The sequence below is a fragment of the Nonomuraea endophytica genome (genome assembly GCF_014203235.1).
Classification (GTDB): Bacteria; Actinomycetota; Actinomycetes; order Streptosporangiales; family Streptosporangiaceae; genus Nonomuraea; species Nonomuraea endophytica.
The window spans coordinates 1-57017 of record NZ_JACHIN010000010.1 but is presented as its reverse complement, the minus strand read 5'-3'; the positions used below and the strand labels follow the sequence as shown (position 1 = coordinate 57017).

Below are 57017 nucleotides of genomic sequence, written 5' to 3'. Positions count from 1 at the left end.
GGGCGCTGGCCAGCGTGTGGGGCGGGTTCCTGTTCCAGTTCATCCTGCTGCGCGATCCGGAGAAGTCGCCCGGCTCGGTGATCCTCTACACCCTCTACACCGAGGGCGGCGCGCCCAAGCTCGATCTCATCTCGACCTTCTCGCTGCTCTACTCGCTGCCGGTGGTGGCCATGTACCTGTTCGTCTCCCAGCGGTACGGCTTCCGCTTCCACGGAGGTATCAAGCGGTGATCTCGCTGCACGGCCTGACCAAGGTGTTCCCCGGCGGGGTGCGCGCCCTGGACGCGATCGACCTGACGGTGGCCGACGGCGAGTTCTTCGCGCTGCTCGGCCCGTCGGGCTGCGGCAAGACGACGCTGCTGCGGACGATCGCCGGCCTGGAAATCCCCACGTCCGGAAATATCCGCATCAACGAGGCGGACGTCACCCGCCTGCCCCCGGGCCGCCGCGACGTCGCCATGGTCTTCCAGGACTACGCGATCTTCCCCCACATGGACGTCACCGACAACATCGCCTACCCGCTGCGCATCAGGAAGGTCCCCCGCGCCGAACGTGTGCGCAAGGCCGCCGAGGTGGCCCGCCGCCTGTCGCTGGCCGACCTGCTGCACCGCCGGCCCGCCCAGCTGTCCGGCGGCCAGCAGCAGCGGGTGGCGCTGGCCCGCGCGATCGCCTGCCATCCGGCCGCGTTCCTGTTCGACGAGCCGCTGTCCAACCTCGACGCCCGGCTGCGCCTGGAAGCGCGCACGTTCCTCAAACGCCTGCAGCGCGAACTGGCCGTCACCACCGTCTTCGTCACCCACGACCAGGCCGAGGCGCTGGCGCTGGCCGACCGCATCGCCGTCATGTCGGCCGGGCGCATGGTGCAGATCGGCACCCCCGCCGAGATCTTCCAGCGGCCCTCCACCACGTTCGTCGCCTCCTTCATCGGCTCCACCCCGATGAACCTGCTGCCCGGCACCAGCACCCGTGGCGCGCTGCACGTCGCGGGCGCCGTCCGCGCCGCACCCGCCGGTCTCGGCGAGGGCGACGAGATCGTGTACGGCGTGCGGCCCGAATACATGGGCCTGTCCGAGACCGAACGCCAGGACGGCATCCCGGGCACCGTGGCCGTGCTGGAGAACCTGGGCACCGGCGTGCTGGTCACGCTCGAGTCCGGCGACCACCTCGTGCAGGCCGTCGTGCCCGAGGGCAGTGAGCCGGCGCTGGGGGTGCGACGCTGGGCCGTACCGGCTCGATCGCTCGTCTACCGCGACGGCGCACTGCTCGCCTGACCGGCCGCAGGAGATCAAGGACGTGCGGCGGTGTGGGCCAGGATCGCCGGGATGACCTCGTCCCAGGTGCGCCGGGGGAAGATCTCGTGCCCGACGCCTTCCAGCACCCTCGCCCGCGCGCCGGGGATCGCGGCGGCCAGCGCCTGGCCGTGTCCCGGCGGGAACAGCGGGTCGGCGCCGCCCTGGAAGACCAGCACCGGCACCGCGATCTCGCCGAGCCGCTCGCGCCAGGGCCGGCCGGCGTCGATGAGGAAGGGGTTGGTGAGCTGGGCGGCCAGGTTCGGCGTGCGGTCGACGACGCGCTCGGCCATGGCCCGCAGCGCCGCCTCGTCGAAGACGGCCCCGGCGTAGGGGCGCTCACTCTCGACCAGGTAGTCGAGCACGGCCGCGCGGTCGGAAAAGTCGGGCCCGGGCTGCTCCTCGGCGAACAGCGCCAGGATTTCGTCCGCCATCGGCGGCAGGTCGGGCGACTCGTGGCCGGGGCCGCCCGGAGTGGCGCCGGTGAGGGTGAGGGTGGCGACGCGGCCGGGGTGGTCGAGCGCCACGAGCTGCGCGACCGCCGAACCCTGCGACATGGCCACGAGGTGGGCCCGGTCCAGGCCGAGCGTCTCGATCAGCGCGGCGGCGTCGGCCGCGAGGTCGGTCAGGCCGTACTTCGGCTCGCCCGCCGGATAGCTCGTCGAACGGCCGGCGTCGCGGCTGTCGAAGCGCACCACCTGCCGCCCGCCCGCGACGAGCCGGGCGACGAACTCGTCCTCCCAGGCCACGAGCGACTGCCCCGCGCCGTGAAGCAGCACGATCGCCGGGTCACCCGCGTCCCCGGACCTCTCGACGTTGAGCTCGACCCCGTTGACCGCCAGCTTGCGTTCCATGCCCCACACTCCCGCTACTTCGTTACGTGTAACCAACCCTACCCCAAGATCTGTTACATATCACTGAAATCCCGTAGACTGCCGGAGTGACCGAGATGAGGGACGACACCGCGCTCGACGCGTGGGAGGCCTACCGCCGCCTGCGCCTGCACGTCGACGCGGAGGTCGCCCGCGACCTGGAACGCGCGAGCGGCCTGTCGATGGCCGACTACGACGTGCTGGCCGCCCTGGCCGCGCTCTCCGGCGGCGAGCACTGCATCCGCGTGCGCGGCCTCACCGAGCACCTGCACTGGGCGCACAGCCGCCTGTCGCGCCAGCTCGGCCGGATGGAGCAGCGCGGGCTCGTCGACCGGGAGAAGTGCGAGCTCGACGGCCGCGGCGAGGACGTCGTCCTGACCGACGCGGGCCGCCGCGCGCACGACCGCGCGGCTCCGGTCCACCTCGACGCGGTACGCCGCCACTTCACCGGAGCGCTCTCCCCCGAACAGCTGGCCGCCTTCACCGCCATCGCCCGGCACATCACTCCATAACAATTGGGAACACCCTGGCGGCATCCGCCTTTGCTCCGCGTGCGCGCAGGACGACGATAAGCACATGCGAGCAAGCGGCATCGCCCTGGGTTCCCAGGCCGGCCGGGTGCTGACGCTCCTGCGCGAGTGGCCCGGCCTTGAGGCGACAGCCCCGTACTGCACATGCGGAGTCGGCGTTGCCGCCGGCACCTGCCAGATCCTCCACCTGCACGCCGACGACGACGCCGAACTCCGCCTCACCCGCCCGGCCATCTGCCGGATGTATCCGGCGCTGGCCGGTACCGAGCGGGTCGTCTTCGGGCGCAGCGAGGACTGGGTCGGCATCCGCCTCGACACCGAACACGACACCGACCTCCTGCTCACCCTGCTCAGCGTCGCCATCAAGGCCTGCGACCGCGGCGGGTGCCATCAGGCGGTCACCCCCTGCTCGGCCGCCCTCTACCGCGACGCGCCGGTCCGCCTGCCGGCCGGGACGGCTCTGGCCTGACCCCCGCCCGCCGTACCCGCGCCAGAAGGCGTGCGGCGGGCAGGCGCTCCCCCGCGAACCGTCACGAGCGCGGCCCGCGGCGTCCCCGCACGTCGTGAGGCGGGATACTGGAGTGGTGTCCACCAGGGACTGGATCCTGCATCTCGACCTCGACTCGTTCATGGCGTCGGTCGAGATCCTGCGGCACCCCGAGCTCCGGGACCGCCCGGTCATCGTGGGCGGCAACGGCGATCCGACCGTCCCCCGCACGGTCGTGGCCACCGCCTCCTACGCCGCCCGCGAGCACGGCGTGCGTTCCGGGATGCCGATGCGCACGGCGTTGCGCAAGTGCCCCGACGGCGTGTTCCTGCCCAGCGACATGCCCGCCTACGAGGCCGCCTCCGCTCAGGTCATGGAGGTCCTGCGCGGCTTTCCGATCACGCTGGAGGTGTGGGGTCTCGACGAGGCGTTCATCGGCGCCCGCACCGGCGACCCGTTCGCGCTGGCCCGCGAACTCCAGCGGGCGGTCGTCGAGAAGACCGGCCTGACCTGCTCGATCGGCATCGGCGACAACAAGCACCAGGCGAAGCTGGCCGCCCAGTTCCGCAAGCCCGAGGGGGTTTCCCGGCTCACCGGCGAGGACTGGACGGAGGTCATGGGCGGGCGTCCCACCTCGGCGCTGTGGGGCATCGGCGCCAAGACGACCAAGAAGCTCGCCGACCTGGGCCTGCACACGGTCGCCGAGCTGGCCGCCGCCGACCCGGCCGAGCTGGCCCGGCGCTTCGGTCCCACGAACGGGCCCTGGCTGCGCTACCTCGCGCTCGGCAAGGGCGAGACGACCGTGACGGACGCCCCGTGGGTGCCGCGCGGCCACAGCCACGAGGCGACGTTCACCACCAACCTCACCGATCCGGCCGCCGTGCGCGAGCACGTCACGGCGTTCGCCCGCCGCCTCGCGGGCGAGGCCGCGGACGCGGGCCGTACCGTCATCCGGGTGACGGTGAAGGTGCGGTTCGCCCCTTTCATCACGCAGACCCGGCAGACCAAGCTCGCCGCGGCCACCACCGACCCGGTCCCCGTCGAGGCCGCCGCGCTGGCCGCCCTGGACCGCTTCACCCTGGACCGGCCGGTGCGGCTGCTGGGCGTGGGCGTGGAATACTCCAGCCGCTGAGGACGTCAGCGGCGCAGGTGGTGGGCTGTGTGGGTGGCGCCCGACTCGACCATGGTCAGCGGGGTGCCGGTGAAGACGACCTGGCCGCCGTCGTGCCCCGCCTCCGGGCCCAGGTCGATGATCCAGTCGGCGGCGCGGATCACGTCCAGGTTGTGCTCGATGACGACCACGGTCGAGCCGGCGTCCACCATGCGGTTGAGCAGCGCGACGAGGTGGTCGATGTCGGCGAGGTGCAGGCCGGTGGTCGGCTCGTCGAGGATGAGGGTACGGCCCGGCGCCGCCAGTTCGGTGGCCAGCTTGAGCCGCTGGCGTTCGCCGCCCGACAGCGAGGTGAGGGGCTGGCCCAGGGTGAGGTAGCCGAGGCCGACGTCGGCCAGGCGGGTGAGGGTGTCGCGTACCGGCTTCTGGGGGAAGTGCGCCCTGGCCTCGGTGACGCTCATCTCGAAGACGTCGGCGATCGAGCGTCCGCCGACCGTGTGCCGCTGGGCCTCCGGGGTGAAGCGGCGGCCGCGGCAGGTCTCGCAGCGCGTGGTGACTCCTTCCATGAACGCCAGGTCGGTGTAGATGAGGCCGGTGCCTTCGCAGTCGGGGCAGCCGCCGGTCGAGTTGGGGGTGAACAGGCCCGCCGGGCGGCCGGTCGAGCGGGCGTAGATCTGCCGGATGGAGTCGAGCAGGCCGGTGAACGTCGCCGGGCTGGAGCGCCGCGAGCCGCGGATCGGCCGCTGGTCGATCACGACGGCGTCCGGCGCGGCGGTGGGCAGGTGGCCCAGGATGAGGCTGCTCTTGCCGGACCCGGCCACGCCGGTGACCACCGTCAGCACGTCGCGGGGGACGCGGACGGTGACGTCGCGCAGGTTGTTCGTCGACGCGTGCTCGATGAGCATCCAGTCGGAGACCGGGCGGGGTTCGCCGCGTTCGACCCGGTCGGCGCGCAGACCTGCGCCGGTCGGGGTGTCGGCCCGGCGCAGCCGCTCGTACGGGCCCTCGAAGACCACCTGCCCGCCCGCGCCGCCTGCACCGGGGCCCATGTCGACGCAGTGGTCGGCGATCGCCATGATCTCGGGGGCGTGCTCGACCACGATCACCGTGTTGCCCCGGTCGCGCAGGGCCAGCAGCATCGCGCCGAGCGTGTCCACGTCACGCGGGTGCAGCCCGACCGTCGGCTCGTCGAACACGTACAGCAGGTCGCTCAGCGCGCTGCCCAGGTGGCGCACCATCTTGATCCGCTGCGACTCCCCTCCCGACAGCGTCGAGGTGGCCCGGCCGAGGCTCAGGTACCCCAGCCCGAGCGTGACCATCCGGCTCAGGTGCTCCCGCAGCACGGCCACCAGCGGCGCCACCTCAGGACGGTCGAACTCCCCGAGTACGGCCAGCAGGTCGTCGGCCTGCATCGCGTTGCAGTCGGCGATCGAACGCCCGGCGACCCGGCTGGCCCGCGCCGGGGCGGCCAGCCGGGAGCCCGCGCACTCAGGGCAGCGCCGCCTGGCCACGATCCGCTCGAACGCCTCGCGCTGCGCCCCCTTGAGCGACTCCGGCTCCTTCTGCAGGTAGATGCGGGTGAAGCGGGGCACCACGCCCTCGTAGGCGGTGCCGACCGCGTCCATTCCCGCGGGGGGCTTGAGTGTGCCGGCGGGCGCGTGCAAGAGGATCTCGCGTTCCTCGGCGGTGTAGTCGCGCACCTTCTTGCCGACGTCGAAGAAGCCCGAGCGGGCGTACGCCTTCCACATCCACTGGCCGGGCGCGAACGCCGGAAACGTGATCGCCCCCTCCGCCAGCGACCGGTCCTCGTCCACGAGCTCGGCCACCTCGACGGTGGCCGCCACCCCGAGCCCCTGGCACAGCGGACACATCCCGGCCGGGTCGTTGAAGCTGTAGGCGTTGGAGTAGCCGGCCGACGGCTCGCCGACCCTGGAGAACAGCAGCCGCAGCCGCGCCCCGATGTCGGTCGCGGTGCCCACGGTCGAGCGCGGGCCGCCGCTGAGCCGCTTCTGGTCCACGATGATCACCGCGGACAGGTTCTCCAGGTGGTCGACGTCCGGCTGGCCGTAGCTGGGCAGGCGGCCCTGCGCGAAGGCGGAGAACGTCTCGTTGAGCTGGCGCCCGGACTCCGCCGCGAGCGTGTCGAACACCAGCGACGACTTGCCCGACCCCGACACGCCGGTGACGACGGTCAGCTTCCGCTTGGGGATGTCGACGTCGACGTTCTTGAGCGTGTTCTCCCGCGCGCCGCGTACCCGGATCATCTCGCTCACCGGCTCAGCCCCTGGAACGCGCGGATGGCCAGCGGGCAGAACACCGCGGCCAGCACCAGCGGCCCCACCAGCGCGAACAGCAGCGCGTGGTCGGCCGCCCAGGTCAGGCCCTGCAGATGGACGCCGGTGAACAGCTCGCGCACCGCGCTGGCCGTGGCCGACAGCGGGTTGTGCTCGGCGATCGCGCCCAGCCACGGCGGCATCGTGGACGGCTGCACGAACACCGTCGACAGGAACCCGATCGGCCACGACAGCAGCTGCACAGCACCGACCGCCTCCGGCGAGCCCACCCGCAGCCCCGCCCACACGCCGACCCAGAGCAGTCCGAACCGCAACCACAGCAGCAGCCCGTACGCCGCCAGCGCCGGCAGGACGCCGTTCTCCCACCGCCAGCCGAGCGCCAGCCCCGCCAGCGTGATCACCACGAGCTCCACGGCCGAGGTCAGCATGTCCGCCAGCACCCGGCCGAGCAGCACCGCCCCCGGCGAGATCGGCAGCGAGCGGAAGCGGTCGGTCACGGTCCTGGTCGCGTCGGTGGTGACCGCGATCATCGTGGTCTCGATGCCGGACAACATCGTGAAGGCCAGCACGCCCGGGATCACGAACAGGATGTACTGCGCCGCGCTGCCCGCGATCGCGCCGCCGAGCAGCCCGCCCATGAGCAGGATGACGAGCACCGGGAAGAACACCTGGATCGCGAAGCCGACCGGCCGCGCCCGCCAGTGCCGCAGCGTACGGCCGGCCAGGATCAGCGCCTCCCGCCAGACGTGGGTCCGCACCGGAGCCGTCGAGATCGTCGTCGTCATGAGGCCGCCACTCCCTCGTGCAGGTGCATGTAGACGTCTTCGAGCGTCGGCTCGCGCAGCTCCATGCGCGGTTCGCCGACGAGCTTCTTCAGGTCGCCGGGCGTGCCCTCGGCGATCACCCGGCCCTCGCGCAGGATCACCACGTCGTCGGCGAGCGCGTCGGCCTCGTCCAGGTACTGGGTGGTCAGCAGCACCGTCGTGCCGGCGGCGGTGAGCGCCCTGACCGACGACCACAGCTCGCGGCGCGCCTGCGGGTCCAGGCCGGTAGTCGGCTCGTCGATGAACAGCACCGCCGGGATGGTGATCAGCGACGTCGCCAGGTCGAGCCGTCTGCGCATGCCGCCGGAGAAGGAGCCCACCGGGCGCCTGCCCACCTCTTGCAGGCCCGCCGTACCGAGGAGCTCACCGGCCCGTTCGCGGGCGCGGCGGCGGTCGAGTCCGGCCAGCCGGCCGAACAGCTCGAGGTTCTCGCGGGCGCTGAGCACCTCGTCCAGAGCCGCGTACTGGCCGACGAGCCCGATCGAGGCCCGCACCCGCGTGCCCTCGGCCCGCACGTCCCATCCGGCGACCCGGACGACGCCCTCGTCCGCCCTGGTCAGCGTGGTCAGGATGCGGATCATCGTGGTCTTGCCCGCGCCGTTGCCGCCGAGCAGCGCGCAGACCCTGCCCGCCCTGACGGTGAGGTCGACGCCGTCGAGCGCGGGACGTTCGCTGCCCGGGAAGTGCTTGCGCACCCCTCTGGCGAAGATCGGTGCTGATTCGCTGGTCATGTGCCCTCCCTTCGTTTTAGACAATGTATAATACATCGTAAACAGATGGGAGCGCGGAATGGCGAAGAGAGCCGAACGGCCCGGAGACCCGATCAAGCTGATCGGCCTGCTGTGGAAACCCACCGAAGCGGTGAGCAGGTCCGGCCTGACGCCCAGACGCGTCACCGACGCGGCCATCGCGGTCGCCGACGCCGAGGGCCTCGACGCGCTCACCATCCGCAGGATCGCCGGCGACCTCGGCGTGAGCCCCATGGCCCTCTACCCACACGTCGCCGGGCGCGCGGAACTGATCGAGCTGATGCTCGACGCCGTCGCCGCCGAGGTGTACGCCACCGGCCCGCCCCCGGCCGAGGCGGCGACCTGGCGAGCCAGGATCGAACGCGTCGCCCAGGCCAACTGGGACCACCACATGGCCCACCCGTGGACCGTCGACGTCGCCCCCGGCCGCCCCGTGCCGGGACCCGGCGTATCAGGCAAGTACGAAGCCGAACTGGTCGCCCTGGACCGGCTGGGCCTCGGCGACATCGAGATGGACCAGACGCTCACCGCCGTGCTGGGCCTCGTCTCCAGCGCCGCCCGTGGGGTGATCTCGATGCGCCGTGTGTGGCAGGAGAGCTCCCTGACGGACGTGCAGTGGTGGGAGAGCGTCGCCCCCGCCCTCGCCGCCGCCATGGGCGGCGTCTCCTACCCCATCGCCCAGCGCGTCTCCACCACGGTCGGCGAAACCACCGGCATGTCCACCGACCCGGAGGGCGCGTTCCGCCTGGGACTCGACATGCTGCTGGACGGCCTGGCCCACCGCATCAAGTGACGCCGGCCACCGTGGGAAAAGTTAGAGCAGAGCCTTGTTGCGGAATCGCCAAGGCGGTGGTGTGCCACGAATCGGTCACGGGGACCCGGATGACCTTGTGGCGCCAGTGGAGGGGGTCGGCGAAGGTCCCAGGAACGGCCTGACGGTCGGCGCGGAGCCCGCCCCGATGGGCGGAAGCGCGCTCGAAGTCGTCTTTGGGTCATGCCATGGTCAGCCCATTCCTGGTGGACCTTTTTCGCCCGGACTCCTCCTCGTTCTCCCCTACGAACCCGACGCGCGCCCGTCCACGACCTCACCGGCCACGGCGGCCTCGCGCACGCCCGTCCCTCGCGCGGTGACCCGAATGGACCGCACCCGGAGAGCAACCACAACCCGGGCACCACGCACCTCGCGAGGGCGTTTCCACCCCTTTTCTAGCTGCTTGCCCCTACTGGCCGCCCTTTTGGACGTAGGAGCGCACAAACTCCTCTGCGTTCTCTTCGAGCACTTCGTCGATCTCGTCCAGGATCGCATCGACATCGTCCGTGAGCTTCTCCTGCCGCTCCTGGACGTCGGCGGACGCCGAGGCTTCGGTCTCCTCGACCTCGCTCTCGCGCCGCCCGGCCTGCTTCTGGCCGCCGGTGTCCTTTGTCGCCATGTCCTACCTACCTCCGCTTGGGGGACTGCCTCTAAGCCATATCTTCCCCGAACCGAGCGACATTTCGCGTCCATCACCGCGCGATCTTCGCCAGACCCGGAACCACAGCTCCACCCTACGTAAACCCGAGCCGGGCGCGACGGGTCCACCAGCGCCGCTGAACAGGGCCTCGGCGCCCCGGCCGGAAAAGGCGGTGTAGACCTGGAGGCCCGCCCGCGTGGTTACGGGCGGCGTTACGGCGGGCCAGCTGGCACGCCCTGCCCGCCGTCTCCCTGGACGGAGGGAGGGTGGTCGGCGGGTGGGGGTGGGGGCGGCTTGCCGTAACGGAAAGGCGAGATTGTGCCTGAAACACACAAAAGCGCCTTAACACACAGAAGAGCTCTAAACCCAAAAGGGGTGAGAGATTAATCGCCGCCGGTGAGGGCGGCGACCAGGTCGGCGGCGGTGCGGCAGCGGTCGAAGAGCTCGCCGACGTGGGCCTTCGTGCCGCGCAACGGCTCCAGGGTGGGGACGCGCTGCAGGGACTCGCGGCCCGGGATGTCGAAGATGACCGAGTCCCACGAGGCCGCCGCGACGGACTCGCTGTACTGGCGCAGGCAGCGGCCCCGGAAGTACGCACGCGTGTCGTTGGGCGGGTTCTCGACGGCGCGCTGCACGTCGTCCTCGGTGACCAGGCGCTGCATGCGGCCGCGGGCGACCAGGCGGTTGTAGAGGCCGCGGTCGGGCCGGATGTCGGAGTACTGCAGGTCGACGAGCTGCAGGCGGGGGTGGGACCAGGCGAGGCCGTCGCGGGTGCGGTAGCCCTCGAGGAGTTCGAGCTTGGCGACCCAGTCGAGTTCGCGCGAGAGCTGCATCGGGTCGTCGGCCAGGCGGGTGAGCACGGACTCCCAGCGGTCGAGGATGTCCTTGTTCATCTCGTCCTGGGCGGTGCCGCGCTCTTCGACGTACTTTCTGGCCTGCTCCAGGTATTCCATCTGCAGCTGGATGGCCGTCAGCTTGCGGCCGTCGCGCATGGCGATCTCGTAGCGGCAGGTGGGGTCGTGGGAGACCGCGCGCAGGGCCTGGACGGGGTTGTCGACGGCGAGGTCGCGGGTCAGGAAGCCGTCCTCGATCATGGCGAGCACGAGCGCCGTGGTGCCCAGCTTCAGGTATGTCGAAATTTCCGACATGTTGGCGTCGCCGATGATCACGTGCAGGCGGCGGTACTTCTCCGGGTCGGCATGCGGCTCGTCGCGCGTGTTGATGATGGGGCGCTTGAGCGTCGTCTCCAGCCCCACCTCGACCTCGAAGAAGTCGGCCCGCTGGGAGATCTGGAAGCCCTCGCCGCGCGAGTCCTGCCCGATGCCGACCTTGCCCGCACCGGTCACGACCTGCCGTGAGACGAAGAACGGCGTCAGGTGGCGGACGATGTCGGCGAACGGCGTGGCCCGGCGCATGAGGTAGTTCTCGTGGCAGCCGTAGGAGGCGCCCTTGGCGTCGGTGTTGTTCTTGTAGAGCTGGATCGGGGCGTTCGTGGGGATCGCCGAGGCGCGGGTGGCGGCGTCGTACATGACGCGTTCTCCGGCCTTGTCCCAGATGACGGCGGCGCGGGGGTTGGTGCACTCGGGAGTGGAGTACTCCGGGTGGGCGTGGTCGACGTAGAGCCGGGCGCCGTTGGTGAGGATGACGTTGGCCAGGCCGAGGTCCTCGTCGGTGAGCTGGCTGGGATCGGCCACCTCCCTGGCCAGGTCGAAGCCGCGCGCGTCGCGCAGCGGGTTCTCCTCCTCGAAGTCCCATCTGGCGCGGCGCGCCCGGGCCGCCGAGGCGGCCAGGTAGGCGTTCACGACCTGCGATGAGGTCACCATCGCGTTGGCGCCTGGCTGACCTGGTACGGAAATGCCGTACTCGGTCTCGATGCCCATCACCCGACGCACCGTCATGCGCACCTCTCGTCGTCCAGCCAAATCGCTATCCGCCGTTTATATGCCCGAGCCTATGCCCTTCACAGTGCCCCAAGGCCACAGAGTTATGGCACCGACGCCTTTTCGACCTGTGCGGAGGGCGCTGATGAGGTTCGGGATGACTTGCGTGGTCTGAGAAGTCGCTGGACCGGACGTTCGACGCACGCGTAGACGAGATAGGACACCAAGATCGCGGCGAGCGCGGTCACGAGGGCGATCAGCCACGGCGGCATGCCCCCCGCGAGCAGCGGGATGAGGACCACGGCCGCGGCCGAGTGGAACAGGTACAGCGGGTAGGTGGTGCCGCCCAGCGCGGTCAGCAGGCCGTTGGAGCGCATCCGCAGGAGCCCGAGCGCGACCAGCGCCATGACCACGAAGATCGCGGTGACGGTGAGGATGACGCCGAGGTCGGTGACCGGCATCGCGGCCGATCCGGCGGCTTTGACCCGGCGTTCGACGCGTTCGAGCGCGGCGTTGAGCGCCAGGGCCCAGCCGGCCACGACGTAGAGCCAGGGCAGCCAGGAGGAGCCGCGCCGGTGGATCAGGTAGAGGGACATGCCGGCGACGAAGTAGGGGGCGTAGGCGGGCATGACGATCTCGTTGACGACCGGGTTGTCCAGGAACAGGGCGCCGGTGGCGGCGGCCAGCCAGACGCCGCCGAGTATCAGGATCCGGTTGGCGGTGATGCCGATGAGGATCATGACGGCCATGATCAGGTAGAAGCGCAGCTCGGCCCAGAGCGACCAGTAGACGCCGACCGCGTCGATGCCCTTGAACAGGCGCTGGAACATGGTGGCGTTCAGGGCGTACTCGGCGCCGGTCAGCTTGGGGTCGGGCCCCTTGAGCGCGAGCACGCCGTACAGGCCGAAGGCGGCGGCGAGGCTCAGCCAGTAGGCCGGATAGAGGCGGACGAACCGGGAGCGGGCGAACGCCCCCAGCCCTCGGCCCCAGGCGCTCATGAGGATGACGAAACCGCTGATCATGAAGAACAGCTCGACGCCCAGGATTCCCAGCCCGGCCAGCGGGGCGACGGCGGGGAACAGTTCGGCGGGCTGCTCACCCCACACGGACTTGAAGGCCACCAGGTAGTGGAAGGCCACTACGGCCAGCGCCGCGACGAACCGCAGCAGATCCAGTTCAGCAAGCCGCTCCGGCGCCCGACGATGCACGCCCGCTTTGACGCGGCTCGTGCGTCACTTGGTTCCCATCTGTCCCATGTGTTTCTTCGCGACCCATAACTTTGGTTACGGCCCAGCCGCCCCTAGACCGGCCCCTCCGTCCCGATCACCAGGACCGTGGAGTCAGGCCCCAGCCGCAGCGCGCTCCGCGTGTCGTCGTCGAGGCTCATCAGCCCCGCCGTGCCCGTGGCGCCGCACGGCGAGACGCGCACGCCTTCCTCCCCCATCGCGGCGGCGGCCAGATCGGCCTGGGCGTCGGTCACGGTGACGAACGCGTCGGCGAGGTGCCCGAGGAGCCGGAAGGCCAGCAGGGAGGGCTCCAGGCAGTCGAGGCGGCCCAGCGAGGTCGGCGAGCCCTTCACCCGGAGCGGCTCGCCCGCCTGAACGCTCTCCAGCAGGCAGGGGGCGCCCTCGGGCTCCACCACGACGACCACCGGGTCCTCGCCCCACCGGTCGCGCACGTAGGCAGCGGCAGCCGCTGCCAGGCCGCCCACCCCCGCCTGCGCGAACACATGGGTGGGCGTGGCGCCCGCCTCGTGCGCCTCGTCGAGCAGGACGGTGTAGCCGCGCATGACGTCCAGGGGCACCCGGGTGTAGCCGGGCCAGGAGCTGTCGGAGATGAGCCGCCAGCCGTTGCCGGTGGCCGCCCGGAGGGCGTCGGCCATGCTCTCGTCGTAGTCGGCGCCGCTGCGCCGTACCTGGGCGCCGAGGGCGCGCAGCCGGGCGGCGAACTCCTCGGGCACCTCGTGGCTCAGATAGACCACGCAGGTGCCGCCGAGCGCCCTGGCTCCGGCGGCGACCGAGATCCCGTGGTTCCCGGCGCTGGCGCACACGAACGGCGCCCGTGCCGCCACCTCCCGCAGCAGCCCCTCCCCCGCGTCCGGCCCCGCCTCCTCGCTGACCAGCCTGGCCACCGCGTAAGCGCCGCCGAGCGCCTTGAAGCTCCCCAGCTCCATGCGGTCGCTCTCGTCCTTGACCAGCACCTGCCCGACGCCCTGCGCGGCGGCCAGCCGCGGCAGGCCGGCGAGCGGTGTCGGCTCGGCGGCGAAGTGGTCGCGGGCCTGACGGGCGTGCGCGACGCCGATCAGGTCTCGGTCCTTGCTGGTGTACGGCGAGCGGCCGGGATTGAGCATGGCGGCCATGCTAGGCGCCGAGGGCGGGTGGATCAGGGATAGAGGCGCAGGAGGTCGGATTCGGTCTCCCTGCGGACCACGATCCGGGCCTGTCCGTCCAGGACGGCGACGACCGGCGGCCGGGGCACGTGGTTGTAGTTGCTGGCCATCGAGCGCTGGTAGGCCCCGCTGGCGGGCACCGCGAGCACGTCGCCGGGCTCCAGGTCGCCGGGCAGGCGGGCGTCGTGGACGAGGACGTCGCCGCTCTCGCAGTGCTTGCCCACCACCGTGAACCCTCGGGCCGGAGCCGAGGACGCGCGGGAGGCCAGGACGGCCGTGTACGGGGCGCCGTACATCGCGGGGCGGGGGTTGTCGCTCATGCCGCCGTCCACGCTGACGTAGCCGCCCTTGATGGTGCCGCCCTTGATGGTGCCGACCGTGTACAGGGCGACGGTGGAGGGCCCGGCGATGGAACGGCCGGGCTCGACGGACAGGTGCAGGCCGCCGGTCTCCTTCTGCACGATGGTCACCAGGTCTGAGGGGGCGGGCGGCTGGGGGTCGCCGGGCCGGTAGGCGATGCCCAGGCCGCCGCCGAGGTCGAGGCGGTCGACGTCCATGGCGCGGGCGAAGGCGGTCATGCGCCGGGCGGCCTCGGCGAAGCCGTCCAGCTGGAGGATCTGCGAGCCGATGTGGGAGTGCAGGCCCGCCAGGCGCAGGGACGGCCGGGCGCGGACCAGGGCGACGGCGCGTTCGGCGTCGCCGGCCGCAAGGGAGAAGCCGAACTTGGAGTCCTCTCCGCCGGTCGCGATGGACTTGTGGGTGCGGGCGTCGACGCCGGGGGTGACCCGGATCATGACGGGCTGGACGGTCCCGTGCCCGGCGGCTATGGCGGCCAGCCGTTCCAGCTCGGCGAAGGAGTCCAGTACGACGCAGCCGACGCCCCACGCGACGGCGCGGCGCAGTTCGTGCTCGGACTTGTTGTTGCCGTGGAAGACGACGCGTCCGGGCGGCATGCCGCCGGCCTGGGCGACGGCCAGTTCGCCGCCGGTGCACACGTCGAGGTTGAGCCCGAGCCGGTCCAGCCAGCGCACGACCTCGGGGCACAGGAACGCCTTGCCGCCGTAGTGCACGTCGCCGCCGGGCAGCGCGTCGCGCCAGGCCTGCGCGCGGGCGCGGAAGTCGGCCTCGTCGAGGATGTAGGCGGGGGTGCCGTGCTCGCGGGCCAGGTCGGTGACGGCGAGGCCGCCGAGGTGCAGCACGCCGTCGTCCCATGTCGCGCTCGCCGGCCACACGCTGTCGATGCTCATGGCCCGTCAGCGTAGGAAGCGTGACGGGTGCCGGTCCCTCAGCATCGAGGCTTTCGATGCTGAGGGCCAGAAGCGTGCACATCCCTTGGGATCGGCGAGGTGCTCGCCAACGATGGCCGCCATGCGAAAACACCTGGTCATCGCGCTGGTCGCGGTGTGCGCGCTGGGCGCGGGCTGCGGCAGGTCGTCCTCCGGCACGACGGCGCCATCGGCCCCGGCGGCGGGCGGCAAGAGCGCCAAGGAGCTGGTGCCGCAGAGCGTCCGTGAGGCGGGCGTGCTGCGTGTGGCGACGTCGGAGGGCTATCCGCCGATGGAGATGTACAAGCCGGGCACGCAGGAGCTGACCGGCGTGGACCCGGATCTGGCCACGGCGATCGGCACCCGGCTCGGGCTGAAGACGACGGTGACGAACGCGGCGTTCGACGGGCTCATCCCGGGCCTGCAGGGCGGCCGGTGGGACGTCGCGATGTCGTCGCTGAGCGACACGGCGCAGCGCCGCCAGGCGGTCGACTTCGTGGACTACTTCAACGCGGGCGGCTCGGTGATGGTCAAGAAGGGCAACCCGGAGGGCATCACGTCGCTGGCGGACCTGTGCGGCAAGAAGGTCGTGCTGGCCAAGGGCTCGTCCAACCTGGAGATCGGCAAGCGCCAGAACGACAAGTGCGCGAAGAAGATGGAGATCCTGCAGAGCGAGGACGCGCCGACCGGCCTGCTGACGATCGACTCGGGCCGGACGGTCGCGACGATCGTGGACTCGCCGGTGGCGTACATGTTCGCCAAGGAGACCGGCAAGTACGAGGTGCTGGCCGAGCAGTACGACGCGGGTCCCTGGGGCATCGCGGTCGGCAAGCAGAACACGGGCCTGCGTGACGCGATCGCCAAGGCGCTGCAGGAACTGGTCGACGACGGCTCCTACAAGGCGATCCTCGACAAGTACGGCACCGGCCCCAACGCCGTCTCCAAGGTGACGATCAACACGGGTGCCCCGTGACGGCCGAGCTTCCGATCGAGGCGGTGAAGCCGCGGCGGCCGGGACCGATGGTCGCCGCGGCCGCCGCCGCGCTGGGGCTGGTGTGGCTGGCGTACACGGTCGTCGTCAACCAGAACCTGCACTGGGACGTGATCGTGGCGTTCCTGTTCGACGGCAGGATCCTGGGCGGGCTGCTGGTCACGATCGCGCTGACGGTGCTGTCGATGGGGCTGGGCGTGGTGCTGGGGGTGACGGCGGCGGTGATGCAGCTGTCGGACAGCCCGGTGCTGCGCGGCGCCTCCGCGCTGTACACGTGGTTCTTCCGCGGCACGCCGCTGCTGGTGCAGCTGATCTTCTGGTTCAACATCGGGCTGGTGTTCCCGGTGATCGGGATCGGCGTGCCGTTCGGCGGGCCGATGCTCGTGGAGTGGCAGGCGCACCAGCTGATCACGCCGTTCATCGCGGCGCTGCTGGGGCTGACGATCAACGAGGGCGCGTACATGGCGGAGATCGTCCGGGCGGGCATCCGCTCGGTGGATCCCGGCCAGCGCGAGGCGGCCGAGTCGCTCGGCATGTCGCACAGGAAGATCCTGCGCCGGGTGGTGCTGCCGCAGGCGATGCGGGTGATCATCCCGCCGACCGGCAACCAGTTCATCTCGATGCTGAAGACGACGTCGATGGTGTCGGTGATCGCCGGGGCCGAGTTGCTGACCGTCTCGCAGCGCATCTACCTGGAGAACTTCGAGGTGATCGCGCTGCTGGTGGTGGCGTCGCTGTGGTACCTGCTGCTGACGAGCGTCGCCAGCGTCGGCCAGCACTTCCTGGAAAGACGCTTCAGCAGGGGGTACGCGTCGTGAGCATGGTCAGGCTGCAGTCGGTCAGGAAGAGGTACGGCGCGCTGGAGGTGCTCAAGGGCGTCAGCCTGGAGGTGCCGGAAGGCGGCGTGGTGTGCGTCGTGGGCCCGTCGGGCTCCGGCAAGTCGACGCTCCTGCGGTGCGTGAACCGGCTGGAGACGATCGACTCGGGCCGCGTCTGGGTGGACGGCGAGCTCGTCGGCTACCGGGAGCGGGCCGGGCGGCTGCACCTGCTGCGGCCGGATGAGCTGTGCGGGCAGCGGCAGAAGGTCGGCATGGTGTTCCAGCGTTTCCACCTGTTCCCGCACATGACGGCGCTGGAGAACGTGATGGAGGGCCCGTGCGCCGTCCAGCGGGTGCCGCGCGCGGAGGCGGCGCGGCGGGCCGGTGAGCTGCTGGTGCGGGTGGGGCTGGCCGACCGGGCCGGGCACTACCCGTCGCAGCTGTCGGGCGGCCAGCAGCAGCGGGTGGCGATCGCCCGTAGCCTGGCCATGAACCCGAAGGTGATGCTGTTCGACGAGCCGACCAGCGCCCTGGACCCGGAGCTGGTGCAGGAGGTGCTGGCGGTCATGCGCGACCTGGCGGCGAGCGGGATGACCATGATCGTGGTGACGCACGAGATGGGCTTCGCCCGGGAGGCGGGTGACCACCTGGTGTTCGTGGACGACGGGCAGATCGTGGAGGAGGGCCCGCCGCGCGAGGTGCTGGCGAATCCCCGGCACGAGCGCACCCGGGCGTTCCTCGGGCAGGTGCTGTGATGCTGGACCTGCTCATCACGGGCGCGCGCCTGGCCGACGGCACCGGCGCGCCGCTGCGCCCGGCCGACGTCGGCGCGCGGGACGGCCGCGTGGTCCTCCTGCCGCCCTCGACCCCCTCTCAGGGGTACGGCCCCGCCCTGGACACCGGATCTCAGGGGTACACCCCAGGCGCCGGATCTCGGCCGGATCCCCGGGCGCGGGTGGTGCTGGACGGGGCCGGGATGGTGGTGGCGCCCGGGTTCATCGACGTGCACACCCATTCCGACGCCGCCTCGCTGTTCGGCCCCGAGTTCGCGGAGCTGGCCGCGGCGCCGGTGCGGATGGGGGTGACGACGGAGATCTGCGGCAACTGCGGGTCGAGCCTGTTCCCCGCGCTGCCGGAGCGGCTGGAGGAGCTGTCGCGGTCAAGCCGGACCTCTTTCGGCGGACGGGTACCGATATTTCGGGACTTCGCGGGGTTTGCGGAGGCGCATGCCGGGGCGCCCCGGGCCAACCATCTCGCCTCGCTGGTCGGGCACGGCACGCTGCGGGCCGGGGTGGTCGGGTATGAGGACCGGGCGGCTTCGCCGCACGAGCTGGACGTCATGTGCGGGCTGCTCGGCGACGCGCTCGCGGCGGGCGCGGCCGGGCTGTCCACCGGCCTGATCTACACGCCGGGCACCTACGGCGGGACCGACGAGGTGGTCGCGCTGGCGAGCGTGGCCGCGCGCCACGGCCGGCCGTACGTGACCCATCTGCGCGATGAGATGGCGCGCGTGGAGGAGGCGCTGGAGGAGGCGGCGGAGATCGCCCGCAGGAGCGGCGCGGCGCTGCATGTCTCCCACCACAAGACCGCGGGCAGGCACGCCTGGGGCAGGACCGAGCGAACCCTCGCCCGGCTGGCCGAGCTGCGCGCCGGCGGCATGGACGTCACCTGCGACGTCTACCCCTACACCGCGGGCAGCACGTCGCTGTCGGCGATGCTGCCGCCGTGGGCCAACGACGGCGGCACCCCCGCGCTGCTGGAACGGCTGCGCGACCAGGCCCAGCGCGACAGGATGCGCCACGCGATCGCCGAGGGCGTGCCCGGCTGGGAGAACACGGTCGGCAACGGCGGCTGGGACCTCATCTCGGTGGCCTCGGCCGTGGGGCACCGCGAACTGGAGGGCCGCACGATCGCCTCGCTCGGCGGCGACCCGGTGGACGCGGCGGCCGAGCTGCTGCTGGCCGAGGGCGGCCAGGTGACGATCATCAGCCATTCGATGCGCGAGGACGACGTGCGCCGGGTGCTGGCGGCGGAGTTCACGATGATCGGCTCGGACGGGGTGCCGAAGCCGGGGCGGCCGCATCCGCGGATCGCCGGGACGTTCCCGCGGGTGCTGGGGCACTACGCGCGTGAGGAGGGCCTGTTGTCGCTGGAGGCGGCGGTGCACAAGATGACCGGGATGGCCGCGGCACGTTTCGGCCTCGCCGGTCGCGGGGTGCTGCGCGACGGGGCCCATGCCGATCTGGTGATGTTCGACCCGGCCGTGATCGCGGACGCGGCCACCTACGCCGACCCGCTGCTCCCCCCTCGGGGGCTGGCGGCTGTTGTGGTGGCGGGCGAGCTGGCCGTGTCCGGCGGCGTGCCGACCGGCGCCACGCCGGGCGGGATCGTCACCCCATGACGCTCGACGAGCTCGCGGCGGCCTGTCCCGGCACGCTGGCGGTGGCCGTACGCCGCCCCGGCGGCGGATTCGGCGTCAACGAGGACGCCGAGCTGCCCCTGGCCAGCGTCGGCAAGCTTCTCCTGCTGGCCGAGGTGGCGATGAGCATCGACGGCGGCATCCTCGACCCGGCCCTGCCCGTGCGCCTGGAGGAGGAGGACTATTGCGGCGGCTCAGGCCTGCTGCTGGGGCTGAGCGCGCGCACGTGGAGCGTCGCGGACCTGGCGCTGATGACCGCGGCCGTGAGCGACAACACCGCCACCAACGCGCTCCTGCGCACGGTCGGCCTCGACCGGGTCAACGCGGCCGGGGCGGCGCTCGGCCTGACCCGTACGCGGCTGCTGGACCGCATCCGCGAGCCGCGCGGCCCGGAGCACCCGCCGACGTTCGCCGTGGGGACCGCGGCGGAGCTGGCCGGCCTGGCGGCGCTGGTGGCCGGGAGCAACGGCTGGCAGGTGCAGCTGCGCGAGTGGATGCTGGCCAACACCGACCACACGCTCGTGCCCGCGCTGGTGCGGCACGACCCGGAGGGCGCGTGGCTGGCCAACAAGACCGGCACCGACGACGGCGTGCGGGCCGACGTCGGGCTGATGGGCGAGCGGGCCTACGCCGTGCTCGCCTGCGGCCCGGCCGGCAGCGAGGACGACCTGGCCGCCGCCGTACGCCAGGCGGGCCTGCTCATCGCGGCCTGACCTGGGCTGATTAGGGTAGGCCCACGTCCGTTCGACAGAGGAGGCCGCATGCTCGGCAGCCATCGTCTCCGGGTGCTGCTGGAGGTGTTCCGCACCGGCAGCATCGCGGGGGCCGCGCGCGGCCTGAAGCTGTCGCCGTCGGCCGTCTCCCACCAGCTGGCCAAGCTGGAGGAGGAGGCGGGCGTCGGCCTGGTGGAGCGCAACGCGCAGAGCCTGCGGCTGACCGAGGCCGGCCGCCGGCTGGCCCACCGGGCGCAGGAGGTCGTCGACATCCTGGAGGCGGCCGAGAAGGACCTGCTGGCCCAGGCCAGGGTCGACGCGGGCGAGCTGCGGATCGGCTTCTTCGCCTCGGCCGGGTACCGCCTGCTGCCGCTGGCCCTGTCGCGCTTCGCCACCCGCTATCCGAGCGTGCGGCTCGACCTGGTGGAGGGCCAGCCGTACGAGCTGCTGCCCGATCTCGAGCGCGGCGCGCTCGACGTGCTCGTGGTCTTCGAGCACGCGCTGGATCCGTGGAAGTGCCCGGACGGGGTGGAGGTCCTGCACCTGTTCGACGAGCCGCAGCTGCTCGTGGTGCCCGCCGGGCACCAGGCCGCCCAGCGTCCCCGGGTACGGCTGGCGGAGCTGGCCGACGAGCACTGGATCACGACGTTCGGCGCCGAGCATCCGGTTTCGACGCTGGAGCGGGCCAGCGCGCTGGAGGGCTTCACCCCGCAGGTGCGCTGCCGCAGCGACCACTACGAGGTGACGATCGGCCTGGTGCGCGCCGGGCTGGGCGTGGCGCTGGTGCCGAGCCTGGGCCTGCAGGGCGTCACCGGCGTCCAGGTGTGCCGGCTCGTCAACCAGCGCCTCTACCGCCGCATCGGCGTGGCCCGCCGCCCCACCAACCCGAACCCGGCGGCCCGCTCCTTCATCGCCTACCTGCGCACCGCCGCCGCGCAACTGCTCAACTCGCTGGACCCCGGACTGCGTTGAGGCCCCCGGAGAAACGGAAGGGCCGCGCGGAGGAGATCCGCGCGGCCACCTCACGTCCGTGGCGTTACAGGTACTGGCCCGTGTTGGCGACGGTGTCGATGGAACGGCCGGCCTCGGATCCCTGCTTGCCGGAGACCAGGGTGCGGATGTAAACGATCCGCTCGCCCTTCTTTCCGGAGATCCGCGCCCAGTCGTCCGGGTTGGTGGTGTTGGGCAGGTCCTCGTTCTCGGAGAACTCATCGACGCAGGCCGCCAGCAGGTGCTGCACCCGCAGGCCCTTCTGCCCCGTCTCCAGGAACTGCTTGATCGCCATCTTCTTGCCCCGGTCGACGATGTTCTGGATCATCGCGCCGGAGTTGAAGTCCTTGAAGTACAGGACTTCCTTGTCGCCGTTGGCGTAGGTCACCTCGAGGAAGCGGTTCTCCTCGCTCTCGGTGTACATGCGCTCCACGACGCTCTGGATCATGCCCGCGATGGTGCCCTCGCGCGACTCGCCGTGCTCGCTGAGGTCCTCCGGGTGCAGGGGAAGTCCGGTGACGAGGTACTTGGAGAAGATGTCCTTCGCCGCCTCGGCGTCCGGCCGCTCGATCTTGATCTTGACGTCCAGGCGGCCGGGCCGCAGGATCGCCGGGTCGATCATGTCCTCGCGGTTGGAGGCGCCGATGACGATGACGTTCTCCAGGCCCTCGACGCCGTCGATCTCCGACAGCAGCTGGGGCACGATGGTGTTCTCGACGTCGGAGCTGACGCCAGAGCCTCGGGTGCGGAAGATCGAGTCCATCTCGTCGAAGAACACGATCACCGGGGTGCCCTCTGAGGCCTTCTCACGCGCCCGCTGGAAGACCAGGCGGATGTGCCGCTCGGTCTCACCGACGTACTTGTTGAGCAGCTCCGGGCCCTTGATGTTGAGGAAGAAGCTCTTGCCTTCCTGGCCGGTCTTCTCGGCGACCTGCTTGGCCAGCGAGTTGGCGACCGCCTTGGCGATGAGCGTCTTGCCGCAGCCGGGCGGGCCGTACAGCAGCACGCCCTTCGGGGGCCTGAGCTTGTGCTCGCGGAAGAGGTCGGCGTGCAGGTAGGGCAGCTCGATGGCGTCCCTGATCTGCTCGATCTGCCGCATGAGGCCGCCGATCTCCTCGTAGGAGATGTCGGGGACCTCTTCGAGCACCAGCTCTTCGACTTCGGACTTGGGAATGCGCTCGTAGACGTAGCCGGAGCGCGGCTCGAGCAGCAGCGAGTCGCCGGCCCTGATGGGCTGGTCGACCAGCGACTCGGCCAGGCGCACGACGCGTTCCTCGTCGGCGTGCGAGATGACCAGGGCGCGCTTGCCGTTGTCGAGTAGTTCCTTGAGCATCACGATCTCGCCGACCTCTTCGTAGCCGAGTGCCTCGACCACGTTGAGCGCCTCGTTGAGCATGACCTCCTGGCCACGCCGGAGCGAGTCGACGTCGACGGCCGGACTGACGTTCACGCGGAGCTTGCGCCCTCCGGTGAACACCTCGATCGTGCCGTCTTCTCTGGCCTCCAGGAAGGTGCCGAACCCGGATGGCGGTTGTGCCAGCCGGTCCACCTCTTCCTTGAGGGCGACGATCTGGTCCCTGGCCTCCTTGAGGGTTGCCACCAGGCGTTCGTTCTGGCCGGTCACCGCCGCCAGATTCGCCTGGACCTCATGGAGACGTTCTTCTAGGACCCTGGCCTGACGGGGTGACTCGGCCAGCTTCCGCCTCAGCGCGGTGATCTCCTCTTGGAGGAAGGAGACCTGTGTTGTGAGATCAGCGACCTCCCGTTCGCGCTGCGCGGCTCGAGCCTCAGCATCATCGCGAGCTGCCACGCCCCGTCACCTCCTTCCCAGTCGAGGGCGACTACTAAGGACCTTACCTATCTCGGGCCCCTCCGTAACCTGGCCGGGCAGTGTTCGTAGAGTGACATTCGGTATTCGGTGAATAATCCCCAATGGTGCGTTTAATCCTGCCAGCATATGAACACGGCGAGATGTTCCCGTGTCACGCACCAACGCACCCTCGTGGCCAAATTGTCATAGTTCTTCGGTGGTCCCCTTCGGTCGTCTGCGGCGCGGCGGCGGTGTGACGCCGTCGGCCATGCGGCGGGCGGTGACGAGGAACCCGGTGTGGCCGATCATCCGATGATCAGGCCTTACGGCCAAGCCCTCGACATGCCAGTCGCGAAGGAGGGTCTCCCACGCATGGGGCTCGGTGAAACTCCCGTGATCCCGAATCGTCTCCACCGTCTTGGACATCTGGGTCGTCGTGGCGACGTAACAGCAGATGACCCCACCCGGGGTGAGGGCCTTGGCGGCGGCGTCCACGCACTCCCACGGGGCCAGCATGTCGAGGACGACCCGGTCGACGTCGATCTCGTCGATGCTCTCGTTGAGGTCACCGACGACCAGCCGCCAGGTGTCGGTCTCGCCGCCGTAGAACTTCTCGACGTTCTTGCGGGCGACGTCGGCGAACTCCTGGCGGCGCTCGTACGACGTGACGTGTCCCTCAGGGCCGACGGCCCGCAGCAGGAAGCAGGTCAGGGCGCCGGAGCCGACCCCCGCCTCGATCACCCGCGCGCCCGGGAAGACGTCGGCCATGCCGACGATCATCGAGGCGTCCTTCGGGTAGATCACGGCGGCGCCGCGCGGCATCGCCAGCGTGTAGTCCTGCAGCAGGTGCCGGAAGGCGAGGTACTGGGTGCCGCCGGAAGAACGCACCACCGAGCCCTCGGGCTGGCCGATCAGCTCGCCGTGGGGGATGGCGCCCTTGTGGGTGTGGAAGACGCCGTCCTCCTTGAGCGTGATCGTGTGGCGCTTGTTCTTGGGGTCGGTGAGCTGCACCTGATCCCCCGCCTGGAAAGGCCCATGCCTGCGGAAACCCATGGCGGCAAGGTTATAGGGATTTCGACTGGTCCCAGACGCGCGATATGAAGGGGGGATGTTCCCGCGCGATGTGATCTCCGCCGGGCCGCTGCTGCTGCGGCCCCCCACCGCCGCCGACACCGAGGCTGTCGTGGAGGCCTGTGACGACCCGGTGACGGCCCGTTTCCTGCCGTTCCTCCCCTCGCCCTACACGGCCGAGGACGCCCGCGGCTACCTGCGCGTGGCCGAGGAGAAGTGGGCGAAGGGCGGTGCGGAGTTCGCGATCACCCGTGAGGGCCGTTTCGTGGGCTCGGTCGGACTGCAGCCGATCGACCGCTATGGCACCACCTCGGTCGGCTACCTGGTCGCGCCGCACGCCCGCGGCACCGGCGTGGCCAGCACGGTCGCCAGGGCGCTGGCCGACTGGGCGCTCGACCACGGGGCCGCCCGCGTCGAGCTTGAAGCCGAGGTGACCAACCTCGCCAGCCTGCGCGCCGCCTACAAGGCCGGGTTCCGGCAGGAGGGCATCAGGCGCGACGGCAAGCGGCTGCGCGACGGCAGCAGGAACGACCAGGTGACGTTCGGCAGGGTGGCGGGCGAGCCGGTCGAGACGGCGGAGCCGTACTTTCCCTTCTTCCCCGGCGGTCACCTCACCGACGGCGTGGTACGGCTGTCGCCGATCGGCGAGCGGCACGCCGAGGGCTTCCTGGCCATGATGAACGACCCGGTCGTGCGCTCGTACTCGATGGCGCCTCCCGGCCCGCTGTCCGACTACGTGCGGCGCTGCCGCTACACGGGCTTCTGGTGGATGTCGGGCCAGCGGGTGGAGGTGGCGATCGAGGACGCGGCCACCGGCGCCTTCGCCGGGCACGCGCAGCTGGTGAACGTGACCCAGCTGCTCCACCAGGCCATGGTCGGCTACTCGCTGCTGCCGGACTTCCGCGGCCGGGGCTTCATGAGCCGGGCGCTGGCGCTGCTGGTGGAGTGGGCGTTCGAGGCCACTCCGCTGCGCCGCCTGACGGCCGGCACCGTCGTGGACAACACCGCCTCCCACCGGGTGCTGGAGCGGGCCGGCTTCACCCGCGAGTACGTGCACCGGCAGCTCCTCCCCCGCGTCGACGGGAGCTGGTCGGACGATGTGGAGTGGCTGCTGCTGCATCCCAAACTGGGGGAAAAATCCTGATTACCGGTTGAAGGTCTGGCCAACGGTGGATTTGGGAGGTAATAGTCGAAACCACCGACCCATCAGGCACCGCCGGCCGTTGGGACTTCCATGAGAATCAGCCGCACCGACGTCGCTGTGCACGATCTCATCCAGGACTTCTCCCGCGTGGACGTGGGGGCGCTCATCGATCGCCTGGCCCGGTCGGCGGCGGTCGTGACGGCCGCCGGGTACGCCGGGTTCGTCCAGGTGGATCCGCTCCAGGAACTGGCCCGGTCCGTCGCCCTGCACGGCCCGCCGGGCGACCCGCTGCGCGTGCGGGCCTGGCTGGCCGAGTCCGGGGTGCTGAAGGAGCTGGCCGTCTGCCACCGGCCCGTGCTGCTGGCCCGTGACGCGCCGGTGGGCGAGCCGGGGTTCCTGGCGGTGCCGGTGCCGCTGGCCACGAGGGAGCAGGCGTTCCTGTGGATCGCCGGACGGGACTTCGACGACTTCGACACCCACCTGCTCGGCCGCTTCGCCACGGCCGCCGGACGGGCGCTGGAGGCGGCCAGCGGCATGGAGGCCGCCGTCCGCCTCCTCCGCGGCGTCCAAGCCTTCGCCCCCTGACCCTCGCCCTTCCGGCCTCCTGACCACCCATCGCAGGCCTTCACCCTCTGGCCACCCGTCCGGATTTTCCATCTGACCGTGCGTGTGAGGGCCTGTTCGGGCGTAGAGCGCGCTTGTTCAGGGTGGCGTGTCGGGGTCAGGGGCCGGCGGTGTGGAGGGCGTCGCGTAGCAGGGCGTCCACCTGGCGGGCGAGCCGGTCGACGTCCACGTCACCCCGCAGGTCGAGCTCGGTCACCTGCTGCCCCACCCGCAGCTTCAGCGTGACCCCCCGCCCGCGCACCCGCAGCCACATCTCCACGGTACGGCCCAGCGCCTCCGCCTGAGTCTCGGCCTCCACCGCCACCAGCAGTTCCGGCGGCCCGGAACCCATCCGGCCAGGCCCCGGCGGCGCCGTACGCAGGCTGACCCGCCCGCGCAGCGCGTCCACGTCGCGCAGCCACTCCTCCAGGGAGTGCAGCAGGTCGGCCTCCCCCTCCAGCGTGATGTCCGTCATGGCTCTCATTTCACGATCGAGGCGGTCCGGGCGGAGGTCACCCGGATCAGGTCCTGGGGCGCGAGCTCCAGCTCGAGCCCGTGCCGCCCGCTGGGGATGTAGACGCTGTCCTGCCCGGCCGCGCCCGCGTCGAGCACCGACGGCAGGTACGGCAGCGCCACCGGGCTCAGGACGTCGGCCGCGATCGCCTCGCCGATGCGTTCGACGTCGGCCCGCGTGGCGACCCTGGCGGCGCCGGCGCCGAACGCGGCGGCCAGGGCGTTCTCGTCGATGCGGCCCTCGATGGCGGCGATGGCCAGGACGGCGTGGTGGCCCAGGTAGAGGACGACGGCCTTGAGCATGCGGGGCGGCGGGACGCCGAGTGCCAGCGCCACGGCGGCGCGGGACTTGGTGTGGGCGGGGTCGTGCGGATAGGGGTGGACGGCGAAAGGCGTACGCGTTTTGCGGAGAATGCGCATGGCCGTGGTCTCGATGGGGGTGGAACGGCTTTTCCTGGCGGGCCGCGCTCGCCGTACCTGAAAGTCACGATATTTCGGGGAAAATACATATAAATAGTCAATGAAGGCTTCGGCGAGTTCCACCGCGTCGGCGGCCTCCTGGCGGGTGAGCGGGGCGGTGCCGAGGTGGGCGGCTTCGTTGCCGAGTTCGCGCAGTTCCTCGGCCCAGCTCAGCAGCCAGCCGTCGATCCGGCCGGCCGACCGGAGCTCGCGCAGGGCGTGGAAGAGCGTGCGGCCGGTGATGCCGTGGTCGGCGCAGACCGCCTCCAGCAGGCGCCGCACGTGCAGCACCGCAGCGGCCGCCGAGCCCGCGCGCAGGCCCGCCCTGGCCTGGGTGAGCTCGGCCCGCACGAGGACCGGAACCTGCTCGCCGATCTCCCGCCCACGCGATGGCCACAGCACCTCGGCGGGGCGGGCGGGCAGGTCATCGGGGTCGGCGTCCGGCGCCGGCTCCCCGGACAGCAGCAGCATCACCTGGCGGCAACTCTGGCAAGCGGCCAGTACGAAAGGCCGTAATTCGGACGGGAGAAAAACCCGGTGCGGCGCGTCCGCTTCACGAGCCAGAGTCTGCCGTCCGCAACCCGGGCAATCGACGTCGAATTTCGCCCCCCACCGCGCCACAGAACGGAAGATATTCGATCACATAAACTGCATCAAGGGCGTAATCTCCCAGTATGAAGACCTGGCCGTTCGCCGGGCGCAGGCAGGAACTGGAACATCTGGTCCGCCTCGCGCGTGACCCGACCGCGCAAGGGGTGCTCGTCGCCGGTCCCGCCGGGGTGGGCAAGAGCAGGCTCGCCGGGAAGATCCTGGAGGCCTTCCGGCCGGGCCGGGTCACCCTCCTGCCGATCACCGCGACCAAGGCGGCCAGCGGCATCCCCAACGGCGCGCTGGCCGACCTCATCCCCCGCGACCACCCGCCCCACCTGGTCAACACGCTGCGCTGGGCGGGCGAGGAACTCCTCAAGCAGGCCCGCGGCCGCACCCTCGTCCTCGCCGTGGACGACGCGCACCTGCTCGACAGCCACTCGGCCGAGGTCGTCGCCTCCCTGGTACGGGGCCGGCAGGCCCGCCTCGTGGCCACGCTCCGCACCGGCGAGCCCGCGCCCGACTCGATGACGGGCCTCTGGCGCGACGGCCATGTCCGCCGCCTCGACGTGGAGCCGTTCAGCGACGCCGACCTCGTGGCCGTGCTCGCCGCCGCGCTCGGCGGGCCGCCCGACGACGCCACCGCCCGGCGCCTGGGCGAGATCACCGAGGGCAACGCGCTGTTCCTTCAGGAGGTCGTGACGGCGGCGCGCGCCGCTGGATCGCTCCACCCCATCCAGGGCGTGTGGAAGCTGACCGGCGACCCGCCCTTGGCCCCGCGCCTGGCCGACCTCATCCACGAACGCATCGGCGCCCTGTCACCGGCCCTGAAGGCGGTGCTGGAGTACACGGCCTTCGCCGAGCCGGTGGGCGCCAGGACCCTGTCGGCCCTGTGCTCGGAGGAGGCGGTGCTGGAGGCGGAGGAACGCGGCCTCATCAAGGTCGCCGTGGACCGCCGCCGTGAGATCGCCCGCCTCGGCCACCCCCTCTACGGCGAGGTCGCCCGCGACCACTGCCCGGAACTGCGCCGCCGCCGCAGGCACGCCGACCTCGTCGCCGCCGTCGAACCCACCGGCCTGCGCCGCGTGGAGGACCTCGTCCGCGTCACCGTCTGGCGGCTGACCGCCGGCCTGGGCGCGGCCCCGGAGCCGCTGCTGGCCGCCTGCCGCCTCGCGTGGGCCGCACACGACTACCCGACCGCGATCCGCCTGGGCGAGGCCGCGGTCGAGGCCAGCATCGACGCCGGCACAGCCCGCGGCACCACGGGGGCGACCGCGGGAAACACGGGAAACACGGGAAACACGGCGGCGGCTATCCAGTTGGCCACCGTCCTCGACTACGCCCAGCAGCCCGATCGTGCCCGCGCGGTCCTGGACGCCGTTCCCCCGCCCCGCGACGAACCCGGCCGCGCCCGCCTGGTCCAGGCCGTCGCCAGCAACCTGGCCTGGGGCATGGACCGCCTGGGCGACGCCCTCGACCTGCTGGCCACCACCGAGAAGTCCCTGCGAGACCCGGCCCTGCGCCTGCAACTGGCCACCCGCCGCCTGTCCCTGACGGCCTCGGCCGCCCGCCCCGCCGACGCCCTCCACCTGAGCGACACCCTCCTGACGTCCGGCACACCCCCACCCCCGCACCGCCACCCCCTGACCGGCCCACCGGCCCTTGTGCCGCCGTCCACCATCCGACCGGTGGAAGAGCACCCGGACACCGGCGACCCCGTCCCGCTCAAGGCCATCGTCACCGGCACCTCCGGCATGCCAGTACCGGAGGACGCCCCCCTCCCCCAGGCGGCCACCCTCCCGGAGGAAGCGGCTCTCCCCGACGCGGTTGCCTTCCACGGCGAGGTGCCAGGACAGACGCGCGGGGTGCACCTGGGCCCAGTGCTACGGGCCCAGGTGCTGAACTCGCGAGCCCTGGCCCTCTGCTACTCCGGCCACACCAGGGAGGCGGCCGAACTGGTCCGCGAGGCCCTGGACGAGGCCCAGTCCTGGCGCGACGGCATCCCCGCCCTGGTCTCGCCCCTGCACTCCACCTGGGCCATGTGCGGCTACTTCGCCGGCGACCTCCCCCTCATGGACCAGGCGATCGCCTCCATGCGCGCCGAACTGGCCGGTCAGCGCGGATGGTCGCGCGGCGAAGGCAGCCTGGCGCTCTCCCGGGGCCACGCGGCGACCCTCAGAGGCGAACTGGGCGCCGCACTCCTCATCCTCCACTCCCCGGCCAACCACGAGACCGCCGTGACCGTAGGCGGCTGTATGGGGGCGTACGCGGCGGTTCAGGCGCTTAGGGGTGACGCCCCGGCCGCCCGCGCGACCCTGCGCGCCGCCCTGGACCGCAACCGCGCCACGTGGACGGCGTTCACCCGCTGGGTGGCGCTGACCCGCGTCTGGATAGCCGCCGCGGCCGGCGAACTGGAACACGCCGCCGAACTCGCCCTCACCGCCGCCGCGGAGTGCCGCGAGGCGGGCCTGTCGGCGTTCGAGTCGGTGGCCCTGCACGACGCGGTACGCCTCGGCGCACCCCACTCCGCCCTCCCCCGCCTGGAAGAGCTCGCCTCAGTGATGGACGGCTCCAGGGTACGGCTGGCCGCCCGCCAGGCCCGCGCCCTGGCCGCCGACGACCCGAACGGCCTCCTGGACGTGGCAGCCGGCTTCGACACCCTGGGCATGCGCCTGCACGCGGCGGAGGCAGCCGCCCAAGCCGCCTCCCTGCTCCGCCACACAAAGGGAGAAAAGGCCGCCCGGGCAGCCGCCACGGAAGCCTGGTCCCTGGCCGGAGCCTGCCAGGGCGTCGACACCCCCGCCCTGCGCGGCCTGGCAGCCCCCAACCTCACCAGCCGGGAACTCCAGGTGGCCAAACTGACGGCCGCCGGTCTGAGTCACCGCGAGATCGCCGAACGCCTGGGCATCGCCATCCGAACCGCCATGAACCACCGCAACCAGGCCTACTGGAAACTGGGCGTCAACTCCCCCGCCGAACTGGCCAAGGCCCTGACCCGCCACTGACCCTGCCGCGTGTCCGGGCGTCCTTCAGGGCGCCTCTGGGTGTGGTGGGCGCGGTCGGGTGGCCGACGTTGCGCACGTCACGGCGGGGCGGGCGCGCGGCCGATGACCGTTCCCCTGGAGGGCCGCACGCCACCTGCGGCGGGTGGGGGTGGGCGGGGCTTGCCGTAACCCCAAAAAGGCCGTAACCCTAAAGGCCGCAACGCGAGAAGCCGTGACGCGAGAAGCCGTGACGCGACAAGACCAGCAGTCCAAAGAGAAGGGACGCGTCTCTCGAAATGAGATGCGGTCAGCCTCGGTGCGCTTCGAAGCGCATGGTGCGGGAGACGCCGACGCGGACGGTGGTGCCGGGGGTGATGGTGACGGGCTCGTTCGGGGGAATGTCGTAGAAGTTCGGGTCGCCGGGCGGCTGGATCTGGGTGCCGTTGACGGAGCCGAGGTCGACGAGGTTGACGTCCCAGCCGTCCAGGGCGACGCGCAGGTGGCGGCGGGAGACCGAGCCGTCGGGGCTGGTGACCTTGGCGGGGCGGGCGGTGCCGCCGGCCACCTCGGGAGCGCGCTCGGGGTCGCGGCCCAGCAGGTAGTCGGCCTCCAGGGGCAGCGCCATGCCGTCGTCCAGGATGAGGACGCCGAGCGACGGGCGCGGGCCCTTGTAGGGGACGAGCGTGCGCTGCACGAGCGCGATGCCGCAGACCGCGCAGTAGGGGACGCGGGGGTCGTTGAAGTGGTCGTTCTTGCAGTCCACGCCGTAGACCATGGGGCGCTGGTCGCCGTCGGACGGCGCGGCGCCGTTGCCGGCGGGCTGCTCGTCGTGCCTCGGCGCCGCGCCCATGGGCGCTGACGACGGCAGCGGCGGGGGCGTCTGCTGCGGCGGCGGGCCCCACGGGTCCTGCGCGGGCTGCTGTCCGGACGACGCGCCCTGCTGGTCGAACGGGGGCTGGTCGAACGGGGGCTGGTCGAAGGGCGGCTGGTCGAAGGGGGAGGGCTGCTGCTGCGCCTCGAAGGGCGGCTGGTCGAACGTGGACTGCTGCTCGAACGGCGGCTGGTCGAACGAGGGCTGCTGCGGCTCGTACGGGGGCTGGTCGAAGTGCTGCTCGGGCACCGGCTGCGGGCCGGACGGCGGGCGCTCCTCGCGGGCCGGCTCCGGGCTCGGCATCGGGTACGGAGCCATCTGCACGGGAGCCGGCTCCGGCTTGGGCTGCGGCAGGAGGTCCGGGTCCATGTGGATGGCGGTGTGCGGGAGCTCCTCGGTCAGCGGCCGCGAAGCCGAGCGCCGTTCGGCGGGCTTTGCGGGCGCGGGGGAAGGAGCGGCGGGCGCATGGGCGGGGGCGTCGATCATGTCCGCGACCAGGCCCGCGCCGCCGACCACGCCCCCGTCGAACTGAACCGCCGGATGCGGCTGCCCCGCCCCCGGCAGGCTCAGCTCGACCCGGTGCACGTGTCCGGCGATGAGCCGGTCAGCCCAGGTGAGGGAGTCGCTGCCGGACAGGCGGGTCTCGCCGTCGGCCGTGGTGACCGTGGCGGTGGCCGCCCCGCTGACGAGTACGGCCACGCCGCCGCCCACCGGCCCGGCCACGGCGCAGGTGGCCGGGTCGCCGGTCATCGCGCGGGCCAGCGCCTGGGCGGCGCGGCGGGCTAGGGCCCTGCCGTCGCCACCGGTGGCGGCGGTCTCCCGCAAGGCCTCGATCAGCTCGGTTCCGGTCGCCTCAGAAGCGTCGCATACCAGCAGCAGGCCGCCCACGTAGGCGACCAGCCCGTTGCCAGGAAGCGGACGCACCACTCCGAAGCCCTGGTCCGTCACTGAACCTCTCCTCCCCGGAAGCCGGCGGTTGTGCGGCACCGGCACCTTGGTGCTGGCCGCCAGCCTTACGCATACCCAGTCGGCCGCGGAGCCAAGGTCTCGATTCGGTGAAACCCCTGGACCGTGGCAAACCCCGCACTGGTGCAAGTCTGACCAAATGGCACCCTATCGGCCAGACCTGTGGGGGGAAAACAGTCAGACCCCCGAGAAGACCCGGTTGACGTCGGCGGTGGTGAGCACGCCGTAGATCTCGCCACCCCGCTCGACCAGCAGATACTCGGCCGCGGGCGACTCGCGCATGGCGTCGATCAAGGGCTCCCCGGTGAGGTCGGCGGCCAGGACCATGGCGGGCTCCAGGGACTTGGCCAGCGCTCCGACCTCGACCCACGGGCGGCGGTGTTCGGGGGTGGCCTGGACGGCGGCCTCGTTGACGATCGCCACCGGCCTGCCGTCGTGGTCGACGACGACGACGGCGCCCGCCTTCTGCTCGGCCGCCTGGCGCAACGCCTCCGACAGCGGCGTCGAGGCGATCACCGGGATCGCCCTGCGGGCCAGCTGGCGGGCGTTGACCTGGGGGATGCGGGCACGGATGCGGGCGACGTTCAGCGCCTGGCTGGCGCCCATCCAGATGAACGAGGCCAGCACCACCGACCACACCAGCTGCAGCGTGTCGATCGGACGGTCGCTCAGCAGCGACAGCGCCACCGGGACGAGGATCAGCACGACCGCCAGGCCCCTGCCGGTCCAGCCGGCGGCGACGGTGCCGCGCCCCGGGCTGGCGGTGAGCTTCCACACGCCGGCGCGCAGCATGCGCCCGCCGTCGAGCGGCAGGCCGGGCAGCAGGTTGAACACGCCGACGATCAGGTTCGACCACCACAGCTGCCGGATCAGCACCTCGGGGATGCCTGCCCCGTCGATCAAGAACGCGTCGGCCAGCAGCCCCACCGCCGCCAGCCCCAGCGACAGGATCGGCCCCGCCGCGGCGATCATGAACTCCTTGCCGGGCGTCGGCGGCTCCTTCTCGATCTCGGACACGCCGCCGAGGAGGTAGAGCGTGATGCGCCGGACCGGCAGGCCGTACCACTTGGCGAGGACGCTGTGCGCGAGCTCGTGCAGAAGAACCGACAGATAGAGGAGTACGGCGAAGGCGAAGGCCACCCCGTATGCCTCGAAGTCCCCCATGCCGGGCAGCCGGAAGACGTCCTGGAAGCTGATGGTGATGAAGCCCGCGATGATGAGCCAGGTCCACGACACGTATACCGGGATGCCGAACGGGCTTCCCATCCGAAGACCGGAGAATTCCTGCCGCGGCCGCTGGTCGCTCACTGGACTCCCTCTGAGATCGTGCTGTTGCTGCCTTGATGCTACGCGGCGGATGGCGCGAACCTGGTTTCGCGGCCCCCATTCTGTCGGGGTCTTGACCTACAGTGCGGTGCATGACGTTGACCGAACCGGTGATCATCGGAGCCCTCTCCCCCTCCCGGGCGGGCGACTTCATGACCTGTCCGCTTCTCTACCGCTTCCGGGTGATCGACCAGCTGCCGGAGAAGCCGTCACAGGCGGCCGTGCGCGGCACGGTGGTCCACGCCGTGCTGGAGCGCCTCTATGACCTGCCCGCGCCCCGCAGGTCGGTGGCGGCGGCCCTGGAGCTGCTGGACCCGCAGTGGGAGCGCCTGCTGGGCGAGGAGCCCGCGTTCGCCGAGATGTTCGCCGACGACGCCGAGCAACGCGAGTGGCTCGACCAGGCGCGGGCGATGCTGGAGCGCTACTTCACCCTGGAGGACCCGACAAGGCTCGAACCGGCCGAGCGCGAGCTGTATGTGGAGGCCGTGCTGGACAGCGGCCTCCTGCTGCGCGGCTACGTCGACCGGCTGGACGTGGCGCCCACGGGCGAGGTGCGGGTCGTCGACTACAAGACCGGCAGCGCCCCCGGGCCCGACTTCGAGGCCAAGGCGCTGTTCCAGATGAAGTTCTACGCGCTGGTGCTGTGGCGGCTGCGCGGCTCCGTGCCCCGGTTGCTGCAGCTGGTTTATCTGGGCGGCGCCGGCGAGGTCCTGCGGTACGCCCCCGACGAGGCCGACCTCCGCGCCACCGAGCGGAAGGTGGAGGCGCTGTGGACGGCGATCCGGCGGGCGCTGGAGACCGGTGAGTGGCGGGCACGGCGGTCGCGGCTGTGCGACTGGTGCGACCACCAGGCGCTGTGCCCGGAGTTCGGCGGCACTCCCCCGCCCGTCCCCGACCGCCGCCCCGGCGACACCACCCGCACCCGCCGAGCAGCAACCGACGAACTCTAACCTCCCAGCCACGTGCTCCGACGGCGCGCTCCTGAGCAGAGCGGCCACGCGACAGCCCGGCCTCGCCCCCTGACACCACGGCCTCCAGCCACGTGGCCGGGGCGCGCCACGGGCACAGCGGCCTGGGCGTGGGCAGCCCGCCACTGCACGGGCAGCGCGCCACGGCCCTTGCCGGGCGGACCACGGGTACGGCGTGGGTGGGCGCGCCCCGACTCCGGGAGCGCCGTGTCATGGGCCTGAGCGCCCACAGCCCTCTGACGCGGCGCCTGAGGCGGCGTGGGTGCGAGGTGGCCCGAGGCGGTGAAGGCTGGCCTGCGACCGGAGGCGGGGTGGTGGGCGGCTGGGGTGAGGAGGGCGGATTCCTCCCAAGGTAGGAGGAGTCACGGCTTGAGCTGGGCCTACAGTGAATTCGTGCGCAACGATCGAGCCCTGTTTCGCGACACGGTCCTTGCCGTGGTGCTGGCCGCGGGCTCGCTCGCGTTGTTTCTCTTCTACGACGCCGCCGACCTCCTGTCCCAGCCGGGCCAGCCCGCCGGAGCGGTAAGGTCGCCGGATCTGGTGGGCGGGGCGCTGGTCGTGCTGACGGCGGCGCCGCTGGCCGTTCGGCGACAGTGGCCCGTGGGGGCGCTGCTGGCCAGTGCGGTGCCGGACACTCTGCTCAACTCCCTTGGTTACAGCTTGGGGCTGGCCAGCGTCGCGGGGCTGGTGCTGTTGTATTCGGTGGCGGCCAGGCGTGGGCTGGCGGTGGCGCTGGCGGCGTTGATGTTCGCGATGCTGGTCTATGCGACGGGGGCGCTGCTCAGCCCGCTCGACGCGCTCACCTGGGCGGACCATCTTGTCGTGGTGGTGCTGCTGGCCGGGGCCTGGGGGGTGGGGCGGGCGATCCGGCTGCGGCGGGCGTACTTCGAGGAGCTCAAGGACCGGGCGGCGCGGCTGGAGCGCGCCAGGGAGGCAGACACGCGGGCGGCGCGCGCCGAGGAGCGCTCGCGGATCGCGCGTGAGCTGCACGACGTGATCGCGCACCACGTGAGCGTGATGACGGTGCAGGCCGCGGCGGCGCGCAAGGTGCTGCTGTCCGATCCTGAACTGGCCGGCGAGGCGCTGTCGGCCGTCGAGCACACCGGGCGCAAGGCGATGGCGGAGATGCGGGACATCGTGGGCGTGCTGCGCGCCGGTTCGCCGGCCGAGCTGGGGCCGCAGCCGGGGATGTCGGCGTTGCCGGCGCTGGTGGAGCAGATGCGCGAGGCGGGGCTGGCGACGCGGCTGACGGTCGAGGGACACGAGGCGCCCGTTCCCGCGGGGATTGAGCTGGCGGCTTATCGGCTGGTTCAGGAGGGTCTGACCAACAGCTTGCGGCATGCCGGGCCGGGGGCTGAGGCCGTGGTGACCGTACGGCACGAGCCGCGCGAACTGGACGTGCGGGTCGCAGACGACGGCCGGGGCGCGGCCGGAGTGGCGGCGCGGCCAGGGCATGGTTTGGTGGGGATTCGCGAGCGGGTGGCGCTTTATGGTGGAATCCTGAGCATCGGTCCTCGACCGGGGGGCGGTTTCGAGGTGCGGGCCAGGTTCCCGCTGAAGGACGGAAGATGACGATCAGAGTGCTGCTGGTGGACGACCAGCCGCTGCTGCGTACCGGTTTCCGCCTGATCCTCGAGGCCGAGCCCGACATCACGGTGGTGGGCCAGGCCGGCGACGGCAAGGACGCGCAGGAACAGACCAGGGCCCTGCTGCCCGACGTGGTGCTGATGGACATCCGGATGCCCGGTGTCGACGGCATTGAGGCCACGCGGCGGATCGTGCGCGAGGCGGCGTCCGGGGCGCATGTGCCGAAGGTGCTGGTGCTGACGACGTTCGACCTGGACGAGTACATCGTGGAGGCGTTGCGGGCGGGGGCCTCGGGGTTCCTGCTCAAGGACGTGCCGCCGGACGAGCTCGTGCAGGCGATCCGGGTCGTGGCCGACGGCGACGCGATCGTGGCGCCCAGCGTGACGCGCCGCCTGCTGGACCGCTTCGCCGCCAAGCTGCCCTCCGCCTACCAGGAGAGCACTCCGGCGCGGCTGGACCGGCTGACGGAGCGGGAGCTGGAAGTGCTCAAGCTCATCGCCAAGGGCATGTCCAACGCGGAGATCGCGGCCAAGCTGGTGGTGAGCGAGACCACGGTCAAGACGCACGTGGGCAACGTCCTGACCAAGCTCGGCCTACGCGACCGCGTCCAGGCAGTGGTCCTGGCCTACGAAACCGGCCTGATCACCCCAGGCGCACTCCCCTAACCCACAAAAAGCCACAGAAGCGTGGGGCGATAGCCGTCCCGCGCCGCGCGGTGACGGGCCGTGGGAAGCCACCGCAGCAGGGAGCCGTGTGGTGGGATCAGCGCGAGCGTGCGGTGGCGAACTGGGCAGCGGCGCCCGGTCTACGGATCGCCGTCGCGGCGAGGACCACGTCAGACTGCCGGGCGACCTTGCACGGGCGCGCGCCCATGGCGGCGGGGGGCGTGTGGGCGGCTTGCCGTAACAGAAAAAAGCCGCAACAGAAAGAGCGCCCGCCGAGGCGATCGCGACGGCGGGCGCTTATAGAGAACTAAATCACGACGCGCTGGTCAACGAAGGAGCCGGGGTGGCGGCGTTTTCGGGGAAGTGGCAGGCGACGCGGTGGCCGCTGGAGAGTTCCTCGAGGGGTGGTTCCACCGTCTTGCAGATCTCCTGCGCCTTCCAGCAGCGGGTGTGGAAGCGGCACGCGGGCGGCGGGTTCAGCGGGCTGGGGACGTCGCCGGTCAGCCGGATGCGCTCGCGTTCCTGGCGGTTCTTCGGGTCCGGCACCGGCACCGCCGACAGCAGCGCGTTGGTGTACGGGTGCATGGGCGAGCTGTAGAGCCGCTTGCGGTCGGCGATCTCGACGATCTTGCCGAGGTACATGACCGCGACCCGGTCGCTGATGTGGCGGACCACGGACAGGTCGTGGGCGATGACCACGTACGTCAGGTCGAGCTCGTTCTGCAGGTCTTCCAGGAGGTTGACGACCTGGGCCTGGATGGAGACGTCCAGGGCCGAGACGGGCTCGTCGGCGATGATCAGCTTGGGCTTGAGCGCGAGCGTGCGGGCGATGCCGATGCGCTGGCGCTGGCCGCCGGAGAACTCGTGCGGGTAGCGGTTGTAGTGCTCGGGGTTGAGGCCGACCAGTTCCAGGATCTCCTGGACCGCCTTCTTGACGCCGCCCTCGGTGCTGATGCCCTGGATGCGGAACGGCGCGCCGACGATGGCGCCGACCGTGTGCCGGGGGTTCAGGGAGGAGTACGGGTCCTGGAAGATCATCTGCATGTCGCGGCGGAGCGGGCGGAGCTTGCCCTGCGCCATGTGGCTGATGTCCTGGCCCTCGAAGACGACCTGGCCGCCGGTGGGCTCCAGGAGGCGGGTGACGAGGCGGCCGGTGGTGGACTTGCCACAGCCGGACTCGCCGACCAGGCCCAGCGTCTCACCCTTGAAGACGTCGAAGGAGATCCCGTCGACGGCCTTGACCGCGCCGACCTGCCGCTTGAACAGGCCCTTGGTCACGGGGAAATGCTTCTGCAGGTCCCGAACGGACAGCAGCGGCTCGTTTTCACTGACAAGACCTTCGGCCTCGTCAGTGTGAGCGTGTCCATTGGTTCGCTCGCTACGCTCACTCACTGGGTCTCCAGCACTGGCTTGATCTCGTTCTCCCACAGCGTGCGCCGCTCGGTCTTGGCCATGTGGCAGCGCACCATGTGCCCGCCCTCGGTCTCGAGCAGGGCCGGGACCTCGGTGTTGGACTTGCCCTCGGTCCGGTCGGCGTAGGGGCAGCGCGGGTGGAAGGCGCAGCCGTCGGGCACGTTGATGAGCGAAGGGGGCGAGCCCTTGATCGGCAGCAGCCGTTCAGTGCGCTCGCGGTCCAGCCGCGGCATCGATCCCAGTAGACCCCACGTGTAGGGGTGCTCGGGACGGTAGAAGATGTCTTCGGCGGCGCCGTACTCGATGCACTTGCCGCCGTACATCACCAGGATGTCGTCGGAGAGCTCGGCGACGACGCCCAGGTCATGGGTGATGATGATCAGCGCGGAGTTGAACTCCGCCTGGAGCTCGCGCATGAGGTCGAGGATCTGCGCCTGCACGGTCACGTCGAGCGCGGTGGTCGGCTCGTCGGCGATGAGCAGTTCCGGGTCGCACGACAGCGCCATCGCGATCATGGCGCGCTGGCGCATGCCGCCGGAGAACAGGTGCGGGTAGTCGTCGACGCGCTTGCCCGGGGTGGGGATGCCGACGCGGCCGAGCATGTCGATGGCGTGCTTGCGGGCGACCGACTTCGACACGTTGTGGTGGATGCGGTAGGCCTCCATGATCTGGTCGCCGACCGTGTAGTACGGGTGCATGGCCGACAGCGGATCCTGGAAGATCATCGCCATCTTCTTGCCGCGCAGCCGGCGTACGTGCTCGGGCGTGGCCGAGACGAGTTCCTCGCCGTCGAGCCAGATCTCGCCGGAGATCTTGGCCCGGCCGCCCTTGTGCAGGCCGAGGATGCCGAGGCTGGTGACGGACTTGCCGGAGCCGGACTCGCCCACGATGCCGAGCGTCTTGCCGCGCTCAAGGCTGAACGACAGGCCGTCCACGGACTTGACCAGGCCGTCGTCGGTCGGGAAGTGGACCTTGAGGTCCTTCAGTTCCAGGAAAGTCACGAAAGCCTCACTCTCGGGTCCACGACCGCGTAGAGCAGGTCGACGATCAGGTTGGCGACGACCACGAAGAGTGCGGCCAGCAGGGTCACGCCCATGACCTTGGGAAGGTCCTGGTCGGTGATGGCCTGGATGGCGTACTTGCCGAGCCCGTTGAGGGAAAACGCGCTCTCCGTGAGTACGGCGCCGCCGATGAGCAGGCCGAAGTCGAGACCGAAGATCGTGATGATGGGGGTCAGCGCCCCGCGCAGCCCGTGTTTGACGACCACTCTGCGTTCCTTCAGGCCCTTGGCCCTGGCGGTGCGGATGTAGTCCTCGTTCATGGTCTCCAGCATTCCGGCCCGGGTCAGGCGCGCGTACCCGGCGGCGAACTGGAAGGCCAGCGTCACCCACGGCAGGAGCAGCGCGTAGGCCCATAGGGGCAGGGAGTCCTGGATGGTGGTGTAGGTGCCGCCTTGGGCGGCGAAGGAGAAGGGATTCCCGTAGGAGAAGATCTGCAACGCGATGAGCGCGGTGAAGAAGATCGGCAGCGAGACTCCGGCCAGTGCGATGATCATCGCGGTCCGGTCGAAGACGCTGCCTCTTCGCAGGGCCGAGAGCACGCCGATGCCCACGCCCAGCCCCACCCAGAGGACGGCGGCGCCCAGGGCGAGCGACAGCGTGACCGGAAGCCGGTTCATCAGATCGGGGAACACCGGCTGCTGCGTGATGAACGAGTAGCCGAGGCAGGGCGGCGGGCAATACTCGACACCGGCGCCGTAGTCGTACTCCGCTCCGACGACGATGCCCTTGACGTACCTCCCGTACTGGACGACCAGCGGGTCGTTGAACCCGAGCCGTTCCGCCGCGAGCTTGGCGATCTCCCCTGTGGCGGTACGGCCGACGTAACGGCTGGCCATGCCTTCGGGGGTGGCGCCGGCGAGTTGCGGCACGAGGAAGAAGATCGCGAACGTGACCATGCTCACGATTCCGAGCATGACCACCGCGCCGATCAGACGCCTGATGATGTATGTGACCACAGTGCCCGGCCCGGTGGCCGCCGGGAGGGTCGCTCCCGGCGGCCACCTGTGGCCTTCACCTGCCTTTAACTACTCGTTGACTGCGGGAAGAGGACCTACTCGACGCCCATCGCGACGTAGTCGTACATCTGCTGGCCGTCGGAGACGAGGACGTTGGTCACGCCCTTGCCGCGGACGAGCAGCGACTTGGCCCAGATGCCCGGCATGATGACGGACTCTTCCATGACCCGCTTGTCGATCTCCGCCCACATCGGCTCACGCTTGGTGACGTCGGCCTCGACGCGCGCCTTGTCGAGCATGGCGTCCACGTCGGGGATCCGGACCGAGGTGTTGGAGGAGCCGCCGCCCTCACGGATGACGCGGCTGTCGGTGATCTGCTGCAGGAAGCCGTAGCCGTCAGGCCAGTCGGAGCCCCAGCCGTTGACGACCAGGCCCAGGTTCTCCTTCACGACGAAGGACGGCCTGCCGGCGAAGCTGGAGAAGTAGTCCTTCAGCGGGTACGGCTTGATGGTGACGTTGATACCGGCACGGGCCAGCGAGTCCTTGATCGCCTCGGCGGTCGCCTTCTCCTTGGGCCGCTCGGCGCGGTAGGAGACGGAGGTCTCGAAGCCGTTCGGCTGACCGCACTTGGTCAGGTGCTCCTTGGCCTTGGCGATGTCGCCCTTGCCCTCGGGAGAGGGGTAGAGGTCGATCTTCTGGGCGCCGGGGATCGTCGGCGGCAGCAGGTTGGTCGCGATCTCGCCACCGGTCGAGCCGCCGTAGGCGGCGACGTAGCCGGTCTTGTCCATCGCGTACTGCACGGCGATCCGGCAGTCCTTGTTGTCGAACGGCTTCACCGTCGGGTTGATCGAGGTGTACCAGAGGCGCTGGATGGTGATGTTGTCGGCGCGAGCCTTCAGAGCCGGGTCCGGAAGGATCTTGCTCAGCGCGGCCGGCTGGACACCGGTGCCCTCGATGGCGACGTGGAGGTCACCGGAGATGACCCGGTTGTCCATGTCGTCGGCGTTGACGTTCGTCGAGACCTCGTACTTGTCCGGCAGGGCCGGACGGTTCGGGTCGACGGCCTCGCTCCAGTGCGGGTTGCGGACCAGCGTGAAGCCCTTGCCGATCTCGTTCTTCTCGAACATGTACGGACCGGAGGAGATCACGTGCTCGCGGTACTTCGCGCCGGTGTCCTTGGCCTCGGGGACCGGGATCGTCGGCGACATCTGGACGATGTAGTCGAAGCCGGAGTAGGGCTCCTTGAGGTGGAAGACGACGGTCTTGTCGTCCGGGGCCTCGACGGCGGAGCTGAAGTCGGCGCCCTTCGACTTGTACGGGCCCTTGTAGTCCTTGGGCCAGTTCAGCATGTCGTTGAGGTAGGTGGGGCCGTTGGGGAAGGTCACCTTGTCGTAGGCGCGGGCCACCGCGTACGCGACGTCCTTGGCCACGATCGGGGTGCCGTCCTCGTACTTGAGGCCGTCACGCAGCGTGTAGGTCCAGGTCTTGAAGTCGGCGCTCGGCTTGCCGGCCTCCGCGGCCAGGTCCGGAACCGGCTTGGCGCCCTCGGCCCCGGGCTTGCCGGGGAAGAACATCAGGGCGCGGCCGTACAGCCGGATGAAGTTCCACGAGTAGCCGTAGTAGGTGTCGGCCGGGTCGAGGGAGTCCCAGTCACCGGAGTTCGCCAGCTTGAGGGTGCCGCCCTTCTTCGTGGACGGGTTGAACACCCCCGTCAGAGCGGCGTTGAACTCCTCCTTGACGGCGGGCTTGCCTGACTCGCCGGCCTTGGGAGGCGTCTGGGTGCTGGTGCCTCCACAGGCCGCCAGGCCCATGGCGAGCGCCGCGACGAGCGCGGCCTTCGCCAGAGTGGGCTTTTTCATCATCTCTTACTACACCCCTTGTAGGTAGGAGCCAGGAAATTGCGGTGGTCGGTCATGCGGTGGTCGGGCAGGTCATCGGTTGCCGCGCGGGTCGAGCGCGTCGCGCAGGCCGTCACCGAAGAGGTTGAAGGCGAGCACGGTGAGGAAGATCGCGAGACCCGGGAAGATCGCGTAGTGCGGGACGGTGTAGATGCGCGCCGCGTCGGAGAGCATGCCGCCCCAGGTCGGGGTCGGCGGGCGCACGCCCACACCGAGGAAGCTCAGCGCCGCCTCGAACAGGATGTTCGACGGAATCAGCAGCGTCGAGTAGATGAGGATCGGGGCCACGAGGTTGGGCAGGACCTCACGGAAGATGATGTACGGCCCGCGCGCCCCCAGGCTCCTGGCGGCGTCGACGAACTCCCGCTCGCGCAGCGAGAGCGTCTGACCCCGGACAATACGCCCGATGTAGGGCCAGTTGAAGAAGCCGATGATGAAGATCAGCAGCGAGACGCGCAACGCGTCACCGGAGAGCCCGAACGCGGTGTCGGGCACCACACCGGCCAGCGCGATGGCGAACACCAGCAGCGGGAAGGCCAGGAACACGTCCATGAGGCGGCTGATGACGGTGTCGACCCAGCCGCCGAAGAAGCCGGCCGTGACGCCGAGGATGGTGCCGATGCCGACCGAGAGCAGCGTGGCCAGGAAGGCGATGAGCAGCGAGATGCGCGCGCCGTAGACGACGCGGCTGAAGATGTCGCGGCCCCACTGCGGGTCGACGCCGAAGAGGTAGTCCCAGCTGATCCCGCCGAACCGGTCCTTGGGGACCTGGGTCTCCTGGTCGATCATGTCGCGGTGGAACTCGAGCGGCGGGTGCCCGAACCACTTCACGATCAGCGGGGCGAAGACCGCGATCAGGATGAGGAAGAGGATGACGCCGGCGCCGACCATGGCGACCTTGTCGCGCTTCAGGCGCAACCACGCGATCTGCCCCAGTGAACGGCCCTGGATCGCCTTGCGGTCCACGCCCGTCACCACGGCTTCAGGAACTGCTTCCTTCGCCGACTCGGGAACATCCAGCGGTGCGGTCATGCGCGCCCTCCCACGCCCGCACCCGCAATGCCAGAAGTTGTGCGCATTGACTTCTGGCCCCCTGGGTTGCAGACGACATCGTCCGTTCGGCGGTGCCCGGTCAGGGACCGCCGTGATTGCAGGACCGTATGTCACGGCCCCAGGGTGCAGAATGTATGCGCTGAGCTGCGCTGACTAGTCCCTCAGACAGCTATGTGGCTCAACTGTGATTCTCGTGAAACTCATTCGTATTGATCTTGACGTGTTTGTCTACACGCAGTTCCGGTTGGGTCTCGGAACCGTGACATTGCACTGTTTTCACCCGATACCGCGGCGCTTCAGGATCTCCTCGATGTCAGAGAAGTCATCGTCTTTTGTCCGCCCCTTCGCGGGGGCGGGCGACGGATTGACGGCCTGCGGCGCCGGAGCGGCCGGTGCGGCGGGCGTACCGCCCGTCTTGACCCCGCTCTTGACCTTCGCCTGCTTGGGCTGCTTCGCCGTGGCGCCGCCGACGCCGCGCTTGCGCATCACGCCGGAGACCACGAACAGCACCAGCGCCAGCCCCGCGAGCCCGACCCCCGCCCACACGAACGGGTTGATGATCCCCGCGACCAGCCCGGTCACGAACCCGACCACAGACGCCACGATCCCCCAGATCAGCGCATGTGCCCCGGTCAGAAACGCGGCCATGGGCAGCAGCGACCACGCCACCCCGCGGATCCCGGCGGTGGCGCCCCGGCGCCGCCAGGCCAGGAAACTCAGCACCAGCCCCAGGCCGGTGGCCCCGGCACAGACCGGCAGCCACAAAATGGTGTCGAACATGCCCATATCCCCTAGCTCTCGGTTACACCCATCCTGGCACGCGCACCCGCGCCGCCCCCTCCTCCCTAAGAACGGCCCACCCCCTAGGGGAGGTTCCTCTCATCTCTTTCTCTCTGTGCCACCACGCGCTTGTGTCTGTGCGACAGCGTGCGGTTGTGCTGATGCGACAGCGTGCGCGTGTCTCAGTGCGTAGCGTGCGCGTGTCTCAGTGGGTCAGCGTGGGCTTGCGTCTGTGCGACGGCGTGGGCTTGCGCCTGTGCGTCAGCGTGGGCTTGTGTCTGTGCGACGGCGTGCGGTTGTGTCTGTGCGACGGCGTGCGGTTGTGTCTGTGCGACGGCGTGGGCTTGTGTCTGTGCGACGGCGTGGGCTTGTGTCTGTGCGACGGCGTGGGCTTGTGTCTGTGCGACGGCGTGGGCTTGTGTCTGTGCGACGGCTTCGCCGTCTCTCGGCCTCCCTTACGGCTCCGCCCCCGCGAGCCCGCCCCACCGCCGTGGGCGGGCGCCCGTCAAGCGCCGCCAGTGAGGGCCCACGGCGTCCCCGCCGTAACGACCGCCCCATAACACGCGGCGCGGCCCCCTACCCGGAGCCCAAAGGACCCGCGTCCGCCCAGAGGCGTCGCCGCTTCCCTTCCCCGGAGGCGTCGCTGCTGCCTTTACCCCGAGGCGTCGCTGCTTCGTTCCCAGGCTGGGACCTGGGCTGGGTGGGGCTAGAGGGGGCGGGGGGAGGGGGTGTGGGTGGTTACCAGGTCGCGTAGGTGGGCCGGGGTTACCTCGGTCAGGGAGTTGACCACCAGGCGGCCGGGGGCGGGTTCTATCGGGAGGAGGCTGGGGACGGCCACCACAACGCAGCCAGCGGCCGTTCCCGCCGCCACGCCGTTCGGGGAGTCCTCCAGGACCACGCTGCGGGACGGGGAGACGTCCAGCAGGCCGATGGCGGTCAGGTAGGGCTCGGGGTCGGGCTTGGTGCGTTCGACGTCGTCGGCGGTGATGATGACGTCGAAGCGGTCACGGCCCACGAAGGACAGGATGGCTTCGGCGATCTCCTTCAGCGACGAGGTGACCAGGCCTACCGGCACACCCTCTGCGCGCAGGGCCTCCAGCAGTTCCAGGGCGCCGGGCATGACGTCGACGCCGCCTGCCAGGCGGGCCACCATGCCGTCGATCATCCAGGTGCGCAGGGTCTGCGGGGGGACCGACGAGCCGGACACGTCCAGCATGTAGGCGACGGTGCGCTCCATGGAGCCGCCTACGAGGTGGGTCTGGTGCTCGTGGTTCCATACGCCGCCGAGCCTGGCCATGCAGTCGGTCTCCACCAGCAGCCACACCTTCTCGGTGTCGACCAGAAGACCGTCCATGTCGAAGAACGCCGCGTCCATCCATCCCCCGTTCCGTCCGGTTGCCACCCCTGCCCAGGGGCAGAGTTCAACAGCCGCCCCGAGCCTCCACATTCCCAGCCCACGAAAATTCACCATCAACCGGGTCCCACAAACCGCCCCAACAGCCCTGGCAACACCTGCCTCCCCACAAAACACCTTCCCACCAGCCCCCATAGCCCAACCCCACACCCACCCAACCCACACCCACACAGCCACACAGCCACGCCCACAACCACCCGACGCACGCTTGACCACCCGCGGAGCACACCTTCCATGGGCTCCCGGCACAACCGCGGGCCATGGGCTCCTGGCACACGCAGGACCTATGAGCTCCTGGCACACGCGGACGGTGCGGCAGCACGTGGAACTCACCCACACCCATGTGCCACACGGGGCACACACGCCACACACGGCACACGCGGCCCCGGGCGCCATGCTGTACCTGGCCGAAGGTGCGACGGTGTCACGCCGGAGGGTGTCACGTCGGTGGGTCGCTTGGGCTGCGGGTGAGGCGTGCCGAAGGTTCTGCCCAGGCCGTCGCTCTGGGCACGCTCGTGACCACGGCGGGGGCCAGGCGTGCCTTGTCGCGGTGGGGCGTGTGTCCGGCTGCCGGGCGCACGGACCGAGTGGCCCGCCCGCGACGGCGGGCGGTGGCCTGCTTGGCTTGCCGTAACGGAAAGGCGGCCGGACGGACCGTGAGACGGCCCGCCCGAACCAAAAAGCCGAACGGACCGAGACGACCCGCCCGAACCAAAAAGCCAAACGGACCGAGACGACCCGCCCGAACCAAAAGGCCGGACGGGCCGCGAGACGGCTCGCCAAGCACGAAAAGAGCTAGACGTTGAAGTACTTCGCCTCGGGGTGGTGGGCGACTAGGGCGCTGGTGGCTTGTTCGGGGTGGAGTTGGAATTCTTCCGACAAGGTCACGCCGATGCGCTCCGGGTCCAGGAGCTGGAAGAGCTGGACCTGGTCCTCGAGGTTGGGGCAGGCGGGGTAGCCGAAGGAGTAGCGGCAGCCCTGGATGTTGACCTTGAGCATGTCGTCCAGCGACTCCTCGCCCCCGATGCTCCACTCCGAGCGGACCCGGGCGTGCCAATACTCGGCCAGGGCCTCGGTGAGCTGGACGGAGAGGCCGTGGAGTTCGAGGTAGTCGCGGTAGGCGTCCTTGGCGAAGAGTTCGGCGGTGGCTTCGGAGATCTTGCCGCCCATCGTGGCCACCTGGAAGCCGACCGTGTCGACCTCGCCCGAGTCCTTGGAGCGGAAGAAGTCCGACAGGCACAGGTGCCGGTCGCGGCGCTGGCGCGGGAAGGTGAAGCGGGTGCGCTCGTTGCCGGCGTCGTCGAGGATGATGAGCGAGTCGCCGTCGCTGACGCACGGGAAGTAGCCGTAGACGACGGCCGCCTCCAGCAGGCCCTCGGTCTGCATGCGCTCGAGCCACATGCGCAGCCTCGGGCGGCCCTCGGTCTCGACGAGTTCCTCGTAGCCGGGGCCGTCGCCGCCGCGGGTGGGCTTGAGGCCCCACTGGCCGAGGAAGAGCGCGCGCTCGTCCAGGAAGGCCGAGTACTCGGCGAGCGAGATGCCCTTGACGATGCGGTCGCCGGTGAACGGCGAGCGCGGCAGCGGGTTGTCGGCGGCCACGTCGGAGCGGGCGGGCAGGGCCTCCACGGGGGTGCGGACCAGGGTGGCGCCGGACTTGACGCGGCGTTCGCGCAGCGGCGGCAGCGTGGCGCCCTCGACGCCGCGCTTGACGGCCATGAAGGAGTCCATGAGGCGCAGGCCCTCGAAGGCGTCGCGGGCGTAGCGGACCTCGCCCTGGAAGAGCTCGGCGAGGTCCTGCTCGACGTAGGCGCGGGTGAGGGCGGCGCCGCCGAGCAGCACCGGGTAGCGCTCGGAGATGCCCCGGGAGTTCATCTCCTCGAGGTTTTCCTTCATGATGACGGTCGACTTGACCAGCAGGCCGGACATGCCGATGACGTCGGCCTTCTGCTCGTCGGCGGCTTCCAGGATGGCGCTGACCGGCTGCTTGATGCCGAGGTTGACGACCTCGTAGCCGTTGTTGGACAGGATGATGTCGACGAGGTTCTTGCCGATGTCGTGGACGTCGCCCTTGACGGTGGCCAGCACGATGCGGCCCTTGGTCTCGCCCTCGACCTTCTCCATGTGGGGTTCGAGGTGGGCGACGGCGGTCTTCATGACCTCGGCCGACTGCAGCACGAACGGCAGCTGCATCTGCCCGGAGCCGAACAGCTCGCCGACGGTCTTCATGCCGTCGAGCAGCGTGTCGTTGATGATCTCCAGGGCGGGGCGCTCGGTGAGGGCCTCGTCGAGGTCGGCCTCCAGGCCCTTCTTCTCGCCGTCGATGATGCGGTGCTTGAGGCGCTCCCCCAGCGGCATGGCGGCGAGCTCGGCCGACTTGCTCTGGCGCATCGCGGCGGCGTCGACGCCTTCGAACAGGTCCATGTAGCGCTGCAGCGGGTCGTAGCCCTCGCGGCGGCGGTCGTAGACCATGTCGAGGGCGACCTGGCGCTGCTCGTCGGGGATGCGGGCCATCGGCAGGATCTTGGAGGCGTGCACGATGGCGGAGTCGAGCCCGGCGTTGACGCACTCGTTGAGGAAGACCGAGTTGAGCACGATGCGGGCGGCCGGGTTGAGGCCGAAGGAGATGTTGGACAGGCCGAGCGTCGTCTGCACGCCCGGGTAGCGTCGCTTGAGCTCGCGGATGGCCTCGATGGTCTCGACGCCGTCGCGGCGGGTCTCCTCCTGGCCGGTGGCGATGGGGAAGGTCAGGCAGTCGACGATGATGTCCTCGACGCGCATGCCCCAGTTGGCGGTCAGGTCGTCGATGAGGCGGCTGGCGACGCGCACCTTCCAGTCGGCGGTGCGGGCCTGGCCCTCCTCGTCGATGGTCAGGGCGACGACGGCGGAGCCGTGCTCGCTGACCAGCCGCATGATCTTCTGGAAGCGGGAGTCGGGGCCGTCGCCGTCCTCGTAGTTGACGGAGTTGACGGCGGCGCGCCCGCCCAGCATCTCCAGGCCGGCCCGCAGCACCTCGGGCTCGGTGGAGTCGAGCATGATCGGCAGTGTGGAGGCGGTGGCGAAGCGGAAGGCGAGTTCCTTCATGTCGGCCACGCCGTCGCGGCCGACGTAGTCGACGCACAGGTCGAGCATGTGGGCGCCGCCGCGGGCCTGGTCGCGGGCGGTCTCGACGCAGTCGTCCCAGCGGCCTTCGAGCATGGCCTCGCGGAAGGCCTTGGAGCCGTTGGTGTTGCACCGCTCGCCGATGGCCAGGTAGCTGGTGTCCTGGCGGAAGGGGACCGTCTGGTAGAGCGAGGACGCGCCGGGCTCGGGGTGGGGGCGGCGGCTGACCACCTCGCGCCCGCGCACGCGGTCGACGACCTGGCGCAGGTGTTCGGGGGTGGTGCCGCAGCAGCCGCCGACCAGGGACAGGCCGTAGTCGCGGGTGAAGGTCTCGTGCGCGTCGGACAGCTCTTCCGCGCTGAGCGGGTAGTAGGCGCCGTCGGAGGTGAGCACGGGCAGGCCCGCGTTGGGCATGCACGACAGCCTGGTGCGCGAGTGGCGGGCGAGGTAGCGCAGGTGCTCGCTCATCTCGGCGGGGCCGGTGGCGCAGTTGAGTCCGATGACGTCGACGCCGAGGGGTTCGATCGCGGTGAGCGCCGCGCCGATCTCGGAGCCGAGCAGCATGGCGCCGTTGGTCTCGATGGTGACCTGGGCGATGATCGGCACGTCGCGCCCGGAGTCGGCCACGGCCCGCTTGGAGCCGATGACGGCCGCCTTGACCTGGAGGAGGTCCTGGCAGGTCTCGATGATGAGCGCGTCGGCGCCGCCGGAGATCAGGCCGGCCGCGTTGTCCATGTAGGCGTCGCGCAGCTTCTCGTACGGCAGGTGCCCCAGCGTGGGCAGCTTGGTGCCGGGCCCCATGGAGCCGAGGACGAAGCGCGGATGGTCGGGCGTGGACCAGTGGTCCGCGCGCTCGCGCGCGATGCGCGCGCCCGCTTCCGAATACTCGAAGACCCGCTCGGGGATGTCGTACTCGGCCAGCGCCGCGAGGTTGGCGCCGAAGGTGTTGGTCTCCACGCAGTCGACGCCCACCTCGAAGTAGGCGTCGTGCACGCTCTGCACGATGTCGGGCCGGGTGACGTTGAGGACCTCGTTGCACCCTTCGAGGTCCAGGAAGTCCTCGAGAGTGGGATCGGCGGCCTGCAGCATCGTCCCCATGGCCCCGTCGGCGACCATTACGCGCTGGGACAGTACTTCGCGAAACGATGGGGAGTTGCTCATGGGCCCCAGCTTATCGGCTGGGATCGAGGCGCTATGGTGCCGGGGAAGATATTCAATAAAGCGTCCAATAGGAGGCGCTGTGCGTTATCAGACCATTCTCGTCGGAACTGATGGTTCCTCCTCCTCGCTGCGCGCCGTCACCGCCGCCGCCGAACTGGCCGCGGCGACCCGGGCCCGGCTGGTGGTGGCCTGCGCCTACCTGCCGATGCGCGAGAGCGAGCGGGCCCCGGCCGCCGACCGGCTGGGCGAGCTGGCGTACAAGGTGAGCGGGTCGACCCCGGCCGAGGACACGCTGCGGGCGGCGCGCGAGAGCGCGGTGGCCGCAGGGGCCGGGGAGGTCGTGCTGGCGGCCGAGGAGGGCGAGGCCGTGGACGTCCTGGTCCGGCTGGCCGAGGAGCACCGGGCCGAGCTGCTCGTCGTGGGCAACAGGGGGCTGAACTCGCTGGCCGGGCGGCTGCTGGGATCGGTGCCATCCGGCGTCTCGCACCGGGCCGGTTGCGACGTGCTCATCGTGCGCACCACGTCGGGGCGGTGACGCCCGTACCAGGCAGTACGCCCGTGGCGCAACGAGATCAGTGACGCGAGACCCCCCTCAGCGCATAGGCTTAGTCGAATGCCAGCCGATGGAGGAGGCGACACGTGATCGAGCTCGAAAGGTTCCCCGAGCTCGTCGACCCGGTGCTGATCGCCGCGTTCGAGGGGTGGAACGACGCGGGCGAGGCCTCCAGCGGTGTCATCAGCCACCTGGAGAGCGCCTGGAAGGCGGAGCCGCTGACCGAGCTCGATCCTGAAGACTATTACGACTTCCAGGTGACCAGGCCGGTGGTGGAGCTGACCGACGGGGCCGAGCGGCGCATCGTCTGGCCGACGACGCGGTTCTCGCTGGCCAGGCCGCCGGGGTCCGAGCGTGACGTGGTGCTGCTGCGCGGCATCGAGCCGAACATGCGCTGGAAGTCGTTCTGCGAGGAGATCATCGAGGTCTGCCGCGAGCTGGGCATCGAGACGACGGTCATGCTGGGCGCCCTGCTCAACGACTCGCCGCACACCCGTCCGGTGCCGATCCTGGGCACCGCCTCCGACGAGGGGCTGGCGCGTTCGCTCAACCTGGAGCTCAGCCGCTACGAGGGCCCGACGGGCATCGTGGGGGTGCTGCAGCACGCGTTCGCGCTGGGCGGGCTGAGCGCGATCTCCCTGTGGGCCTCGGTGCCCCACTACGTCGCCCAGCCGCCCAACCCGAAGGCGACGCTGGCGCTGCTGCGCCGCCTGGAGGACGTGCTGGAGATCTCCATGCCGCTCGGCGAGCTCGACGAGGAGGCGCGCGCCTGGGAGCACGGCGTGGACGAGCTGGCCTCGCAGGACAGCGAGGTGGCCGAGTACGTCAAGGAGCTGGAGGAGCGCAAGGACGCCGCGGAGCTGCCCGAGGCGAGCGGCGATGCCATCGCGGCGGAGTTCGAGCGCTACCTGCGGCGCCGCGACCGCGATACTGACAGCTGACTCTCAGGTCATTGTTGCCATATTTCTCATGGGTTTCAGGTAATAATCAGTGACCCGCGCCATTTGTACACAGTTGGAACACCAGCCGGCAACAATTGCATAACCAGGAGAAACACGGCTCCATAACAACGGCGAAATCGCCGGGTGCCACGTCGAACCTACCCATGTGACTGCGCACGTTAGGCCAACCATGGCGACTCCCCACCTAGATCCGCACCAAAGAAGTCAGGACACCAGACGGCGCGTGCTCGAGATGGCCGTCTCGCTCCGCGAGGACCGCACCGGCGGGCCCGTGGACCACTTCCTCGCCCTGCTCCAGGATCGCCTGCCCCTGTGGCTGCGCATCCTGCACGACCTCTCGCACCTGGTCGGCAAGGGCCGCGTCAACGACAACCTGCTGCCCATCGCACGGGCCGGGATCGACTACTACGCCGAGATCCAGTCGGCGGCGCTGCCCGCCTTCACCTCGCCCAGCGTCACGGTCCGCTTCCGCGAGGCGATCCGCGACAACGGCCTCGGGCCGCTGGCCGAGATCGCGCCGCTGGCGGCCTACCTCGCCGCCGAGCAGCGGATCGGCCGGGTGACCGCCGAGGCGGATCCCGATGCCAGCGCCCGTCTCCTGCTGGCAGGATGCTTCAGGCACGCCTACAACGAGATGTTCTTCGGGGCCTATTCCGAGCCCACGCGGGACGTGAGCGCGGAGGAGATCGTTCGCGAGCTCAGGCTTGAATCCGGCTAAAAGCCATAAATCGGTTTTGAGGGTATCGGTTTTGAGGGTACGGCGGAGCGTCGCCGTACCCTCTTTGTTGTCCGTAAAGGAGAGCCATATGGAAACGGGTGAACCGGGGCTACGGCCGCACCGGCGCCGCGCGCTGGGCTGGGGGCTCGGCGCCGCGGTGCTGGTGGCCGCCTGGGCCGGCGGCGGGCGGCTGCCGTCGTTCGCCGGGCTCACGTACGCGGTCGTGGGCGTGGTCGGCGTGCTCGCGCTGGTGGCGGCGTTGTGGCCGGGGCTGCCGCGACTGGAGGCGCCGCGGCGGCTGTCCGCGCCGGGCTGGCAGGTGTGGGTGGCGCTGTTCACCGCGTTCGGCGTGTGGGAGGTGTGGGCGCTGCTGGCGGGTGACGATCCCGCGCAGCCGACGGTCAGCGACCTGCTGGATCCCGTGCTGCTCTCGCCGGACTGGCGGGGTCTGTTCTGGGTGGCGTGGCTCGTGGTCGGGTGGGGGCTGGTGCGGCGATGACGTGGGAGATCACGGTCTTCGGCTACGTGGCGGCGGTGGCGGCCATGCTGGTGCTGGAGGTGGTCGCGCGGCTGCCCGGGTCCACGACGCCGACGGCGGGCGACTGCTTCGCCTGGGTGATGCGTCATCCGGCGGGCCGGGTGCTGGTCATCCTGTCGTGGTGGTGGGTGGGCTGGCACTTCCTGGCCCGCTGAACGTCGTCGTAGCGCCGCCAGATCAGCGCGGCCAGGCCGGGATCGGCGCCGATGGGGTCGCTGACCAGGGCGGCGCCGGAGTCCTGGAGACGGGTGTGGAAGAAGCCGGGGGCCAGCAGGTACGAGGCGAGCGCCGTCCGGCGGTCCCAGTGCCGGGGCAGGGCGGGGGTGCCGGAGGCGGCGAAGGCGGCGGTGACCGGGCGGCCGAGCCGTACCGACAGCAGGCGGGCCTGAGCCCGCACGTCGGCCAGGGCCGCGGGGTCGGAGGAGCCGGCGGCGGCGAGCACCACCGCGTCATCCGGGCGCAGCCCGGCCTCGGTGAGGCGGCGGGCCAGGGCCGCCGACAGCAGCGGGTGGGGGCCGAGCGGGCGGGCGACGCGGGCGTCGGGGCGGGTGCGGGAGACGATCTCGGGCAGGTCGACGTGCACGTGGTAGCCGCCCGCCAGCAGGAGCGGGACGATCGTCACCGGGCCCGGCAGATCGGGCAGCGCGCCGGACAGGAGCGGGCGGCTGATCTCCAGGTAGGCGAGGTGCACCCGGTGGCCGGGGCGGCGGGCGCCGACCGCGCCGGCCAGGTCGCGCAGGACGGCCTCGCCGCGCGCGTCGCGGGTCCCGTGCGCGGCCAGGACCAGCGTCACTGGACGGCCAGGCGGTAGCCGCGCTTGACGACCGTCTCCACGATCCCGAGCGGGCCCAGGGCGCGGCGCAGGCGGGTGATGGCCATCTCGACGGCGTGCTCGGCCGACTCGCGGGCGGGGCTGCCGGGCAGGACCAGGCGCAGCTCCGCGCGGGCCACGACATGTCCCGGCTTGTCGGCCAGGCGCTTGAGCACGGCCATGGGCGCGGGCGGCAGCGGCCGCAGTTCGCCGTCCACGACGACGGCGTGGCCGCGGATCTCCAGCCGGTGCCCGCCCGCGGTGACGCGCGCGACCCCGAACTCGGGCAGGTGGCGGGCCAGCGCCCTGGCCAGCGCGCCGAGCCGGGAGCGTTCCGGCTGCAGCGTGGGTACGCCGCGCTCGACCAGCGGGTGCGCGGTGACCGGGCCCACGCAGGCCGCCACCACGCGGTCGGAGAACGCCCCCAACAGCGCCTCCTCCTGGCCGCGGGCGCGGGCCTCGCGGAGCATGGCGAGGACGGCGGGGGCGCTGGTGAAGGCGACCGCGTCCACGGCGCCGGTGACGGCCTGGTTGACCAGGCGGCGCAGCGGCGAGGTGTCGCGGTAGGGCAGCCAGCGGTAGACGGGCACCTCGATCACCTCGGCCCCGGCGCGCCGCAGGTCGGCCACGAATCCGGCCAGGGGCTCGCCGTGGAGTTGTACGGCGATGCGCCGCCCGCCCAGATCCTGGGCCAGCAGGTACTCCTTGACCTCGTCGCAGGACTCGGTGGCCGGGGTCCAGTGGTCGTTGAGCCCCGCGGCGCGCACCGCTCCCCTGGCCTTGGGTCCGCGGGTGAGCAGCCGGGCGGCGGTGAGGCGTTCGGCCAGCTCGCCGGAGAGCCCCCAGCCCTCCGCGGCGGCCATCCAGCCGCGAAAGCCCACCCCGGTGGTGATGACGACGTCGTCGATGGGCGCGGCGAGGGCCAGGCGGGTGGCGTCGAGCAGGTCGCCGTCCTGTTCCAGGGGGACCAGGCGGATGGCGGGCGCGCTGACCACGCGGGCGCCGCGTCGTTGCAGCAGCGCGCCGAACTCCTCGCGCCGCCGGGTGGCGGTCACGCCCACGGTGAACCCGGCCAGCGAGTCGGGCGCCGTCTCCGGCACGGTCCGGCCGGTCATGCCCGTACCTCGACGTGCTCGCCGCTCAGCCGGACGGGATGGACGGGTATCGCTTCGCCGCCTCCGTCCAGGCAGGCGCCGCTGACCAGTGAGAACACCTGTTTGTGCATGGGCGAGGCCACCGTGGGCTCGCCGCCCCTGGTGCCGACGATGCCGCGGGACAGGATGTACGCGCCGCTGAACGGGTCCCGGTTGCCGACGGCGTACACGCGGCCGTCGAAGTCGCGGAACACGGCGATCTGGCTGCCGTTCACCAGCGCGCAGACGCCGCGCTCCGGCAGCAGGTCGGTGTAGCGGCAGACGGTGGTCCACACATCGTGGAGCAGGGTGGTCATCGCGCGACCTCCAAGGGGATCAGAACGGGCTGGATCTGCTCGCGCACCGTCTCGAAGGAGATGGACGGGTCGGGCGTGCCGGGGGCGTTGACGAAGCTGACGAAGCGGGCGAGCTTGCCGGGGTCCTCCAGCGTGGCCCGCCACTCGTCCTGGTATCCGGCCACGTGCCGCGCCATCCGCGCGTCCAGGTCGGCGCAGATGCCCAGCGAGTCGTCGACGACGACCTCGCGCAGGTAGCCGAGGCCGCCCTCCAGCGCCTCGAGCCAGGCCGAGGTGCGCTGGAGCCGGTCGGCGGTGCGGATGTAGAACATCAGGAAGCGGTCGATGGTCCGCACCAGCTCGGCGGTGGTCAGGTCGGCGGCCAGCAGGTCGGCGTGGCGTGGGGTGAAGCCGCCGTTGCCGCCGACGTAGAGGTTCCAGCCGCTTTCTGTGGCGATGACGCCGAAGTCCTTGGACCGGGCCTCGGCGCATTCGCGGGCGCAGCCGGACACGGCCGACTTCAGCTTGTGCGGGGCGCGCAGGCCCCGGTAGCGCAGTTCGAGGGCGATGGCCAGGCCGACGGAGTCCTGTACGCCGTACCGGCACCAGGCCGAGCCCACGCAGGACTTCACCGTCCGCAGCGCCTTGCCGTAGGCGTGGCCGGACTCGAACCCGGCGTCCACCAGCCGCTGCCAGATGCCCGGGAGCTGCTCCACCCGGGCGCCGAGCAGGTCGATCCGCTGCCCGCCGGTGATCTTGGTGTAGAGGCCGTAGTCGCGTGCCACCTCGCCGATGACGATGAGCTTGTCGGGCGTGATCTCGCCGCCGGGCACGCGGGGGACGACGGAGTAGGTGCCGTTCTTCTGGATGTTGGCCAGGAAGTGGTCGTTGGTGTCCTGCAGGGCCGCGCGCTCGCCTTCCAGCACGTGCCCGCTGTGCAGGGAGGCCAGGATCGAGGCGACGGTCGGCTTGCACACGTCGCAGCCCCTGCCGGTGCCGTGCGCGGCGATGAGCTCGGAGAACGTGGTGATCCCGCGGACCCGCACGATGTCGTACAGCTCGGCGCGGCTGTGGGCGAAGTGCTCGCACAGCGCCTTGGGCAGATCGACGCCGGACTTCTCCAGCAGCCGCTTCAGCATGGGCAGGCACGAGCCGCAGGAGCTGCCCGCGCGGGTGCACTCCTTCAGCGCGGGCACGTCGCGGGCGCCGTCCCCGATGGCCTCGCGCACCCGTCCGGCGCTGACGTTGTTGCACGAGCACACCTGCGCGTCGTCGGGCAGGTCCAGGGCGAGGCCGCCGCCGCTGAACAGCAGGTCCGAGGGCGGCGCCGGCAGCGCCTTGCCGACGAAGGGCCGCAGCGCGGCGTACGGCGCCGCGTCCCCGACGCAGATGCCGCCCAGCAGCGTGGAGGCGTCGTCGGAGACGAACAGCCGCTTGTAGACGCCGGCGACCGGGTCCATGTAGGTGACGTCCAGCGCCCCCTCCATCGCCCCGAACTGGGCCACCTCGACGCCGAGCAGCTTCAGCTTGGTCGACAGGTCCGCGCCGCCGAAGACCGAGCGGCCTCCGGTGATCCGGTCGGCGGCCACCTCGGCCATCGTGTTGCACGGCCCGACCAGCCCGTACACCTGCCCGCCTGCCAGGGCGCACTCCCCCACGGCGTAGACGGCGGGGTCGGAGGTGCGCATGCCGTCGTCGACGGCGATGCCGCCCCGGTCGCCGACCTCCAGCCCGCAGGCCCTGGCCAGCTCGTCGCGGGGCCGTACTCCTGCGGAGACGACCACGACGCCCGCGGGAAGTTCCTCGCCGCCGCTCAGCAGCACGCGGCCGGGTTCGATCCGCTCCAGGGAGACGCCGGGGCGCACGCCGATGCCGAGCGCCTCGATGTGGCTCTTCAGCACGGCGCCGCCGCCCTCGTCCACCTGTCGCGGCATCAGCCAGGGGGCCAGCTCGACGATGTGGGTGCGCAGCCCGAGCCCTTGGAGCGCGTCGGCCGCCTCCAGGCCCAGCAGCCCGCCGCCGACCACGACGCCGTCGTCCTGGCCGGACAGCAGTGCCTTCCCTGCGGCGGCGCGGATGTCGTCCAGGTCGGCGATCGTGCGGTAGACCAGGGCGTCGCCGGCGCCCGGCACCGGAGGGACGAACGGGGCCGAGCCGGTGGCCAGCACCAGGACGTCGTAGGGCTCGACGTGGCCGTCGGCGGTGGTCACGGTGCGGGCGGCGCGGTCGACGGCGGTGACGCGGGAGTTCAGCCGGGAGACGACGCCGGCGGGCGGGGCGTAGGTGAGGTCGGCGGCGCTGGCGCCCTTCAGGTAGGAGGTCAGGGCCACCCGGTCGTAGGCGGGCAGCGGCTCCTCCCCCAAAACCGTGATCCGCCCGTCGTATCCGCGCTCGGCCAGCGACTCCAGCAGCCGCTGGGCGGCGGGGCCGTAGCCGACGACCACGAGCCTGCTCACTGGTGCACCATCCTCTTGTCGGTAGCCGTGAGGCTGCTGATGCACCCGAGGTGCCGCCGGGTCATCGCCCCGCTCGCTCGACGCGTGGA

Annotated in this window: 49 protein-coding genes and 1 pseudogene (1 of these 50 running past the window's edge); 23 read left to right on the top strand and 27 right to left on the bottom strand. The window is 71.0% G+C overall.

Annotation, left to right across the window (positions count from 1 at the left end):
- Together HNR40_RS32780 and HNR40_RS32775 are read left to right on the top strand one after the other, a co-directional pair.
- Positions 1–230 carry the 3' portion of a carbohydrate ABC transporter permease gene (locus tag HNR40_RS32780; protein ID WP_184968263.1) on the top strand. Its footprint begins 589 nt before the window's first position, so the window shows 230 of its 819 coding nt (coding positions 590–819); its start codon lies off the left edge, out of view; its stop codon occupies positions 228–230.
- On the top strand, positions 227–1270 hold the full coding sequence (locus HNR40_RS32775) for an ABC transporter ATP-binding protein (RefSeq protein WP_184968261.1): 1044 nt from the start codon (positions 227–229) through the stop codon (positions 1268–1270). Before HNR40_RS32780 ends, HNR40_RS32775 begins: the two co-directional genes overlap by 4 nt.
- Before the next feature lie 14 nt (positions 1271–1284).
- Here the strand turns inward: HNR40_RS32775 and HNR40_RS32770 are convergent, their stop codons facing one another.
- Complete coding sequence (locus HNR40_RS32770) at positions 1285–2142, bottom strand: alpha/beta fold hydrolase (RefSeq protein WP_184968259.1); 858 nt, start codon at positions 2140–2142, stop codon at positions 1285–1287.
- Between the two features lie 95 nt (positions 2143–2237).
- Between HNR40_RS32770 and HNR40_RS32765 the strand changes: the two genes are divergently transcribed.
- The 3 genes from HNR40_RS32765 (at position 2238) to HNR40_RS32755 (ending at position 4309) form a co-directional block, all read left to right on the top strand.
- Complete coding sequence (locus HNR40_RS32765) at positions 2238–2672, top strand: MarR family winged helix-turn-helix transcriptional regulator (protein WP_246509748.1); 435 nt, start codon at positions 2238–2240, stop codon at positions 2670–2672.
- Between the two features lie 64 nt (positions 2673–2736).
- Positions 2737–3159, top strand: coding sequence for a luciferase domain-containing protein (locus HNR40_RS32760; RefSeq protein ID WP_184968255.1), 423 nt, complete (start codon positions 2737–2739; stop codon positions 3157–3159).
- Between the two features lie 115 nt (positions 3160–3274).
- Positions 3275–4309 carry a DNA polymerase IV gene (locus HNR40_RS32755; RefSeq protein ID WP_184968253.1) on the top strand — a complete coding sequence of 345 codons (1035 nt, stop codon included), beginning with the start codon at positions 3275–3277 and terminating at the stop codon, positions 4307–4309.
- 5 nt (positions 4310–4314) lie between these two features.
- Here the strand turns inward: HNR40_RS32755 and HNR40_RS32750 are convergent, their stop codons facing one another.
- From HNR40_RS32750 to HNR40_RS32740, 3 genes and pseudogenes are all read right to left on the bottom strand, one after another.
- On the bottom strand, positions 4315–6552 hold the full coding sequence (locus HNR40_RS32750; protein ID WP_184968925.1) for an ATP-binding cassette domain-containing protein: 2238 nt from the start codon (positions 6550–6552) through the stop codon (positions 4315–4317).
- A gap of 5 nt (positions 6553–6557) precedes the next feature.
- Positions 6558–7367 (bottom strand): ABC transporter permease, encoded by an 810-nt coding sequence (locus HNR40_RS32745; protein WP_184968252.1) that lies wholly within the window; start codon positions 7365–7367, stop codon positions 6558–6560.
- Between the two features lie 56 nt (positions 7368–7423).
- Positions 7424–8137 (bottom strand): annotated as a pseudogene (locus HNR40_RS32740) (ABC transporter ATP-binding protein); the annotation flags it as partial.
- Between the two features lie 58 nt (positions 8138–8195).
- On the opposite strand from HNR40_RS32740, the gene HNR40_RS32735 reads away from it, so the two are divergent.
- Positions 8196–8948 (top strand): TetR/AcrR family transcriptional regulator, encoded by a 753-nt coding sequence (locus HNR40_RS32735; RefSeq protein ID WP_184968248.1) that lies wholly within the window; start codon positions 8196–8198, stop codon positions 8946–8948.
- 427 nt (positions 8949–9375) lie between these two features.
- On the opposite strand, the gene HNR40_RS32730 is transcribed toward HNR40_RS32735, so the two are convergent.
- The 5 genes from HNR40_RS32730 to lysA form a co-directional block, all read right to left on the bottom strand.
- Positions 9376–9585, bottom strand: a complete 210-nt coding sequence (locus HNR40_RS32730; RefSeq protein ID WP_184968246.1) for a ubiquitin-like protein Pup — start codon at positions 9583–9585, stop codon at positions 9376–9378.
- Between the two features lie 404 nt (positions 9586–9989).
- On the bottom strand, positions 9990–11504 hold the full coding sequence (gene dop / locus HNR40_RS32725; RefSeq protein WP_221341153.1) for a depupylase/deamidase Dop: 1515 nt from the start codon (positions 11502–11504) through the stop codon (positions 9990–9992).
- An 86-nt stretch (positions 11505–11590) separates the two neighbouring features.
- Positions 11591–12694: an acyltransferase family protein gene (locus tag HNR40_RS32720; RefSeq protein WP_184968244.1), complete on the bottom strand. Its 1104-nt coding sequence runs from the start codon at positions 12692–12694 to the stop codon at positions 11591–11593.
- 92 nt (positions 12695–12786) lie between these two features.
- Positions 12787–13836 (bottom strand): diaminopropionate ammonia-lyase, encoded by a 1050-nt coding sequence (locus HNR40_RS32715; protein WP_184968242.1) that lies wholly within the window; start codon positions 13834–13836, stop codon positions 12787–12789.
- A 32-nt stretch (positions 13837–13868) separates the two neighbouring features.
- Positions 13869–15122 (bottom strand): diaminopimelate decarboxylase, encoded by a 1254-nt coding sequence (gene lysA, locus HNR40_RS32710; RefSeq protein WP_184968240.1) that lies wholly within the window; start codon positions 15120–15122, stop codon positions 13869–13871.
- 121 nt (positions 15123–15243) lie between these two features.
- Between lysA and HNR40_RS32705 the strand changes: the two genes are divergently transcribed.
- The 6 genes from HNR40_RS32705 to HNR40_RS32680 are packed head-to-tail and all read left to right on the top strand — an operon-like array spanning position 15244 to position 21053.
- The gene (locus HNR40_RS32705; RefSeq protein WP_184968238.1) at positions 15244–16113 is read left to right on the top strand and encodes an ABC transporter substrate-binding protein; all 870 of its coding nucleotides are present in this window, start codon (positions 15244–15246) and stop codon (positions 16111–16113) included.
- Positions 16110–16949: an amino acid ABC transporter permease gene (locus tag HNR40_RS32700; protein WP_312896608.1), complete on the top strand. Its 840-nt coding sequence runs from the start codon at positions 16110–16112 to the stop codon at positions 16947–16949. Before HNR40_RS32705 ends, HNR40_RS32700 begins: the two co-directional genes overlap by 4 nt.
- Positions 16950–16951: 2 nt before the next feature.
- Positions 16952–17704: an amino acid ABC transporter ATP-binding protein gene (locus tag HNR40_RS32695; RefSeq protein WP_184968922.1), complete on the top strand. Its 753-nt coding sequence runs from the start codon at positions 16952–16954 to the stop codon at positions 17702–17704.
- A complete protein-coding gene (locus HNR40_RS32690) occupies positions 17704–19350 on the top strand; it encodes an N-acyl-D-amino-acid deacylase family protein (protein ID WP_184968236.1) in 1647 nt (548 codons plus the stop codon). The genes HNR40_RS32695 and HNR40_RS32690 overlap by 1 nt, the downstream gene beginning before the upstream one ends.
- Complete coding sequence (locus HNR40_RS32685; protein WP_184968234.1) at positions 19347–20081, top strand: serine hydrolase; 735 nt, start codon at positions 19347–19349, stop codon at positions 20079–20081. Before HNR40_RS32690 ends, HNR40_RS32685 begins: the two co-directional genes overlap by 4 nt.
- A 48-nt stretch (positions 20082–20129) precedes the next feature.
- Positions 20130–21053, top strand: coding sequence for a LysR family transcriptional regulator (locus tag HNR40_RS32680; RefSeq protein ID WP_184968232.1), 924 nt, complete (start codon positions 20130–20132; stop codon positions 21051–21053).
- 64 nt (positions 21054–21117) lie between these two features.
- Here the strand turns inward: HNR40_RS32680 and arc are convergent, their stop codons facing one another.
- Both arc and HNR40_RS32670 read right to left on the bottom strand, forming a co-directional pair.
- The gene (arc, locus tag HNR40_RS32675) at positions 21118–22881 is read right to left on the bottom strand and encodes a proteasome ATPase (protein WP_184968230.1); all 1764 of its coding nucleotides are present in this window, start codon (positions 22879–22881) and stop codon (positions 21118–21120) included.
- Positions 22882–23085: 204 nt separating this feature from the next.
- Positions 23086–23934 carry a tRNA (adenine-N1)-methyltransferase gene (locus tag HNR40_RS32670; protein WP_184968228.1) on the bottom strand — a complete coding sequence of 283 codons (849 nt, stop codon included), beginning with the start codon at positions 23932–23934 and terminating at the stop codon, positions 23086–23088.
- 55 nt (positions 23935–23989) lie between these two features.
- On the opposite strand from HNR40_RS32670, the gene HNR40_RS32665 reads away from it, so the two are divergent.
- On the top strand, positions 23990–25096 hold the full coding sequence (locus HNR40_RS32665; protein ID WP_184968226.1) for a GNAT family N-acetyltransferase: 1107 nt from the start codon (positions 23990–23992) through the stop codon (positions 25094–25096).
- A 90-nt stretch (positions 25097–25186) separates the two neighbouring features.
- On the top strand, positions 25187–25681 hold the full coding sequence (locus HNR40_RS32660) for a hypothetical protein (RefSeq protein WP_184968224.1): 495 nt from the start codon (positions 25187–25189) through the stop codon (positions 25679–25681).
- A 136-nt stretch (positions 25682–25817) separates the two neighbouring features.
- Here HNR40_RS32660 and HNR40_RS32655 read toward each other — a convergent pair whose 3' ends face one another.
- Together HNR40_RS32655 and HNR40_RS32650 are read right to left on the bottom strand one after the other, a co-directional pair.
- The gene (locus HNR40_RS32655) at positions 25818–26174 is read right to left on the bottom strand and encodes an effector-associated constant component EACC1 (protein WP_184968222.1); all 357 of its coding nucleotides are present in this window, start codon (positions 26172–26174) and stop codon (positions 25818–25820) included.
- 5 nt (positions 26175–26179) lie between these two features.
- Positions 26180–27142, bottom strand: coding sequence for a DUF4145 domain-containing protein (locus HNR40_RS32650; RefSeq protein ID WP_246509744.1), 963 nt, complete (start codon positions 27140–27142; stop codon positions 26180–26182).
- Positions 27143–27345: 203 nt separating this feature from the next.
- Here HNR40_RS32650 and HNR40_RS32645 point away from each other — a divergent pair, with 203 nt between their 5' ends.
- Positions 27346–30264 (top strand): helix-turn-helix transcriptional regulator, encoded by a 2919-nt coding sequence (locus tag HNR40_RS32645; protein ID WP_184968218.1) that lies wholly within the window; start codon positions 27346–27348, stop codon positions 30262–30264.
- Positions 30265–30550: 286 nt separating this feature from the next.
- Here HNR40_RS32645 and HNR40_RS32640 read toward each other — a convergent pair whose 3' ends face one another.
- Both HNR40_RS32640 and HNR40_RS32635 read right to left on the bottom strand, forming a co-directional pair.
- Positions 30551–32062, bottom strand: coding sequence for an FHA domain-containing protein (locus tag HNR40_RS32640; RefSeq protein ID WP_184968216.1), 1512 nt, complete (start codon positions 32060–32062; stop codon positions 30551–30553).
- Positions 32063–32257: 195 nt separating this feature from the next.
- A complete protein-coding gene (locus tag HNR40_RS32635) occupies positions 32258–33346 on the bottom strand; it encodes a site-2 protease family protein (protein ID WP_184968214.1) in 1089 nt (362 codons plus the stop codon).
- Positions 33347–33498: 152 nt separating this feature from the next.
- On the opposite strand from HNR40_RS32635, the gene HNR40_RS32630 reads away from it, so the two are divergent.
- From HNR40_RS32630 to HNR40_RS32620, 3 genes are all read left to right on the top strand, one after another.
- The gene (locus tag HNR40_RS32630; RefSeq protein ID WP_184968212.1) at positions 33499–34356 is read left to right on the top strand and encodes a RecB family exonuclease; all 858 of its coding nucleotides are present in this window, start codon (positions 33499–33501) and stop codon (positions 34354–34356) included.
- A 411-nt stretch (positions 34357–34767) separates the two neighbouring features.
- Complete coding sequence (locus HNR40_RS32625) at positions 34768–35946, top strand: sensor histidine kinase (RefSeq protein ID WP_184968210.1); 1179 nt, start codon at positions 34768–34770, stop codon at positions 35944–35946.
- The gene (locus HNR40_RS32620) at positions 35943–36626 is read left to right on the top strand and encodes a response regulator (RefSeq protein ID WP_184968208.1); all 684 of its coding nucleotides are present in this window, start codon (positions 35943–35945) and stop codon (positions 36624–36626) included. The genes HNR40_RS32625 and HNR40_RS32620 overlap by 4 nt, the downstream gene beginning before the upstream one ends.
- A gap of 312 nt (positions 36627–36938) precedes the next feature.
- Here HNR40_RS32620 and HNR40_RS32615 read toward each other — a convergent pair whose 3' ends face one another.
- The 8 genes from HNR40_RS32615 to metH all read right to left on the bottom strand — a co-directional run bounded on the left by HNR40_RS32615 (position 36939) and on the right by metH (position 49461).
- Entirely contained in the window at positions 36939–37940 is a 1002-nt protein-coding gene (locus HNR40_RS32615) for an ABC transporter ATP-binding protein (RefSeq protein WP_184968920.1), read from the bottom strand.
- Positions 37941–38014: 74 nt separating this feature from the next.
- A complete protein-coding gene (locus HNR40_RS32610) occupies positions 38015–39040 on the bottom strand; it encodes an ABC transporter ATP-binding protein (RefSeq protein ID WP_184968206.1) in 1026 nt (341 codons plus the stop codon).
- A complete protein-coding gene (locus HNR40_RS32605) occupies positions 39037–40056 on the bottom strand; it encodes an ABC transporter permease (RefSeq protein ID WP_184968204.1) in 1020 nt (339 codons plus the stop codon). Before HNR40_RS32605 ends, HNR40_RS32610 begins: the two co-directional genes overlap by 4 nt.
- 95 nt (positions 40057–40151) lie before the next feature.
- Positions 40152–41918 carry an ABC transporter substrate-binding protein gene (locus HNR40_RS32600; RefSeq protein WP_184968202.1) on the bottom strand — a complete coding sequence of 589 codons (1767 nt, stop codon included), beginning with the start codon at positions 41916–41918 and terminating at the stop codon, positions 40152–40154.
- Between the two features lie 69 nt (positions 41919–41987).
- The gene (locus HNR40_RS32595; protein ID WP_184968200.1) at positions 41988–42986 is read right to left on the bottom strand and encodes an ABC transporter permease; all 999 of its coding nucleotides are present in this window, start codon (positions 42984–42986) and stop codon (positions 41988–41990) included.
- Positions 42987–43283: 297 nt separating this feature from the next.
- Entirely contained in the window at positions 43284–43793 is a 510-nt protein-coding gene (locus HNR40_RS32590) for a cellulose synthase (RefSeq protein ID WP_246509725.1), read from the bottom strand.
- Positions 43794–44493: 700 nt separating this feature from the next.
- Positions 44494–45162, bottom strand: coding sequence for an HAD family hydrolase (locus tag HNR40_RS32585; RefSeq protein WP_184968198.1), 669 nt, complete (start codon positions 45160–45162; stop codon positions 44494–44496).
- 834 nt (positions 45163–45996) lie between these two features.
- Positions 45997–49461, bottom strand: coding sequence for a methionine synthase (gene metH / locus HNR40_RS32580; protein ID WP_184968196.1), 3465 nt, complete (start codon positions 49459–49461; stop codon positions 45997–45999).
- A gap of 79 nt (positions 49462–49540) precedes the next feature.
- Between metH and HNR40_RS32575 the strand changes: the two genes are divergently transcribed.
- The 5 genes from HNR40_RS32575 (at position 49541) to HNR40_RS32555 (ending at position 52387) form a co-directional block, all read left to right on the top strand.
- Entirely contained in the window at positions 49541–49996 is a 456-nt protein-coding gene (locus HNR40_RS32575) for a universal stress protein (protein WP_312896607.1), read from the top strand.
- A gap of 104 nt (positions 49997–50100) precedes the next feature.
- Positions 50101–50955, top strand: coding sequence for a PAC2 family protein (locus HNR40_RS32570; protein WP_184968192.1), 855 nt, complete (start codon positions 50101–50103; stop codon positions 50953–50955).
- 244 nt (positions 50956–51199) lie between these two features.
- Entirely contained in the window at positions 51200–51694 is a 495-nt protein-coding gene (locus HNR40_RS32565) for a hypothetical protein (protein ID WP_184968190.1), read from the top strand.
- Between the two features lie 88 nt (positions 51695–51782).
- Positions 51783–52193, top strand: a complete 411-nt coding sequence (locus HNR40_RS32560; RefSeq protein WP_184968188.1) for a hypothetical protein — start codon at positions 51783–51785, stop codon at positions 52191–52193.
- Positions 52190–52387: a DUF6186 family protein gene (locus HNR40_RS32555; RefSeq protein WP_184968995.1), complete on the top strand. Its 198-nt coding sequence runs from the start codon at positions 52190–52192 to the stop codon at positions 52385–52387. The genes HNR40_RS32560 and HNR40_RS32555 overlap by 4 nt, the downstream gene beginning before the upstream one ends.
- Here the strand turns inward: HNR40_RS32555 and HNR40_RS32550 are convergent.
- From HNR40_RS32550 to nirB, 4 genes are read right to left on the bottom strand one after another with little or no spacing between them, the layout of a single operon-like run.
- On the bottom strand, positions 52318–53025 hold the full coding sequence (locus tag HNR40_RS32550) for a sirohydrochlorin chelatase (RefSeq protein WP_184968186.1): 708 nt from the start codon (positions 53023–53025) through the stop codon (positions 52318–52320). The two genes, HNR40_RS32555 and HNR40_RS32550, sit on opposite strands and share 70 nt — an antisense overlap.
- Complete coding sequence (locus HNR40_RS32545; RefSeq protein WP_184968184.1) at positions 53022–54158, bottom strand: uroporphyrinogen-III synthase; 1137 nt, start codon at positions 54156–54158, stop codon at positions 53022–53024. The genes HNR40_RS32550 and HNR40_RS32545 overlap by 4 nt, the downstream gene beginning before the upstream one ends.
- Positions 54155–54493 (bottom strand): nitrite reductase small subunit NirD, encoded by a 339-nt coding sequence (gene nirD / locus HNR40_RS32540; protein ID WP_184968182.1) that lies wholly within the window; start codon positions 54491–54493, stop codon positions 54155–54157. Before nirD ends, HNR40_RS32545 begins: the two co-directional genes overlap by 4 nt.
- Complete coding sequence (gene nirB / locus HNR40_RS32535; protein ID WP_184968180.1) at positions 54490–56928, bottom strand: nitrite reductase large subunit NirB; 2439 nt, start codon at positions 56926–56928, stop codon at positions 54490–54492. Before nirB ends, nirD begins: the two co-directional genes overlap by 4 nt.
- Between the last annotated feature and the right edge of the window lie 89 nt (positions 56929–57017).

Bases quoted from the DNA above. Each gene is read 5' to 3' on its own strand.
- lysA (WP_184968240.1), bottom strand. From the start codon at position 15,122: ATGAGCATCGACAGCGTGTGGCCGGCGAGCGCGACATGGGACGACGGC.
- HNR40_RS32765 (WP_246509748.1), top strand. From the start codon at position 2,238: ATGAGGGACGACACCGCGCTCGACGCGTGGGAGGCCTACCGCCGCCTG.
- HNR40_RS32705 (WP_184968238.1), top strand. From the start codon at position 15,244: ATGCGAAAACACCTGGTCATCGCGCTGGTCGCGGTGTGCGCGCTGGGC.
- HNR40_RS32650 (WP_246509744.1), bottom strand. From the start codon at position 27,142: ATGCTGCTGCTGTCCGGGGAGCCGGCGCCGGACGCCGACCCCGATGAC.
- HNR40_RS32665 (WP_184968226.1), top strand. From the start codon at position 23,990: ATGTTCCCGCGCGATGTGATCTCCGCCGGGCCGCTGCTGCTGCGGCCC.
- HNR40_RS32585 (WP_184968198.1), bottom strand. From the start codon at position 45,162: ATGGACGCGGCGTTCTTCGACATGGACGGTCTTCTGGTCGACACCGAG.
- HNR40_RS32590 (WP_246509725.1), bottom strand. From the start codon at position 43,793: ATGGGCATGTTCGACACCATTTTGTGGCTGCCGGTCTGTGCCGGGGCC.
- HNR40_RS32630 (WP_184968212.1), top strand. From the start codon at position 33,499: ATGACGTTGACCGAACCGGTGATCATCGGAGCCCTCTCCCCCTCCCGG.
- HNR40_RS32680 (WP_184968232.1), top strand. From the start codon at position 20,130: ATGCTCGGCAGCCATCGTCTCCGGGTGCTGCTGGAGGTGTTCCGCACC.
- HNR40_RS32760 (WP_184968255.1), top strand. From the start codon at position 2,737: ATGCGAGCAAGCGGCATCGCCCTGGGTTCCCAGGCCGGCCGGGTGCTG.
- nirD (WP_184968182.1), bottom strand. From the start codon at position 54,493: ATGACCACCCTGCTCCACGATGTGTGGACCACCGTCTGCCGCTACACC.
- HNR40_RS32555 (WP_184968995.1), top strand. From the start codon at position 52,190: ATGACGTGGGAGATCACGGTCTTCGGCTACGTGGCGGCGGTGGCGGCC.
- HNR40_RS32750 (WP_184968925.1), bottom strand. From the start codon at position 6,552: ATGATCCGGGTACGCGGCGCGCGGGAGAACACGCTCAAGAACGTCGAC.
- HNR40_RS32600 (WP_184968202.1), bottom strand. From the start codon at position 41,918: ATGATGAAAAAGCCCACTCTGGCGAAGGCCGCGCTCGTCGCGGCGCTC.
- HNR40_RS32730 (WP_184968246.1), bottom strand. From the start codon at position 9,585: ATGGCGACAAAGGACACCGGCGGCCAGAAGCAGGCCGGGCGGCGCGAG.
- HNR40_RS32645 (WP_184968218.1), top strand. From the start codon at position 27,346: ATGAAGACCTGGCCGTTCGCCGGGCGCAGGCAGGAACTGGAACATCTG.
- HNR40_RS32685 (WP_184968234.1), top strand. From the start codon at position 19,347: ATGACGCTCGACGAGCTCGCGGCGGCCTGTCCCGGCACGCTGGCGGTG.
- HNR40_RS32690 (WP_184968236.1), top strand. From the start codon at position 17,704: ATGCTGGACCTGCTCATCACGGGCGCGCGCCTGGCCGACGGCACCGGC.
- HNR40_RS32735 (WP_184968248.1), top strand. From the start codon at position 8,196: ATGGCGAAGAGAGCCGAACGGCCCGGAGACCCGATCAAGCTGATCGGC.
- HNR40_RS32745 (WP_184968252.1), bottom strand. From the start codon at position 7,367: ATGACGACGACGATCTCGACGGCTCCGGTGCGGACCCACGTCTGGCGG.
- dop (WP_221341153.1), bottom strand. From the start codon at position 11,504: ATGACGGTGCGTCGGGTGATGGGCATCGAGACCGAGTACGGCATTTCC.
- HNR40_RS32715 (WP_184968242.1), bottom strand. From the start codon at position 13,836: ATGCTCAATCCCGGCCGCTCGCCGTACACCAGCAAGGACCGAGACCTG.
- HNR40_RS32620 (WP_184968208.1), top strand. From the start codon at position 35,943: ATGACGATCAGAGTGCTGCTGGTGGACGACCAGCCGCTGCTGCGTACC.
- HNR40_RS32635 (WP_184968214.1), bottom strand. From the start codon at position 33,346: ATGGGAAGCCCGTTCGGCATCCCGGTATACGTGTCGTGGACCTGGCTC.
- HNR40_RS32560 (WP_184968188.1), top strand. From the start codon at position 51,783: ATGGAAACGGGTGAACCGGGGCTACGGCCGCACCGGCGCCGCGCGCTG.
- HNR40_RS32595 (WP_184968200.1), bottom strand. From the start codon at position 42,986: ATGACCGCACCGCTGGATGTTCCCGAGTCGGCGAAGGAAGCAGTTCCT.
- HNR40_RS32695 (WP_184968922.1), top strand. From the start codon at position 16,952: ATGGTCAGGCTGCAGTCGGTCAGGAAGAGGTACGGCGCGCTGGAGGTG.
- HNR40_RS32770 (WP_184968259.1), bottom strand. From the start codon at position 2,142: ATGGAACGCAAGCTGGCGGTCAACGGGGTCGAGCTCAACGTCGAGAGG.
- HNR40_RS32545 (WP_184968184.1), bottom strand. From the start codon at position 54,158: ATGACCGGCCGGACCGTGCCGGAGACGGCGCCCGACTCGCTGGCCGGG.
- metH (WP_184968196.1), bottom strand. From the start codon at position 49,461: ATGAGCAACTCCCCATCGTTTCGCGAAGTACTGTCCCAGCGCGTAATG.
- HNR40_RS32655 (WP_184968222.1), bottom strand. From the start codon at position 26,174: ATGACGGACATCACGCTGGAGGGGGAGGCCGACCTGCTGCACTCCCTG.
- HNR40_RS32660 (WP_184968224.1), top strand. From the start codon at position 25,187: ATGAGAATCAGCCGCACCGACGTCGCTGTGCACGATCTCATCCAGGAC.
- HNR40_RS32670 (WP_184968228.1), bottom strand. From the start codon at position 23,934: ATGGGTTTCCGCAGGCATGGGCCTTTCCAGGCGGGGGATCAGGTGCAG.